This is a genomic window from Methylobacterium sp. J-059 (assembly GCF_022829485.1).
GTDB lineage: Bacteria > Pseudomonadota > Alphaproteobacteria > Rhizobiales > Beijerinckiaceae > Methylobacterium.
This window is the reverse complement of sequence record NZ_JAKSYA010000101.1, coordinates 1-55063: the sequence shown is the minus strand read 5'-3', so window position 1 is coordinate 55063 and position 55063 is coordinate 1. Positions and strand designations below refer to the sequence as shown.

57 protein-coding genes and 1 pseudogene (1 of these 58 cut by a window edge) are annotated in these 55063 nt (G+C 72.0%); 19 read left to right on the top strand and 39 right to left on the bottom strand.

The window, feature by feature from the left end:
* Both MKK55_RS11850 and ntrC read left to right on the top strand, forming a co-directional pair.
* Positions 1 to 762 carry the 3' portion of a two-component system sensor histidine kinase NtrB gene (locus MKK55_RS11850; protein WP_147728393.1) on the top strand. It extends 342 nt beyond the left edge of the window, so 762 of the gene's 1104 nt are visible here — the last part of the coding sequence; its start codon lies off the left edge, out of view; its stop codon occupies positions 760 to 762.
* Positions 763 to 767: 5 nt separating this feature from the next.
* On the top strand, positions 768 to 2231 hold the full coding sequence (ntrC, locus tag MKK55_RS11845) for a nitrogen regulation protein NR(I) (protein WP_147728390.1): 1464 nt from the start codon (positions 768 to 770) through the stop codon (positions 2229 to 2231).
* A 26-nt stretch (positions 2232 to 2257) separates the two neighbouring features.
* Here ntrC and MKK55_RS11840 read toward each other — a convergent pair whose 3' ends face one another.
* Complete coding sequence (locus MKK55_RS11840) at positions 2258 to 3052, bottom strand: flagellar hook basal-body protein (protein ID WP_243934850.1); 795 nt, start codon at positions 3050 to 3052, stop codon at positions 2258 to 2260.
* Between the two features lie 267 nt (positions 3053 to 3319).
* Here MKK55_RS11840 and MKK55_RS11835 point away from each other — a divergent pair.
* The 4 genes and pseudogenes from MKK55_RS11835 to MKK55_RS11820 all read left to right on the top strand — a co-directional run.
* A pseudogene (locus MKK55_RS11835) lies at positions 3320 to 3781 on the top strand (alpha-hydroxy-acid oxidizing protein); the annotation flags it as partial.
* Positions 3782 to 3991: 210 nt separating this feature from the next.
* A complete protein-coding gene (locus tag MKK55_RS11830; RefSeq protein WP_409566055.1) occupies positions 3992 to 5749 on the top strand; it encodes an ArnT family glycosyltransferase in 1758 nt (585 codons plus the stop codon).
* On the top strand, positions 5746 to 6477 hold the full coding sequence (locus tag MKK55_RS11825) for a glycosyltransferase family 2 protein (RefSeq protein ID WP_147858776.1): 732 nt from the start codon (positions 5746 to 5748) through the stop codon (positions 6475 to 6477). The genes MKK55_RS11830 and MKK55_RS11825 overlap by 4 nt, the downstream gene beginning before the upstream one ends.
* Before the next feature lie 5 nt (positions 6478 to 6482).
* Complete coding sequence (locus tag MKK55_RS11820) at positions 6483 to 6818, top strand: lipid-A-disaccharide synthase N-terminal domain-containing protein (RefSeq protein ID WP_147727719.1); 336 nt, start codon at positions 6483 to 6485, stop codon at positions 6816 to 6818.
* An 85-nt stretch (positions 6819 to 6903) separates the two neighbouring features.
* Here the strand turns inward: MKK55_RS11820 and MKK55_RS29035 are convergent, their stop codons facing one another.
* Positions 6904 to 7038: a hypothetical protein gene (locus tag MKK55_RS29035; RefSeq protein ID WP_279593313.1), complete on the bottom strand. Its 135-nt coding sequence runs from the start codon at positions 7036 to 7038 to the stop codon at positions 6904 to 6906.
* A gap of 223 nt (positions 7039 to 7261) precedes the next feature.
* Between MKK55_RS29035 and MKK55_RS11815 the strand changes: the two genes are divergently transcribed.
* Entirely contained in the window at positions 7262 to 7876 is a 615-nt protein-coding gene (locus MKK55_RS11815) for a pyridoxamine 5'-phosphate oxidase family protein (protein ID WP_147727720.1), read from the top strand.
* Positions 7877 to 7883: 7 nt separating this feature from the next.
* Here MKK55_RS11815 and metC read toward each other — a convergent pair whose 3' ends face one another.
* Both metC and MKK55_RS11805 read right to left on the bottom strand, forming a co-directional pair.
* Positions 7884 to 9071, bottom strand: a complete 1188-nt coding sequence (gene metC, locus MKK55_RS11810; RefSeq protein ID WP_147727721.1) for a cystathionine beta-lyase — start codon at positions 9069 to 9071, stop codon at positions 7884 to 7886.
* A gap of 86 nt (positions 9072 to 9157) precedes the next feature.
* Complete coding sequence (locus MKK55_RS11805) at positions 9158 to 9331, bottom strand: Rmf/CrpP family protein (RefSeq protein ID WP_187273697.1); 174 nt, start codon at positions 9329 to 9331, stop codon at positions 9158 to 9160.
* Positions 9332 to 9416: 85 nt separating this feature from the next.
* On the opposite strand from MKK55_RS11805, the gene MKK55_RS11800 reads away from it, so the two are divergent.
* The 5 genes from MKK55_RS11800 to MKK55_RS11780 all read left to right on the top strand — a co-directional run bounded on the left by MKK55_RS11800 (position 9417) and on the right by MKK55_RS11780 (position 13725).
* Positions 9417 to 9689, top strand: a complete 273-nt coding sequence (locus tag MKK55_RS11800; protein WP_147727722.1) for a hypothetical protein — start codon at positions 9417 to 9419, stop codon at positions 9687 to 9689.
* Positions 9690 to 9810: 121 nt separating this feature from the next.
* Positions 9811 to 10716 (top strand): EamA family transporter RarD, encoded by a 906-nt coding sequence (gene rarD / locus MKK55_RS11795; RefSeq protein WP_147727726.1) that lies wholly within the window; start codon positions 9811 to 9813, stop codon positions 10714 to 10716.
* Between the two features lie 50 nt (positions 10717 to 10766).
* Complete coding sequence (locus MKK55_RS11790; RefSeq protein ID WP_243934848.1) at positions 10767 to 13133, top strand: response regulator; 2367 nt, start codon at positions 10767 to 10769, stop codon at positions 13131 to 13133.
* 93 nt (positions 13134 to 13226) lie between these two features.
* Entirely contained in the window at positions 13227 to 13433 is a 207-nt protein-coding gene (locus tag MKK55_RS11785) for a hypothetical protein (RefSeq protein WP_147727724.1), read from the top strand.
* 13 nt (positions 13434 to 13446) lie between these two features.
* Complete coding sequence (locus tag MKK55_RS11780; RefSeq protein ID WP_243934846.1) at positions 13447 to 13725, top strand: hypothetical protein; 279 nt, start codon at positions 13447 to 13449, stop codon at positions 13723 to 13725.
* 10 nt (positions 13726 to 13735) lie between these two features.
* Here the strand turns inward: MKK55_RS11780 and MKK55_RS11775 are convergent, their stop codons facing one another.
* On the bottom strand, positions 13736 to 14737 hold the full coding sequence (locus MKK55_RS11775; RefSeq protein ID WP_243934929.1) for a P1 family peptidase: 1002 nt from the start codon (positions 14735 to 14737) through the stop codon (positions 13736 to 13738).
* 75 nt (positions 14738 to 14812) lie between these two features.
* Between MKK55_RS11775 and MKK55_RS11770 the strand changes: the two genes are divergently transcribed.
* Entirely contained in the window at positions 14813 to 15274 is a 462-nt protein-coding gene (locus MKK55_RS11770) for a GNAT family N-acetyltransferase (RefSeq protein WP_243934844.1), read from the top strand.
* 119 nt (positions 15275 to 15393) lie between these two features.
* Complete coding sequence (locus tag MKK55_RS11765; protein WP_243934842.1) at positions 15394 to 16953, top strand: ATP-binding protein; 1560 nt, start codon at positions 15394 to 15396, stop codon at positions 16951 to 16953.
* Positions 16954 to 16984: 31 nt separating this feature from the next.
* Here MKK55_RS11765 and cysC read toward each other — a convergent pair whose 3' ends face one another.
* From cysC to MKK55_RS11740, 6 genes are all read right to left on the bottom strand, one after another.
* Positions 16985 to 17593: an adenylyl-sulfate kinase gene (cysC, locus tag MKK55_RS11760; protein WP_243934841.1), complete on the bottom strand. Its 609-nt coding sequence runs from the start codon at positions 17591 to 17593 to the stop codon at positions 16985 to 16987.
* 98 nt (positions 17594 to 17691) lie between these two features.
* On the bottom strand, positions 17692 to 18117 hold the full coding sequence (locus tag MKK55_RS11755) for an acyl-CoA thioesterase (RefSeq protein WP_243934840.1): 426 nt from the start codon (positions 18115 to 18117) through the stop codon (positions 17692 to 17694).
* A gap of 85 nt (positions 18118 to 18202) precedes the next feature.
* Entirely contained in the window at positions 18203 to 18331 is a 129-nt protein-coding gene (locus MKK55_RS29030; RefSeq protein WP_279593315.1) for a hypothetical protein, read from the bottom strand.
* A gap of 161 nt (positions 18332 to 18492) precedes the next feature.
* Positions 18493 to 18774: a hypothetical protein gene (locus MKK55_RS11750; protein ID WP_147729335.1), complete on the bottom strand. Its 282-nt coding sequence runs from the start codon at positions 18772 to 18774 to the stop codon at positions 18493 to 18495.
* Positions 18775 to 18890: 116 nt separating this feature from the next.
* Positions 18891 to 19076: a YegP family protein gene (locus MKK55_RS11745; protein WP_243934839.1), complete on the bottom strand. Its 186-nt coding sequence runs from the start codon at positions 19074 to 19076 to the stop codon at positions 18891 to 18893.
* Between the two features lie 155 nt (positions 19077 to 19231).
* Positions 19232 to 20764 carry a DEAD/DEAH box helicase gene (locus MKK55_RS11740; protein WP_243934838.1) on the bottom strand — a complete coding sequence of 511 codons (1533 nt, stop codon included), beginning with the start codon at positions 20762 to 20764 and terminating at the stop codon, positions 19232 to 19234.
* Positions 20765 to 21212: 448 nt separating this feature from the next.
* Here MKK55_RS11740 and MKK55_RS11735 point away from each other — a divergent pair, with 448 nt between their 5' ends.
* The 3 genes from MKK55_RS11735 (at position 21213) to MKK55_RS11725 (ending at position 25135) form a co-directional block, all read left to right on the top strand.
* On the top strand, positions 21213 to 22646 hold the full coding sequence (locus tag MKK55_RS11735; RefSeq protein WP_243934837.1) for a lipopolysaccharide biosynthesis protein: 1434 nt from the start codon (positions 21213 to 21215) through the stop codon (positions 22644 to 22646).
* A gap of 20 nt (positions 22647 to 22666) precedes the next feature.
* Entirely contained in the window at positions 22667 to 23785 is a 1119-nt protein-coding gene (locus MKK55_RS11730) for a GNAT family N-acetyltransferase (protein ID WP_243934836.1), read from the top strand.
* Positions 23786 to 23950: 165 nt separating this feature from the next.
* Complete coding sequence (locus MKK55_RS11725) at positions 23951 to 25135, top strand: acyl-CoA dehydrogenase family protein (protein ID WP_243934833.1); 1185 nt, start codon at positions 23951 to 23953, stop codon at positions 25133 to 25135.
* Positions 25136 to 25513: 378 nt separating this feature from the next.
* On the opposite strand, the gene MKK55_RS11720 is transcribed toward MKK55_RS11725, so the two are convergent.
* The 25 genes from MKK55_RS11720 to MKK55_RS11600 all read right to left on the bottom strand — a co-directional run bounded on the left by MKK55_RS11720 (position 25514) and on the right by MKK55_RS11600 (position 48439).
* Positions 25514 to 26146 (bottom strand): DUF2939 domain-containing protein, encoded by a 633-nt coding sequence (locus tag MKK55_RS11720; RefSeq protein WP_243934832.1) that lies wholly within the window; start codon positions 26144 to 26146, stop codon positions 25514 to 25516.
* Positions 26147 to 26174: 28 nt separating this feature from the next.
* A complete protein-coding gene (locus tag MKK55_RS11715) occupies positions 26175 to 26726 on the bottom strand; it encodes an RNA pyrophosphohydrolase (RefSeq protein ID WP_243934831.1) in 552 nt (183 codons plus the stop codon).
* A gap of 86 nt (positions 26727 to 26812) precedes the next feature.
* Complete coding sequence (locus MKK55_RS11710) at positions 26813 to 28060, bottom strand: divergent polysaccharide deacetylase family protein (RefSeq protein ID WP_243934830.1); 1248 nt, start codon at positions 28058 to 28060, stop codon at positions 26813 to 26815.
* A gap of 299 nt (positions 28061 to 28359) precedes the next feature.
* Positions 28360 to 29682: a S41 family peptidase gene (locus tag MKK55_RS11705; protein ID WP_147729525.1), complete on the bottom strand. Its 1323-nt coding sequence runs from the start codon at positions 29680 to 29682 to the stop codon at positions 28360 to 28362.
* Complete coding sequence (locus tag MKK55_RS11700) at positions 29682 to 31028, bottom strand: murein hydrolase activator EnvC family protein (protein WP_243934829.1); 1347 nt, start codon at positions 31026 to 31028, stop codon at positions 29682 to 29684. Before MKK55_RS11700 ends, MKK55_RS11705 begins: the two co-directional genes overlap by 1 nt.
* 67 nt (positions 31029 to 31095) lie before the next feature.
* Positions 31096 to 31593 carry a 23S rRNA (pseudouridine(1915)-N(3))-methyltransferase RlmH gene (rlmH, locus tag MKK55_RS11695; RefSeq protein WP_243934828.1) on the bottom strand — a complete coding sequence of 166 codons (498 nt, stop codon included), beginning with the start codon at positions 31591 to 31593 and terminating at the stop codon, positions 31096 to 31098.
* Between the two features lie 11 nt (positions 31594 to 31604).
* A complete protein-coding gene (rsfS, locus tag MKK55_RS11690; RefSeq protein ID WP_313898961.1) occupies positions 31605 to 31925 on the bottom strand; it encodes a ribosome silencing factor in 321 nt (106 codons plus the stop codon).
* Positions 31926 to 32083: 158 nt separating this feature from the next.
* Positions 32084 to 32686 carry a nicotinate-nucleotide adenylyltransferase gene (locus tag MKK55_RS11685; protein ID WP_279596138.1) on the bottom strand — a complete coding sequence of 201 codons (603 nt, stop codon included), beginning with the start codon at positions 32684 to 32686 and terminating at the stop codon, positions 32084 to 32086.
* 48 nt (positions 32687 to 32734) lie between these two features.
* Entirely contained in the window at positions 32735 to 34033 is a 1299-nt protein-coding gene (locus tag MKK55_RS11680) for a glutamate-5-semialdehyde dehydrogenase (protein ID WP_243934825.1), read from the bottom strand.
* Positions 34034 to 34183: 150 nt separating this feature from the next.
* A complete protein-coding gene (gene proB / locus MKK55_RS11675) occupies positions 34184 to 35299 on the bottom strand; it encodes a glutamate 5-kinase (protein ID WP_147726611.1) in 1116 nt (371 codons plus the stop codon).
* On the bottom strand, positions 35296 to 35700 hold the full coding sequence (locus MKK55_RS11670; protein ID WP_243934823.1) for a type II toxin-antitoxin system VapC family toxin: 405 nt from the start codon (positions 35698 to 35700) through the stop codon (positions 35296 to 35298). Before MKK55_RS11670 ends, proB begins: the two co-directional genes overlap by 4 nt.
* Complete coding sequence (locus MKK55_RS11665; protein WP_147842123.1) at positions 35697 to 35969, bottom strand: type II toxin-antitoxin system VapB family antitoxin; 273 nt, start codon at positions 35967 to 35969, stop codon at positions 35697 to 35699. Before MKK55_RS11665 ends, MKK55_RS11670 begins: the two co-directional genes overlap by 4 nt.
* Before the next feature lie 60 nt (positions 35970 to 36029).
* Positions 36030 to 37058, bottom strand: coding sequence for a GTPase ObgE (gene obgE, locus MKK55_RS11660; RefSeq protein ID WP_243934928.1), 1029 nt, complete (start codon positions 37056 to 37058; stop codon positions 36030 to 36032).
* A gap of 207 nt (positions 37059 to 37265) precedes the next feature.
* Complete coding sequence (locus MKK55_RS11655) at positions 37266 to 37865, bottom strand: GNAT family N-acetyltransferase (protein ID WP_243934822.1); 600 nt, start codon at positions 37863 to 37865, stop codon at positions 37266 to 37268.
* A gap of 198 nt (positions 37866 to 38063) precedes the next feature.
* Entirely contained in the window at positions 38064 to 38330 is a 267-nt protein-coding gene (gene rpmA, locus MKK55_RS11650; RefSeq protein ID WP_147726605.1) for a 50S ribosomal protein L27, read from the bottom strand.
* A gap of 62 nt (positions 38331 to 38392) precedes the next feature.
* Positions 38393 to 38719, bottom strand: a complete 327-nt coding sequence (gene rplU, locus MKK55_RS11645; protein ID WP_147726603.1) for a 50S ribosomal protein L21 — start codon at positions 38717 to 38719, stop codon at positions 38393 to 38395.
* A 271-nt stretch (positions 38720 to 38990) separates the two neighbouring features.
* Positions 38991 to 39953, bottom strand: a complete 963-nt coding sequence (locus MKK55_RS11640; RefSeq protein ID WP_147842125.1) for a type II secretion system F family protein — start codon at positions 39951 to 39953, stop codon at positions 38991 to 38993.
* Between the two features lie 109 nt (positions 39954 to 40062).
* A complete protein-coding gene (locus MKK55_RS11635) occupies positions 40063 to 41040 on the bottom strand; it encodes a type II secretion system F family protein (protein WP_243934821.1) in 978 nt (325 codons plus the stop codon).
* On the bottom strand, positions 41037 to 42479 hold the full coding sequence (locus MKK55_RS11630) for a CpaF family protein (RefSeq protein ID WP_243934820.1): 1443 nt from the start codon (positions 42477 to 42479) through the stop codon (positions 41037 to 41039). The genes MKK55_RS11635 and MKK55_RS11630 overlap by 4 nt, the downstream gene beginning before the upstream one ends.
* Before the next feature lie 126 nt (positions 42480 to 42605).
* Positions 42606 to 43850 (bottom strand): CpaE family protein, encoded by a 1245-nt coding sequence (locus MKK55_RS11625; protein ID WP_147726599.1) that lies wholly within the window; start codon positions 43848 to 43850, stop codon positions 42606 to 42608.
* 105 nt (positions 43851 to 43955) lie between these two features.
* Positions 43956 to 44702, bottom strand: a complete 747-nt coding sequence (locus tag MKK55_RS11620; RefSeq protein ID WP_405042795.1) for a CpaD family pilus assembly protein — start codon at positions 44700 to 44702, stop codon at positions 43956 to 43958.
* A 76-nt stretch (positions 44703 to 44778) separates the two neighbouring features.
* A complete protein-coding gene (locus MKK55_RS11615; protein ID WP_409566054.1) occupies positions 44779 to 46317 on the bottom strand; it encodes a type II and III secretion system protein family protein in 1539 nt (512 codons plus the stop codon).
* Positions 46318 to 46355: 38 nt separating this feature from the next.
* A complete protein-coding gene (gene cpaB, locus MKK55_RS11610) occupies positions 46356 to 47147 on the bottom strand; it encodes a Flp pilus assembly protein CpaB (protein WP_147727594.1) in 792 nt (263 codons plus the stop codon).
* 230 nt (positions 47148 to 47377) lie between these two features.
* Entirely contained in the window at positions 47378 to 47899 is a 522-nt protein-coding gene (locus MKK55_RS11605) for a prepilin peptidase (RefSeq protein WP_405042796.1), read from the bottom strand.
* Between the two features lie 369 nt (positions 47900 to 48268).
* Positions 48269 to 48439 (bottom strand): Flp family type IVb pilin, encoded by a 171-nt coding sequence (locus MKK55_RS11600; RefSeq protein WP_243934818.1) that lies wholly within the window; start codon positions 48437 to 48439, stop codon positions 48269 to 48271.
* A gap of 322 nt (positions 48440 to 48761) precedes the next feature.
* Here MKK55_RS11600 and MKK55_RS11595 point away from each other — a divergent pair, with 322 nt between their 5' ends.
* Positions 48762 to 49277: a pilus assembly protein N-terminal domain-containing protein gene (locus MKK55_RS11595; protein WP_243934816.1), complete on the top strand. Its 516-nt coding sequence runs from the start codon at positions 48762 to 48764 to the stop codon at positions 49275 to 49277.
* Positions 49278 to 49304: 27 nt separating this feature from the next.
* On the opposite strand, the gene MKK55_RS11590 is transcribed toward MKK55_RS11595, so the two are convergent.
* The 3 genes from MKK55_RS11590 to MKK55_RS11580 all read right to left on the bottom strand — a co-directional run bounded on the left by MKK55_RS11590 (position 49305) and on the right by MKK55_RS11580 (position 52724).
* Entirely contained in the window at positions 49305 to 50429 is a 1125-nt protein-coding gene (locus MKK55_RS11590) for an aminotransferase class V-fold PLP-dependent enzyme (protein ID WP_243934815.1), read from the bottom strand.
* 26 nt (positions 50430 to 50455) lie between these two features.
* Positions 50456 to 51553: an S-methyl-5-thioribose-1-phosphate isomerase gene (gene mtnA / locus MKK55_RS11585; protein WP_147727590.1), complete on the bottom strand. Its 1098-nt coding sequence runs from the start codon at positions 51551 to 51553 to the stop codon at positions 50456 to 50458.
* A gap of 67 nt (positions 51554 to 51620) precedes the next feature.
* Positions 51621 to 52724: a helix-turn-helix transcriptional regulator gene (locus tag MKK55_RS11580; RefSeq protein WP_243934814.1), complete on the bottom strand. Its 1104-nt coding sequence runs from the start codon at positions 52722 to 52724 to the stop codon at positions 51621 to 51623.
* Between the two features lie 176 nt (positions 52725 to 52900).
* Here MKK55_RS11580 and MKK55_RS11575 point away from each other — a divergent pair.
* Positions 52901 to 55063, top strand: a 2163-nt coding sequence (locus tag MKK55_RS11575; protein WP_243934813.1) for a DNA translocase FtsK, incomplete at its 3' end; no start/stop codon positions are given.

Here is a 55063-nt window from a genome sequence, read left to right as displayed (position 1 = left end):
AAGATGAACCGCCAGCTGACGCATCGCGGCGCGGCGCGCTCGATGGTGGCGCTCGGCGCGATGCTCGCCCACGAGATCAAGAACCCGCTCGCTGGCATCCGCGGCGCGGCCCAGCTGCTCGAGCAGTCGGGGCCGGAAGAGGACCGGGTGCTGACCAGCCTGATCTGCGAGGAGACCGACCGGATCGTGCGGATCGTCGAGCGGATGGAGCTGTTCGGCGACGAGCGCCCAGTCGAGCGCGGCCCGGTCAACGTGCACGGCGTGCTCGATCAGGTGAAGCGCTCGGCGCAATCCGGGTTCGGGCGCCACATCCGCTTCGTCGAGACCTACGATCCGTCGCTGCCGCCGGTGCTCGGCAACCGCGATCAGCTCGTGCAGGTGATCCTGAACCTAGTGAAGAACGCGGCGGAAGCGATCGGCGCCGACGCGGTCGACGGCGAGATCACCCTGTCGACCGCGTTCCGCACCGGCCTGCGGCTTCAGGTCCCGGGCTCGCGCGAGCGCGTCAGCCTGCCGATCGAGGTGGCGGTGCGCGACAACGGCCCGGGCATCTCGGCCGAGCTGCTGCCGGATCTGTTCGACCCGTTCGTGACGACGAAGGCGCAAGGCTCCGGCCTCGGTCTTGCATTGGTCGCGAAGATCGTCGGCGATCATGGCGGCATCGTCGAGTGCGATCCCGCGCCCCGCCGCACCGCCTTCCGAATCCTCCTGCCCATGTCGAGCGCCCGCGACGGGCGCGAAGCGGTCGCGGAGCCCGAGTAAGAGTCATGCCCAACGGCCACATCATCGTCGCGGACGACGACGCCGCCATCCGCACCGTCCTGAACCAGGCGCTGTCGCGGGCCGGCTACGAGGTCCGCTCCACCGGCAACTGCGCGACCCTGTGGCGGTGGGTGGCGCAAGGGGAGGGCGACCTCGTCATCACCGACGTGGTGATGCCCGACGAGAACGTGTTCGACCTGCTGCCGCGCATCAAGCGGGTGCGGCCGGAGCTGCCGGTCATCGTCATGAGCGCGCAGAACACCTTCATGACCGCGATCCGCGCCTCCGAGCGCGGCGCCTACGAGTACCTGCCCAAGCCCTTCGACCTGAAGGAGCTGATCGCCATCGTCGGCCGGGCGCTGTCGCGCCCGCGCGGCACGGCCGCAGCCGCCGCGCCGCCCGACAACGAAGATATCCCGCTGGTCGGGCGCTCGCCGGCGATGCAGGAGATCTACCGGGCGCTCGCCCGGCTGATGCCGACCGACCTGACCGTGATGATCACCGGCGAGTCCGGCACCGGCAAGGAGCTGGTGGCCCGCGCGCTCCACGATTACGGCCGCCGGCGCACCGGCCCGTTCGTGCCCGTCAACATGGCCGCGATCCCGCGCGACCTGATCGAATCGGAGCTGTTCGGCCACGAGAAGGGCGCCTTCACCGGGGCGCTGCAGCGCTCGGCCGGCCGCTTCGAGCAGGCGGAGGGCGGCACGCTGTTCCTCGACGAGATCGGCGACATGCCGATGGAGGCGCAGACCCGGCTGCTGCGCGTGCTGCAGCAGGGCGAGTACACCACCGTCGGCGGCCGGGTGCCGATCAAGACCAACGTCCGCATCATCGCGGCGACCAACAAGGACCTGCGGATCTCGATCCAGCAGGGCATCTTCCGCGAGGACCTGTTCTTCCGCCTGAACGTCGTGCCGCTGCGGCTGCCGGCCCTGCGCGAGCGGTCCGAGGACGTGCCCGACCTCGTCCGCCACTTCTTCATCCAGGTCGAGCGCGAGGGCCTCACGCGGAAGATGCTCGACGGCGAGGCGATGGAGCGCCTGAAGCGCTACCGCTGGCCCGGCAACGTCCGCGAGCTGGAAAACCTCGTCCGGCGGCTCGCCGCCCTCTACCCGCAGGAGACCATCACCGGCCCGGTGATCGAGGCGGAGCTCGACACGCTGCCGCTCAGCCCCCCGGCCTCGGCCGGGAACGGCACCGCGCGCAAGGCCGGCGCCGACAACGAGACCCTGTCCGGCGCGGTCGAGCGCCACCTCTCGGACTACTTCTCTGGATACCGCGACACGCTGCCCCCGCCCGGCCTGTATCACCGGATCCTGCGCGAGATCGAAGGCCCGCTGATCGGCGCGGCGCTCGCCGCCACCCGTGGCAACCAGATCCGCGCGGCGGAGCTTCTGGGCGTCAACCGCAACACCCTGCGCAAGAAGGTGCGCGACCTCGACCTGCAGGTGTTCCGAACGGCGCGCTAGGCGGACGGGTAGCGGCGCGCGCCGCGTCAGACGTACATCGCGATGGCCGATTGCAGCATCTCGTTGACGGTGCTGATCACCTTCGTGTTGGAGGAATAGGCCTGCTGCGTCTCGATCATCTTGGAGAACTGGTCCGAGATGCTCGCATTCGATTGCTCGACCGAGCCGCCGGTCACGGTCGCGCCGTTCAGGCCGAAGCTCGGCGCACCGGTGCTCGCGGTCGCGACGAAGGCGCCGCCGTCGAGCGAGGCGAGCGTGTCCCGCGCACCGAACTGGGCCAGGGCCAGGGTGCCGAGCGCCTGGGTGCTGCCGTCCGACAGGGTGCTGGTGAGGGCGCCGGCGGGCGAGACCGACAGGCTGGAGAGCGCGCTCGTGGCGGTGGCCGGCACCTGGACCGGCGCGCCCGTCGAGGCCCCGGCGAACAGGTAGTACCCGGCCCCGTTGACGAGGTACCCGCTGGCATCGGGCGCGAAGTCGCCGCGCCGGGTGTAGGCCAGCGCAGAGCCGAAGCTCGGCGCCGACGCGGTCCCGAGATTCTGCCGAACCACGAAGTAGCCGTCGCCGCCGATCGCGAGGTTCGTCGCGATGCCGGTCGACGCCACCGTGCCCTGGAGCCCCAGGTTCGACCGCGTGCTGATCGCGACGCCGCCGGCGGGCTGCGTCCCGGCCTCGGTCTGCGCCAGCATGTCGGCGAAGCTCGTATCCGTGCTCTTGAAGCCGGCCGTGGTGCTGTTGGCGATGTTCCCCGAGATGTTGTTCAGCGCGAAGGATTGGGCCGAGGTCCCGGTGATGGCGTTCGAGAGCGCATCCATCAGGCTCATCGCGGATCTCCTTCAGGGAACGGCCCGGTGCAACCGGGCCCGACCAGAACGTCGGCCGACCATTCCCCGGCCACCCTGCTTTGAGGATTTCATCGTTAATACGTGGTGTGTAACGATTTATGTCTCGATCTGGCATGAGCTCTTCCTGGATGCGAAGCTCGACATCTTGGAAACATTTGGAAACGACTGAACTAGCGGGGCTCGGACACCCGCACCTGCACCGACTGCCACGCGCCCGGCTTCGAGAACGAGGTCAGCCGCAAGCCGATGTTCGACGGGATCGACGTCGACCGGGTGACCAACCTCTACGGCACCGGCATGACCTGGGACTACGTGCGGCGCCTGCGCGGCCTCGTGAAGGGCAAGCTCGTGCTCCAGGGCATCGTCACGAGGGAGGACGCGAAGACCGCGCTCGACCACGGCGTCGATGCGCTGATCGTGTCGAACCACGGCGGCCGGGCCGAGGCGAGCCTGCAAGCCACGATCGGCGTGCCGCCGGAGATCGTGACGGCGGTGAACGGCCGCGTGCCCGTGCTGATCGACGGCGGCTTCCGCCGCGGCACCGACGTGCTCAAGGCCCTGGCGCTCGGCGCCACCGCCGTGTGCATCGGCCGCCCCTCCGTCTGGGGGCTGGCCGCCTTCGGCGAGCCCGGGGTTGCCGCCGTGCTCGCCATCATGCAGCGCGAGTTCGTGACGATCATGCGCCAGGTCGGCGCCACCACGACCGCCGGGATCGGCGCCGCGGCGTCGACCGGGCCTGACACGCGCCGCGCGGCCGGCCCCGTCCCTCGGGCGGCGGGGCCGGCATTTGACAATCCCGGCCGCATCATCGACACCGCCGGCCGTCTGGGCATCGACCGAACGACGAGGCCGGTTGCCGGTTCCGGAGCCGCGCATGACCGCCTTCTCGGCCCCCTCCTTCCGTTCCGCACCGCGCTCATGATCCCCAGCCAAGCCGCGCGGCGACCCGTCCCGGCCACGCGGCCCGTCCCGGCCACCGGGCCCGGCTTCGCGTTCGGCGACTTCCTCCTGAACACCGTGTCGGCGAGCCACGCGCGGGCCTGCGCCTGGCTGGTGGCGCTCTGCCTCGTCTGCTTCCTGCCCGGCCAGATCTCGCTCCAGCCGATGGACCGGGACGAGCCGCGATTCGCCCAGGCCTCGAAGCAGATGCTCGAGACCGGCGACGGCGTCGACATCCGCTTCCAGGGCGAGGCCCGGCACAAGAAGCCGGTGGGCATCTACTGGGCCCAGGCCGCGGCGGTGGCGGCCGGCGAGGCGCTCGGGGTGCCCCAGGCGCGAACCGAGATCGCGCTCTACCGCATCCCCTCGCTCGTCGGCGCGACCGCCGCCGTGCTGCTGGCCTACTGGGCGGCGCTCGCCTTCCTGCCGCGGCGCGGCGCCTTCCTCGCGGCCGCCCTGTTCGGCGCCTGCCTGATGCTCGCGGCGGAGGCGCATCTCGCCAAGACCGACGCGCTGCTGACCGCGTGCGCGATCGCGTCGCTCGGCGCGCTCGCCCGCGCCTGGCTCGGGCGATCCGGCCCCGGCCCCTCGACCGCGGGCCGGCTCGCGTTCTGGCTCGGCCTGGCGATCGGCATCCTGGTGAAGGGGCCGATGGTGCCGCTCTTCGTCGGCCTGCCGATGCTGGCCCTGTCGTGGAAGGCGCGCTCCGGCCACTGGATCCTGGCGCTGCGGCCGTGGTCCGGCCTCGCGATCGTCGTCGCGGTCGTCGCCCCGTGGTTCCTGGCGATCGCCTGGCGCAGCGGCAGCGCCTTCTTCACCGAGGCGGTCGGCCACGACATGCTGGCCAAGGTCGGCAGCGCCAAGGAGAAGCACTGGGCGCCGCCCGGCACCTACGCGCTGGTGTTCTTCGCGACCTTCTGGCCCGGTGCCGCCTTCGCGGCTCTGGCGATCCCGTTCGCGTGGCGCCGTCGCCGGGACGATGCGGTCGCGTTCCTGGTCGCGTCGATCGTGCCGGCGTGGCTGATGTTCGAGGCCGTGCCGACCAAGCTGCCGCACTACGTCCTGCCGCTGATGCCGATGGTGGCGATCCTCACCGTGCTGGCGCTCCGGGCCGGCGCCCTCGATCCGACGCGGCGCGGCGCGCGGGCGATGGCGCTGCTGGTGCCGGCGATCCCGATCGGGCTGACGATCGGCCTCGCCGTGGTCGCGTGGCGCCTGGACCGGGTGCTGCCCGTGCTGTCGCTGCCGCTGCTCGGGGCCGCCTGCGCGCTCGCGCTGGCCGCCTGGATGGCCTATGCGCGGAACGGCGCCGAGCGGGCGATGGTGTTCGCGATCCTCTCCGCCTGCGTGCTCTCGCCCGCGGTGCTCGGGCTGGCGCAGACCGAGATCCCGGCGCTGAAGGTCTCGAACCGGCTCGCCGCGATCCGCGACGCGCTGCCGTGCCGGCCGCAGGTCGCGAGCCTCGGCTACCGCGAGCCGAGCCTGGTGTTCCTGATCGGCACCGAGCTCGCCACCCCGAACACCGGCGCCGACGCGCTGGCCTTCCTCCATGCGGGCGGCTGCCGCCTCGTCTTCGTCGAGCAGCGCTCGGCCGCCGATTTCGCCGATGCCTGGCCCGTCGGCGGCGTCGGCCCGAAGGCGGTGGGGCAGGTGTCGGGCTTCAACATCAACGCCGGCCGCCGGGTCGACCTCACCGCCTACGCGGTGACGCCCACGGCTCAGACGGTGACCCCATGAACGCGACGTCTCCCCGCCTCAGCATCGTGGTGCCGGTGAAGAACGAGGCCGGCAACATCGCGGGGCTCGTCGCCGAGATCGAAGCCGCCTGCGGGGCGCTGGCGCCCTTCGAGGTGATCTACGTCGACGACGGCTCCACCGATGCGACGCCGGCCGCGCTCGACGCCGCACGTCAGGGCCGGCCCTGGCTGCGGGTGCTGCGCCACGCCCGCAGCGGCGGGCAGTCGGCGGCGGTGCGCAGCGGGGTCGCGGCGGCCGCCGGCCCGATCGTCGCGACGCTCGACGGCGACGGCCAGAACGACCCGGCCTTCATCCCCGTCCTGGTGGCGGCGCTGGAGCAGGCGGGCGAGGGGACGGGCCTCGCCCAGGGGCAGCGCAAGGGCCGCAAGGACGGGCGCTTCAAGATGATCCAGTCCCGCATCGCCAACGGCGTGCGCGGGCGGATCCTCAACGATTCCACCCGCGACACCGGCTGCGGCCTCAAGGTCTTCCGCCGCGCGGTCTACCTGCGCCTGCCGTACTTCGACGCCCTCCATCGCTTCATGCCGGCGCTCGTGGTGCGCGAGGGCTTCGCGATCGTGCACCGCGACGTGGTCGACCGCCCGCGCTTCACCGGCGTCTCGAACTACGGGCTGTTCGACCGCCTCTGGGTCGGCCTGCTCGACTTGGCCGGCGTGTGGTGGCTGATCCGCCGCAAGCGTCCGACGCCCGCCGTCACCGAGGTCTAATTCCGATGCTGATCCAGTTGGCGCGAGACCTGCCGGACTACTTCTACGACGTGTTCGTGACGCGGTTTGACTTCTGGCTGGTCTTCGGCATCGTCGCGCAGCTGGTCTTCGGCTCGCGCTTCATCCTGCAATGGATCGCCAGCGAGCGGGCGGGCCGGAGCGTGATCCCGCTGTCGTTCTGGTTCCTGTCGATCGCCGGCGGAATCATGACCCTGGTCTACGGCTTCGTGCGCCGCGAGCCGGTGATCATCATCGGCCAGGGCCTCTCGACCGGGATCTACCTGCGCAACCTCGCCCTAATCTTCCGCAACCGGCGCGGAACCGAAACCAAGGCGGGCTGAACCGGCATTCCCGCGCCCGAGCCGACCGGCCCGAGGCCGGTGCCGGACCGAGCCCTGCCGCGTCGCAGCCGGGTCCGCTCGGGGATCAGCGCCGCAGCGAAGACGGCCGCGGCAGCTGCCAAAGGTCGTCGTGGGACTCGGAGAACCGGGCGAGATGCCGATCGGCGTAGAGGCAGAGGAAACCGAGGGCGCAGGGCAGCCCGAACAGCAGAACCATCATCCACGGCATAGCGTCGACGTCTCATCTGAGAGCGGAAGCCGCGCGGCTCTCGTCGACGCGGTGCACAATGGGTTAATGCATGTTAGGAACGCGTCAAGGCATCCTAGGACACGACACCTAGTTTTGGCACCACAGCGTTAAGCGCGCGACACCGCGATGCCGCGCTTGATCCCCCGTCGCGCCCGTGCTCGTCTCGCCCCACCCACGCGCCGTTCGGAGCCCGATGCCACAGGACGATGCCCGCCACCCGCTCCCGCCGTTCCACGACGACCTCGACGCGGCCTTCGCCGAAGCGTGGCGGCTGCTGGCGGACGGGGTCGCGCAGGGACGGAGCGCGTTCCACGCTCCGAGCTTCGCGACGCTGGACCAGGCGGGCCGCCCGCGCAGCCGCACGGTGGTGCTGCGGGAGGCCGATGCCGCGACCGGCACCCTGCGCTTCCACTGCGACCGCCGCTCGGACAAGGCGGCCGAGGTCGCGGCCAACCCGGCCTGTGCGCTCCACGCCTACGACCGCGCGGCGAAGATCCAGATCCGGATCGAGGGCAGCGCGGGTCTCCACGTCGACGATGCCGTGGCGGACGCGGCCTGGGACGGCTCGCGGGCGATGAGCCGGGTCTGCTACGGCATCGCGCCCGCGCCCGGCACCGCGCTCGATGCCGGCGGCGGCTACGCGGTGCCCGACGAGGCGGCGGCGCTGACCGTCGGCCGCCCGAACTTCGCCGCCGTCCTCGTCCGCGCCGACGCCCTCGACTTCCTCTACCTCGACCGTCGCGGCCATCGCCGCGCCGGCTGGCGCCGCGACGGGGAAGGGTGGCGGGGCGAATGGCGGGTGCCGTGAGGGCGCCTCAGGCCGCCGCCCGCAACCGCGCGAACCCGGCGTCGAGATCGGCCTTCAGGTCCGCGACGTCCTCGAGCCCGATGTGGAAGCGCAGGGCGGGACCGCCGGGGGCCCACTGCGTCGCCGTGCGGTAGGGCCTGCAGTCGAAGGGAATGACGAGGCTTTCGAAGCCGCCCCAGGAGAAGCCCATCCCGAACAGCTCCAGGCCGTCGAGCATCGCGGCGAGGGCGGTCTCCGAGACGGGCTCGAGGACCACGCCGAACAGGCCCGATGCGCCGGAGAAGTCGCGCTTCCAGATCGCGTGGCCGGGATCCTCGGGCAGGCCGGGATGGAGGACGCGCAGCACCTCCGGCCGCTCCTGCAGCCAGCGCGCCATCTCGAGGCCGGCGCGGCCGTGCTCGCGCAGCCGCAGGTTCATGGTGCGCAGGCCGCGGAGCGCCAGGAACAGGTCCTCGGGGCCGGCGCAGGGGGCGATCTGGTCGAAGGTCCGCCGCACCGCCGGGAAATGCGCGGCATTGGCCGAGGTCAGGCCGAGGAGCAGGTCGGATCCGCCGCTGAGATACTTGGTCCCGGCCTCGACGGCGATGTCGACGCCGCGCGCGTGCGGCGGGAACAGCAGCGGCGTCGCCCAGGTGTTGTCCATGATCACGGTGCCGCCGCGGGCGTGGACCGCGTCGGCGATCGCCGGCACGTCCTGCATCTCGAAGCTCTGCGAGCCCGGCGCCTCGACCAGCACGGCCTTGGTGTTGTCACGCATCAACCCGGCGATGCCGGCGCCGACCAGCGGGTCGTAATAGGTCGTCTCGACGCCGAAGCGGGCGAGCAGCCCGTCGCAGAAGATCCGGGTCGGGCGGTAGGCGGAATCGGTGACGAGCAGGTGGTCGCCGGCCGAGACCGAGGCCATCAGCGCGACGGTGAGCGCGCACAGGCCCGAGGGCGTCGCCACCGTGCCGGCAGCGCCCGCCACCTCGCTCCAGGCATCGGTCAGCGCGTCCATCGTCGGCGTGCCGCTGGTGCCGTAATTGTAGCGGCCGCGCCGGTGCACGATGTCGTCGTAGGTCGGGTACAGCACGGTGGAGCCGCGATAGATCGGCGTGTTGACGAACCCGTGCTGCGCCGACGGATCGCGCCCCGCATGGACGAGGCGCGTCGCGACCCCGAACGACTCGGCGGTCTTGGACGAAGGCTTGGACATGGGCGCTTTGGCTCTCGGGCTGCGATCGGACGACGAAGCCCGGCAACCCGGCGGAGGTCAAGCGTGCGCCCGGGCCGCCCTTTCGGTCAGCCGGCGTCCGTGACGGTGGCCTCCTCGTAGGCCTGCAGCCAGGCGGTGCGCTCCTCCGAGCCCTCCGCGTAGGGGCAATCGTCGATCGGCTTGCCGTAGAGGCGGGCGTTGCGGCCCTGGATGAACGGGCTGTCGCTGGCGGTGGCCTGGGCGTTCGCTTCGGGTTTCATGGGATCTCCCTGTGAGGTGTCCCTTCGTTAACGGCCTTGGGCCATCCTCGGCTCCGTCGTCGTTCGCGTTGCCGGAACCCGTCGCTTGCGTATCCTGCGTCTCCTCGCCGCCGGCGTCTCGGCCGGCGCCTCGATCCTCGTGATCGGGTTCGTCTGCGCCGACCGGCTGGCCCACACGGTGCCGAGCCCGGTCGCCCGCATCGTCCTGCCCGAACCTTCGGCGACCGGATCGATCCCGGCGCCGGAGAAGCCGGTCGCGGCCGTGAAGCCGGCGCCGGCGAAGATCCCGAACGGGTTCGACACCGAGCGCCTAAACGCGCTGATGCGCGGCGACCCGATCCTGCCGACGAAGCGCTGACGGCGCGGGCGGGGCGGATGCCTGACCTGCGCCGCCGGGCCTGACCGAAGCGGCCGGCGCGGGCTAGATCGCCAGGACTTCTCCGCGCCGGATGCCGGCGGACGCGATCGGGACGGACACCGTGGGCCTCGTCTACGCGCTCGGCGCCTATCTGAGCTGGGGCCTCGTCGTCCCGGTGCATTTCCGGCTGCTCTCGGGCTTCTCCCCGAGCCACATCCTGGCGGTGCGCATCCTGTGGTCGTGCCTGTTCGCGGTCGCGCTGGTGCTGCTGTGGCGCAACCGGGTGCGCACCCCGTTCCCGTTGCGGCCCCGGCACGCGCTGCTCTTCGTCTCGGCCGGGCTGATCGGCGTGAACTGGCTGCTGTACCTGCAGGCGGTGAACAGCGGCCACCTGCTCGATGCGAGCCTCGGCTACTACATCAACCCGCTGGTCAGCGTGGCGCTCGGCGCCGTGGTCCTGCGCGAGCGCCTGCGCCCGCTGCAGCGGGTCGCCGTCGGCATCGCCGCGGCCGGGGTCGCCATCGCCGTTGTGCTGGCCGGCACGTTGCCGCTGGTGGCGCTCGAGCTCGCGATGAGCTTCGCCCTCTACGGCCTGGTGCGGAAGGTGGTCGGGGTCGACCCGGCGGTCGGGTTCCTCGCCGAGACGCTGATCCTGACGCCGGCGGCCTTCGTCTGGGTGCTGCTGTCGCCCGAGCCGGCCCTGCCGCCCGATCCGCGGGACTTCGCCCTGCTGGCGCTGACGGGGGTGACGACGGCCCTGCCGCTGATCTGGTTCGCGGCGGCCGCAGACCGCCTGCGCCTCGCGACGCTCGGCCTGATGCAGTACATCGCCCCGACCTGCCTGCTGGCCTTGAGCGTCCTCGCCTATGGCGAGCACGTGGCGCCGCACGCGATCCCGATGTTCGGGCTGATCTGGCTGGCGCTGGCGCTCTACGCCTTCGACCTTCTCCGCGCCGGCCGGGCGGCGCGAGCGCATGGCGTGCCGGGCGAAACCGCCGCGCCGAACCCGGGCGCGATGCGTGTATAAGGCCGCTTCGTGCCCGGCATCCGCCGCGGGAAGCCAGTCCGAGTGTTGCGATGAGTGATCCCAGCGAGCCTGCCACGGTCACGCAGGCCGACTACGAGAACCTCGCCGAGGCGCTGCCGCAGCTCGCCTGGATCGCCACCGCGACCGGCGACATCATCTGGTACAACCGCCGCTGGTACGACTACACCGGCACGACCCTCGCGACGATGCGCGGCTGGGGCTGGCGCGACGTCCACCATCACGACCACGTCGAGGCGGTGACGGAGCGCTTCAAGGCGGCGATCGCCGGCGGCGATGCCTGGGAGGACACCTTCCCGCTGCGGGGCAAGGACGGCACCTTCCGTTGGTTCCTGTCGCAGGCGATGCCGCATCGGGACGCGGCGGGCCGGATCCTGCGCTGGTACGGCACCAACACCGACATCACCCACAAGCAGGAAGCCGAGGACCGGCTGCTGCAATCCGAGGAGCGGTTCCGGGCGCTCGTCGACGCCTCCACGGCCGTGATCTGGAACACCGACGCCGCCGGCGCCCTGCTGCCGCCGCAGCCGCGCTGGAGCGCCTATACCGGCCAGTCCGAGGAGGCCTTCCAGGGCTGGGGCTGGATCGACGCGGTCCATCCCGACGACCGGGCGCATGCCGCCGAGGTCTGGGTCGGCTGCATCGAGGCGCGCACGCCCTACGCCGTCGACTACCGCCTGCGCCGGCACGACGGGCAGTGGCGCGACATGGAGGTGCGCGGCGTGCCGGTGCTCGCCGCCGACGGCTCCTTGCGCGAATGGGTCGGCTCCAACACCGACATCACCGACCGGAAGGAGGCCGAGGCCGAGGTCGAGCGGGCGCGGCAGGCCGCGGAGGCCGCCAACCTCGCCAAGAGCCAGTTCATCGCCAATATGAGCCACGAGCTGCGCACGCCGCTCTCGGCGGTGATCGGCTACTCGGAGATGCTCGGGGAGGAGCTCGAGGATATCGGGCAGGCCGCCCTGCTGCCCGACCTGCGCAAGATCGAGGCGGCGGCCCGCCACCTGCTCTCGCTCATCAACGACGTGCTCGACATTTCCAAGATCGAGGCCGGGCGCATGACCGCCTCGGCCGAGCACTTCACCGTCGCCGACCTGATCTCGGACGTCTCCGACGCCACCGGCTCGCTCGTCGAGAAGAAGGGCAACCGCTTCGTCCTCGACCTCGCCGACGACCTCGGCGCGATGCACCAGGACCAGACCAAGATCCGCCAGTGCCTGCTCAACCTGATCGGCAACGCGGCCAAGTTCACCGAGAACGGCACGATCACCCTGAAGGTCGAGCGCCAGCGCGAGGCCGGCGCCGACTGGTTCGGCTTCTCGGTGGCCGATACCGGGATCGGGCTCACCGAGGAGCAGATCGGCCGGCTGTTCGAGCGCTTCGCCCAGGCCGATGAATCGACCACGCGGCAGTTCGGCGGCACCGGCCTCGGCCTCGCCATCACCCGCGCCTTCTGCCGCACCATGGGCGGCGACATCGGCGTGACCAGCGTGCCCGGGCAGGGCTCGACCTTCACCCTGCGGCTGCCGGCGATCCTGGCGGTCGAGGACGAGGGGCAGGTCGCGGCCGAGCTCGCCGTGCCCGCGCCGGTGCACGCGCACGAAGAGCACGACGCGGTGCTGCTCGTCGACGACGACCCGGCCGCGCGCGAGCTGCTGCAGCGCTTCCTCGAACGCGAGGGCTTCCGCGTCCGCACCGCCAACGACGGCCGCGCCGGGCTGACGCTGGCGCGGGCCTTGAAGCCGCGCGCGATCCTGCTCGACGTCGAGATGCCGCGCATGGACGGCTGGGCGGTGCTGCACGCCGTGCGCAACGACCCGGAGCTCGCCGGCATCCCGGTGATCATGACCTCGGTGGTGGCCGAGCAGGGCCTCGGCCAGGCGCTCGGCGCCACCGACTACTTCGTCAAGCCGATCGACTGGGACCGGCTCAAGGGCCTGATGGACCGCTACCGGCCGGAGGGCGTCGAGGCCCGCGTCCTCGTCGTCGACGACGACGCGGACGCCCGCGAGCGCCTGCGCCGGACGCTCGCGCGCGACGGCTGGAGCGTCGACGAGGCCGAGAACGGCCGGGCGGCGCTGGAGCATTTCGAGGCGCAGCGCCCGAACCTGATCCTGCTCGACCTGATGATGCCGGAGATGGACGGGTTCGGGTTCCTGCGCGCGCTGCGGGCGCGGCCCGACGGCGACGTGCCGGTGGTGGTGCTGACCGCCAAGGAGATCACCGACGCCGAGCGCAGGAGCCTCCAGGCCCAGGCGGACCGGGTGATCGAGAAGGGGTCCTTGAGCCTCGCCGAGATCGGCCGGCAGTTGCGCGTGCTCTACGCGCGCGAGGTCTCCGCGCCGGTGCCGAAGAGCATGCAGGGGCTCCTCGACGCGCTCGCCGCGCGGGAGCGCTAGCGCGCGGATCGGCGCACCGGCGGAACCTTCCGCCGGCTCGCCCCTTTGCAATCCCGGTACGCGCCCGTCGCGGCGGGGCCTTGGAGCGCGCCCATGAATCCCATCGTCGTCGTCGCCCTGATCTGCGCCTCGTCGGTCCAGGTCCAGGATTGCAGCCGGGACAACGCCCTCGACGTGGTGACGGGCCCGGCCCACACCCTGCAGGAATGCCTGATCCAGGGCCCGGTGCTGGCCGCCAATGCCGGCCTCGGCAACGGCAAGGACAGCTACGTGAAGACACGCTGCGAGCCGCGCCGCTGAGGATCCCGCCCCGATGAGCGACGACGTCGATCCCGAGCGTGCGGTGATGATCCGGCTTCGGGCCCGCCTCGCGGTGGTCGAGCGTGCGGCCTGGTTCGGGATGGTCCACGCGATGCGGACCCGCCCGGCCGAGGTCGAAGCCTACATCGCCGCCGAGCGCGACAAGTGCGCGACCGGGTTTGCCGGCCCGAAATGGGCGCGCGACCTCACCGATGCCGAGCGCGCGATGCTCGGAGCGGAGGTGGATGCCGGCCTCGCGCAGTTGCTGCAGGACGCCCGCGACGAGGCCTAAGCCCGCCGCCCTACGCGCCCGATCCGAACCGGTCGCGCCAAGCCGGCGGAAGGCCGTGCGTTCCGGGCAAGGACGCCGCCGCGTACACCCCGATCGCGACGGCACGGGCCAGCACCTGGGCCGCCATGTCGCCGAGGCGCGCCAGGTCGCCGATCGGGTCCGCCGGCGCCACCGCCCCCGTCGCGACGGAGAACACCACGTCGCCGTCGAGGGGCGTGTGCACCGGCTGGATCGCCCGCGCGAGGCCGACCTGCGCCGCCACCGCGAGGCGCCGGCACTGCGCCTTGGTCAGCGCCGCGTCGGTGGCGACCACCGCCAGCGTCGTCGCGGCGCCGGGCAGGCCGCGGACGGGAAAGGCGAGGGCGTCGTCCGGCATCGCGCCGGGCCAGCCGAGGCCGCCGAACTCCGCCGCCCGCTCGAACGGCGCCGCCCAGAAATGCGGGCCGTCGCCGACCGTCACCCGGCCGAAGGCGTTGACCGCCGCGAGCGCGCCGACCCGGAAGCCGGTGCCCGGAACGTCGGCCGAGGCCGAGCCGATCCCGCCCTTGAGGTTGGCCGTGCGCGCGCCGGTGCCGGCCCCGACCGAGCCGAGCGCCACGTCCTCCGAGGCCATTTGGGCCGCCAGGAACCCGAGCTCGCGATAGGGCGGATAGCGCCCCCACGCCTTGTCGCCGCCGTTGAACAGGTCGAACAGGATCGCGCCGGGCACGATCGGCACCCGCATCCCGCCGACGGGAAAGCCGCGCCCGTTCTCGGCGAGCCACGCCACGACCCCCGCGGCGGCGTCCAGCCCGAAGGCCGAGCCGCCCGACAGCACCAGCGCGTCGATGCCCTCGACGGTGCGCTCGGGGTCGAGCAAATCGGTCTCGCGGGTGCCCGGCCCGCCGCCGCGGACGTCCACCGCCGCCGTGACCGGCCGGTCGAACACCAGCGCGGTGACGCCGCTGGCGACCCGTGCGTCCGCGGCGTGGCCGACCCGGATGCCGGCGATGTCGGTGATGGCGTTCCGCATGGATGGCAGCATGCCACGATCGCGCGCGGGCCGCACGGCTTGAGCGGCGATGCGGGCGGGTGCAGGATCGCGACGATGCCCCAGGACGTCGTCATCCGCCCCGTCGCCCGCGCCGACCACGCGCAGTGGCTCCCGCTCTGGGAGGGCTACAACCTGTTCTACGAGCGCGTCGGCCCGGCGGCGATCCCGCCCGCGGTGACGCAGGCGAACTGGGAGCGGTTCTTCGACGCCTACGAGCCGATGCACGCGCTGGTGGCCGAACGCGACGGCCGGCTGATCGGCCTGACGCACTACCTCTACCACCGCATCACCACGGCCACCGCGCCGTTCTGCTACCTGCAGGATCTGTTCACGACGGCCGACGCCCGCGGGCGGGGCGTCGGCCGCGCGCTGATCGAGGCCGTCTACGTTGCGGCGCGCCGCGCCGGATCGCCCCGGGTCTACTGGCAGACGCACGAGACCAACGCGACGGCGATGCGGCTCTACGATCAGGTCGGCGACCGCTCGGGCTTCGTGGTCTACCGCAAGCCGCTCTGAGCCCGTCGTCCACCGCGACCCCGCGCCTGTGGACGCGCGACGCGCCGGACGCATCGCGAAGGGTGCTCGCGTGTTAACGGGAGGCTCGGGATTTCCCGCGGCGTGCAACCGGAGCGACGATGGCGTTCGGCATCGAGATGGGGCTCGGGCTCGACGGGCAGGGCATCGGCCAGCCGGCCCGCCTCGACCTGGAGGAGCTGCTCGCGACGCGCCTGCTCGTCCAGGGCAATTCCGGCTCGGGCAAGTCGCACCTGCTGCGCCGCCTGCTGGAGCAGAGCGCCGGCCACGTGCAGCAGGTGGTGATCGACCCCGAAGGCGACTTCGTCACTCTCGCTGAGGCGCACGGCCACCTCGTGGTGGACGGAAGCCACGGGGAGGGCGACCTGCAGGCGATCGCCGCGCGGGTGCGCGGGCACCGCGTCTCGGTGGTGCTCGACCTCGAGAGCCTCGACATGGAGGCGCAGATGCGCGCCGCCGCCGCCTTCCTCGGCGGGCTGTTCGAGGCCGAGCGGGCGCATTGGTATCCCTGCCTCGTCGTGGTCGACGAGGCACAGATCTTCGCGCCGGCCGCCGCCGGCGACGTCTCCGACGAGGCCCGCAAGATCGCGCTCGGTGCGATGACCAACCTGATGTGCCGCGGGCGCAAGCGGGGCTTGGCCGGCATCATCGCGACGCAGCGGCTGGCCAAGCTCGCCAAGAACGTCGCGGCCGAGGCCACCAACTTCCTGATGGGGCGCACCTTCCTCGACATCGACATGGCGCGGGCCGCCGACCTGCTCGGCCTCGACCGGCGCGGCGCGGAGCGTTTCCGCGACCTGGCGCGGGGCGAGTTCGTGGCGCTCGGGCCGGCGCTGAGCCGCCGTCCGCTGGCCCTCCGCATCGGTCCGGTCACCACCTCGTCGCGCGCGGCCTCGCCGACCCTGATCCCGCTGCCGCAGGCGGCGGACGCGGACCTGCGCGCCCAGATCCTGGCGCCGGCCGAAGCCGGCTTCGCCTACCCGACGCGGGCGTCGCGGGCGCCGGCGACGCCGCGCGTCAGCCCCGCCGACCTGATGCGGGAGCTCGCCGCCCACCGTCCGGAGCCGGCCGCCGCCCCGCCCGTGCTCGACGAGGCCGAGAACCGGGCCGGCTGCGAGGCGATCCTGCGCGGGCTGGTCGCTGAGCCCGAGGCCGGGCGCCAATCCGTCGCCGTGGTCTACCAGGACTTCCTGGTCCGCTGCCGGATGCGCGGCCTCGACGGCGAGCGCGTCGGGCTCCAGGCCTTCCGCCGCTCCCTGAGCGTGGCACGGGCCGGGATCGATGCGGCGCCCGCCGCGACCGACGGGGACGAACGCTGGACCCAGGCGCAGGGGGCCGCCGCCGGGATGCCGGAGGAGGTCCAGGGCCTGTTCCTGCTGCTGGCGCGGGCGGCGCTCGCGGGCGAGCCCTGTCCCGGCGATGCGGCGCTGGCCCGGGCCATCGGCAGCCGCTCGCCCGGCCGCGCCCGGCGCCTGCTCGGCTACATGGAAAGCCGCAACGCCATCGTCTGCCGCGTGGACTTCTCGAAGAACCGTATCATCGCCCTGCCGGCGCTCGGCTGCGAGACCGCACCGGGCGACCCGAAGGCGGACGTCGCCGAGCCTGCGGCGGCGGACGCCCCCGATCCCGGGGCTAGCTGGGGGCTGTTCGCGGCGGAATGAGGGTTTTGCCGCGAACGCGAGACGCTTGGGGTCAGCCTGCGCTGAGCCGCATCAGCTCCGCGATCAGGGTCCTCGACGACTCCGCAACGCTCAGCCCGTCGGTGACCAAGGTCATGTCGGGGTCGAGCGGCGCCTCGTAGGGCGCCGAGATCCCCGTGAAGTTCGGGATCGTGCCGGCCCGCGCCCTGTCGTACAGGCCCTTCGGGTCGCGCGCCTCGCACACCGCCAGCGAGGTGTCGATGAAGATCTCCAGGAACGGGATGTCGCCCGCGATCTGCCGCGCCGTCGCGCGCTCGGCGCGGAACGGCGAGATCAGCGACACGATCACCACCAGTCCCGCCTCCGCCATCAGGCGCGCGGTCTCGGCCGCCCGCCGGATGTTCTCGGCGCGATCGGCCGCGGTGAACCCGAGGTCGCGGTTGAGGCCGTGGCGCAGGTTGTCGCCGTCGAGCACCATGGCGTGCCGCCCCGCCTCGGTGAGCGAGCGGTCGACGGCGTTGGCGATGCTCGACTTGCCCGCCCCCGACAGCCCGGTGAACCAGGCGATGGCCGGGCGCTGGCTCAGGCTGCGCCAGCGCGTCTCGCGGGGCTGAAGGGTCTGCCAGGTCAGGTTGTCGGCGCGGTGCGACGGGTCGGGCAACGGCACAATCCTCGGGCCAGCTCTCGCATCCCCCCGCCCCCTCGGGGATCCGCTCGCGCGATGCCTAGCCGGAACCGCGTCGGAACGGAACCCGTCGATCACGCTCGCGTGAACGACGGCTCCGCCACCGGGGCGGCCTTGGGGATCGCCCTCGGCCGACCCTCGTCGTCGATCGCGACGAAGGTGAAGGTCGCCGACGTCACCTTCTCGCGCACCTGCGTCCGGAAGCGCCGCGCCCAGGCCTCGACCTCGATCTTCATCGAGGTGCGCCCGACATGCCCGATCCGGGTGTAGACGCAGAGCACGTCGCCGATCCGCACCGGGCGGATGAAGGTCATGGCGTCCAGGGCCACGGTGACCACGCGGCCCTCGGCCCGGTCGACCCCGGCGATGCCGCCGGCCTGGTCCATCTGCGACAGCACCCAGCCGCCGAAGATGTCGCCGTTGGCGTTGGTGTCGGCCGGCATCGCGATGGTGCGCACCGTCAGATCGCCCTGCGGTTCCTCGGCGCTGTCCCGGTCCATGCGGTCCTGTTCCTTGGCGCGAAGCGCACCGACGCGCTCGGGGCGCGGCGCCGATTATGCGCGAACGCCGCGATGTCGAAAGGGGTCAGGGCATCAGGCCGGCGAGTTTCAGGCCGGCCGCCAGGAAGACGGCGGCGGCGCAGACCAGGCATTCGAGCGGGATCGATTGCCAGAGGTCGCGCGCGACCACCTCGCGCGTCGCGATATCGTCCATGGGGCGTTCCTCCCGGGCGGACCGATCTGATGCCGGCCGTCCCGAACGTGAGACCCTACACCGGATCGCGCGCGAACGCAGCCCGTTTGCCCAAGTCATGAAAAAACCCGACGGCCCCAAGGGCCGCCGGGTTCAGACTTCGACGCAGGCTCGCCGTGCGATCAGTAGAAGAACCGACGACGCGGGCCGTAGAAGCGGCGGCCGTAATACGGACGACGGTAGAACGGACGCGGGCCGTAGAAGCGGCGGCCGTAATACGGGCGGCGGTAGAAAGGACGCGGCCCGAACCGGCGACGGTAGAAGTACTGGGCCTTCTCGGCGACCGCGGGGGCGGCTTCCGTCTGAAGGGCGAGGCCGGGGCCGACCGGAGCGGCGGACGCGCCCTGCGGGGCGGCGGCCGCGAAGCCCAGGACGAGCAGGGCGGCCAGCAGGAATTTCCTCATCGCGGATCTCAACTCTTTCGTGGATGGGAGACGTACGAGCGGGGCTTGAGCCCGAGCCGTCGAAACGCACGAACCGCGAAAAGCGTTTCGTCGCGAAAGCCGACTTTCGGTTGTGATCAGGCGATCTGCGTCGTCATGTCGACGACCTTCGCGGTCTCGCTCTGACGGACCAGCGCGATGCCGTGCTCGCAATCCTCGCGGCGCACGTAGCCCTCGCCCGAATCGGCGACGACGTTGCCGTTCTGCGCCCGCAGGCGCCAGCGCCAATGACCCGGCGCATCGCGGTAGATCTCGAATCGCATCGGGGCTGCTCCTGTCTCGATGCCGTCGAGATGGGGCGCGGGACCACCGCCGGCAATGCTCCCGCGCCGGCGGCAGGACACCGGATACGGAAAAGCAGAAGGCCGCCCCGGGCATCCGGGGCGGCCTTCTCGATCAGGTCAGGAAGTGAGCTGGCTCAGGAGCGCGGGCTGCGGTCGAGCCAGCCGATGGCACGGCCCTCGCCGCCGCCGTTGCCGCCGCCGCCGCTGCGCGGACGGTTGTTGGCGGGCTGGCGCGGACGATCGCCGGCGGCGCGCTCGGGGCGCGGGCCGTTGCTCGGGCGCTCGCCCTGCGGGCGGGCGTTGCGGGTGTCGGGCTGGCGGGCGCCGTCGGGACGACCCGGGCCGCGGCCGGCCTCGGCGGTGCGGTTGCCGCCGCCGAACGGGCGGCCCTGGCCGGGACGACCGCCGGGCGCCTGGCCCGGCCGGCCACCGGGACGCTGGCCCGGACGGCCGCCGCCGGGGCGCTGGCCGCGGGTGTCGGGACGGCGCTCCTCGGCCTGGGCGATCTCGGCCGCCTCCTGGCGCGAAGGCGGGGTGAAGCCCTCGGGGAAGGGGGCGACGGGGATGCGCTGGCGGGTGATGCGCTCGATGTCGCGCAGGTACGCCTTCTCCTCGTCGTTGCAGAACGAGATCGCGAGCCCGTCCGCGCCGGCGCGCGCGGTGCGGCCGATGCGGTGGACGTAGCTCTCGGGCACGTTCGGCAGGTCGAAGTTGACGACGTGGCTCACCGCCTCGACGTCGATGCCGCGCGCGGCGATGTCGGTCGCCACCAGCACGCGGCACTGCCCGTCCTTGAAGGCGGCCAGCGCGCGCTCGCGCTGCGGCTGGGACTTGTTGCCGTGGATGGCGGAGGCCGCGGTGCCGACCTTCTCGAGGCCGCGCACGACGCGGTCGGCGCCGTGCTTGGTCCGGGTGAAGACCAGCACGCGCTCGATCTTCGGATCGCGCAGGATGTGGGCGAGCAGCGCCTGCTTGGCGCCGGTATGGGCGAAGATCACCTGCTGCTCGACGCGCTCGGCGGTGGTGGCCACCGGCGTGACGGCGACCTGGACCGGATCGCGCAGGTACTGGTCGGCGAGGCCGGCGATGTTCTTCGGCATGGTCGCCGAGAAGAACAGGCTCTGGCGCTTGGCCGGCAGCATCTTCACGATGCGCTTGAGCGCATGGATGAAGCCGAGGTCGAGCATCTGGTCGGCCTCGTCGAGGACGAGGATCTCGACGCCTTCCAGCGTCAGCGAGCGGCGGTCGACGAGGTCGATCAGCCGGCCCGGGGTGGCGACGAGGATGTCGACGCCCGGCGCCAGCGCCCGCTCCTGGCGGCCGATGGTGACGCCGCCGAACACGACGGTGTTGGTCAGCGGCAGGTGCCGGCCGTAATCGGAGAAGCTCTCGGCGATCTGGTTGGCGAGCTCGCGGGTCGGCGAGAGCACCAGCACCCGGCAGCCGCGACGCGGCGCATGGCGCTTCTCGAGGCTCAGGCGGTGCAGGATCGGCAGAGCGAAGGCGGCGGTCTTGCCGGTGCCGGTCTGGGCGATGCCGCAGAGGTCGCGGCCTTCCATCGCTGGGCGGATCGCCTGCGACTGGATCGGGGTGGGGGTGTGGTAGCCGGCCTCTTCGAGCGCCTTCAGCACGGGCTGGGCGAGGCCGAAATCGGTGAACTGGGTCAAGGTGTTACTTCTCAGGCAGCCGGATCGCGAGCGCGGGCCCGGCTCGTGTCGAGCGGCGCCGCCAAGTACGGAGAGAGGTGCGATCCGTAGAGCAGGAGGCTGCCCGCGTGATGGGGCGGCCCGGGTGCATGCACGTTATGAAGAGAGGGGCCGGACATTCGGAGAGGCGCGATCCGCGCCGTCCCTCGTATCCGTCACGCAGCCCTCTCAAGCGGACCCGTCTGTCGGCCGCTGACGCTGCCCTCGGGCTATGCGCCTTCGCGGTTGCGAAGTCAACGGCCGGTCAACCGTCGCCGCATTGCGGGATGGACGCGGCGCCACGGCCGGTGCAGCGTCCGCCGATGCCGTCCCGTTCCCCCGCCCACCCGCTCGCCCGAGCCATCCCGCACCGGAGCGGATCGGTCCCGTTCCGCGGGCACCGGGCCGTCCGGCCGCCCGGCGGTCGCGGATGATCGCCCACCACACCGCGATCTACGTCGGCTCCCGCGGCTTCGCCGCAGCGATCAACCTCGGTTCGGTCGCGGTGTTCACGCGTCTCGCGCCGCCGGAGAGCTACGGCACCTACCTCTACATCCTGTCCTGGTCGCTGGTGCTCTACGGAGCCACCTGCCAATGGCCGAAATTCGCGTTCTTCGCCCTGTACGACGAGGCGAGCGAGGGCGCGCAGGTCGGCACGGTCCTGCGCATCCTGCTGTGCACGCTGGCGCTGGCGGCGATCGGAAGCGCGCTCGCGGTGGCGCTTCACGTCGTGTCGCCGCGGATCGCGGCGGCGATCGTCGCGCTCGCCTTCGGCACGACCCTGTTCGAGGGCGCCACCGAGATCGCGCGCACACGGCTGCAGGCCGTCGCGGTGGCGATGTCGGTCGTCCTGCGCGGAATCCTGATCCTCGGCCTCGGCAGCGCGGTGCTGATGGTGTCGGGCGACGCCGTCCATCTCGCGCTGGCCGTGGCGACCGCCTACGCGCTGTCGTCGATCCCGGCCGCCGCGACGGTGGTCCCGCTGATGCCCGGCCGCGGCAGCCGGGCGGAGGCGCTGCGCCTCATCGCCTACGGCTGGCCGCTGGTGCTGTCCTTCGGCATCGCGGCTCTGGCCCAGGTGGTCGACCGGCTGATCATCGTGAAGACCGTCGGGCCGGAGCATCTCGGCGCCTACGGCGCGATCGCCGACTTCCTGAAGCAGAGCTTCGTCGTGTTCGGCGAGGCGCTGGCCCTCTCGCTGATCTCGATCGCCAAGCGCGAGGCGCGCGCCGGGGGGATGCCGGCGGCGACCGCGGTGCTGTGCGACGCCGCCCGCGCGATGGCGCTGGTCGCGGCCTTCGGCGCCGCGTTCTACCTCAACTTCGACGGGGTCGTCGTCTCGGTCCTGCTCGGGCCGGACTATCGCGACCAGGCGCGGGCGCTGGCCCCGGTGCTGATCCTGGCCAGCGTGCTGATGATGTTCCGCGCCTACTATTTCGGGCAGATCATCTACTTCACGCAGTCGAGCTGCCTCGAGGCCGTGGCCTCGACGGCGACCCTGGTGACGGTGAGCGTGCTCTCGCTGGCGCTGATCCCGCATCTCGGCGTCGCCGGCGCGGCGATCGCCTTCGCGGCGGGTCAGGCCGCGGCCTGCCTCGTGTTCATCCTCGGGGCGAACCGGCACGGGTCCGGCCTGCCGGCGATGCCGCTTCCGCTGGCCGACATCGCCGGCATCGCGGCGATCGCCGTGGCGACCGGCCTCGTCCCGGCGGCCCTCGCCTGGCTCCCGGGCGGGGAGGGCGCCCCGGCGCAGATCCTGCGCTTCGCCGTGCTGGCCCTCGGCTTCCTCGCGGCCGCGTGGCGCTACGACGTGGTCGGCATCGCCGGCGTGGTGCGGCGACGCCTGCATCGGGTCGCCGGATGAGGGCGGGTGCGACGGCCAGGATGCCGGGCGGGCTGTACGCTGCCCTGCGCCCGCTCGATCCGGCTGCGCCCGGCGTCGCGGCCTGGCGCGCGCTCGGCGCAAAGGCCTGCGTCGCCAACCCGTTCTACGAGGCCGACTACGCGCTGCCGGCGGCCGGGGCCTTCGGCGACGGCGTTCGGCTCCTGATCGTCGCCGACCGCCCGCCGGACGAGCCCGGCGCGCGATGGCTCGCCCTGTGGCCGTTCCGGATCTCGCGCATCCGCTGGGGCCTGCCGCTGCCGGTCCTGATCGGCTGGACGCACGGCTTCTGCCCCTTGGGCATGCCGCTGCTCGACGCCGCCGAGCCCGACCGCGCCCTCGCCGGGCTGCTCGAAGCGCCCAGGGCGCTCGGGCTGCCGCCGCGGCTGCTGCTGCTCAACGCGCCGGCGGATGGCCGCTTCGCGGATCTGCTGGCGGCGCGGACGGGGCGGCGCGATGCCGCCTACTGGGCGCATGCCCGCGGCGCGCTCGACCTCGCCGGCCTGACGCCGGAGGCGCGCACGGGCTATCTCGGCCACGTCAGCGGCAGGAGCCGGCGCAAGCTGCGGCTCGCGCGCGAGCGCCTGGAGGCCGGCGGTGCGGTGGTGCTCGAGACGATCGCCGATCCGGCCGCGCTGATCGACGCGCTCGACGACTACGTCGCCCTCGAGACCGCCGGCTGGAAGGGCCGGGCCGGGACCGCCCTCGGCCAGCGCCCGGCCGAGGCCGCGTTCCTGCGCGGGATGGTCGCCGGGTTCGGCGCCCAGGGCCGGATCCGGATCCTGCGCCTGCGCCGCGATCGCCGCACGCTCGCCGCCGCGATCCTTCCGCGAAGCGGTCACGAGGATTTCGTCCTGAAGATCTCCTACGACGAGGCGGAGGCCGCCGCCGCGCCGGGCGTCCAGCTCGTCCATCGCCTCACCGAGGCCGCGCTGCGGGACGGCGCGATCGCGCGGATCGATTCCTGCGCCGCCCCGGACTACCGCCTCGCCGAGATGTTCTGGACCGGGCGCCGGGCGATCGCGCACCGGTTGGTCGAGGCCTCGCCCGACCCGCTCTTCCCGCTCGCGGCCGCGCTGGAGCGTGCCCGCGAGCGCTATGCCAAGTGGCGGGCCCGTTAGAGCGTTGCGGCGGCGGCGCATTGCCTCCAGGGTCGTGCGGTCCAGTTTGCCACGGCAAGAGATTCGAAGCTCGACCGGGAGGATCCGATTTCCAACGCCCCTGCCGCCCGCTCCGCCGATCCGTCCGAGAAGCCGGATCGCCACGCCCCGAAGCCGCCCGAGCTGATGTCGCCCTGGCGCACGGATGCGCGCGTCGCGCTCCAGGCCGAGGCCCGCGCCTTCGCCCGCGACGTGGTGATGCCGCTCGCCGACGCGCTCGACCCGCAGAAGGCCGAGATGCCGCGCTCGCTCATCGCCGCGATGGCCGAGAAGGGCTGGTTCGGCCTGACGATCCCGGCCGAGCACGGCGGCATGGGGCTCGGGGTGTTCGAGTACTGCCTCGTCTCGGAGGAACTCGCGCGGGCGTGGCTCTCGGTCGGCAGCATCCTGGCGCGGGGGCAGGGGCTCGGCACGCAGGTGCTCGACGACGCCCGCCGCGCCGACCTGCTGGCGCGGTCGGCGCGGGGCGAATGGATCGGCGGCATCGCCCTCTCCGAGCCGGGAGCCGGCTCGGACCTGGCCGGCGTGCAGACGCGGGCGGTGCGCGAGGGCGACCATTGGGTGCTGACCGGGACCAAGCGCTGGGCGGGCTTCGCGCGCGCGGCCGACTTCATCGAGGTTCTGGCCCGGACCCGCGATCCGGAGCCCGGCGAATCGCGCTCGGCCGGGCTCGAGCCGTTCCTCGTGGTCAAGCCGCCGGGCGAGTTCCCCGAGGGCATGACCGGGCACGTCATCGACAAGATCGGCTATCACGGCTTTCTGACGTTCCAGCTCGAGCTCGACGGGGTGCGCGTCCCCGAGAGCGACCGCCTCACCGGCCTCTACGGCGACGGCGGCGCGGACGCGGATTCCGGCGGCTTCGCCTCGGTGCAGCGCGGCCTCAACATCGCCCGCGTCCACACCGCGGCCCGCGCCGTCGGCGTCGCGCGCGCGGCGGTCGAGGACACCCAGGCTTACCTTCAGGAGCGCGTGCAGTTCGGCCACCCGATCGGCGACTTCCAGGCGCTGCGCTTCGCGCTCGCCGACATGGCGGCCGAGGTGGCGCAGGCGCGCGCCTTCTGGTGCCAGGTCGCCCATCTCCTCGACCAGGGCGAGGCGGCCGAGAGCGAGTCTGCCATGGTGAAGCTGCTGGCCACCGAGATGGCGGTGCGCGTCACCAACCAGGCGATGCAGCTCCACGGCGGCAACGGCTACACCACCGAGCGGCGGGTCGAGCGCTACTGGCGCGACGCGCGGCTGACGACGATCTTCGAGGGCACCAGCGAGATCCAGCGCCGCATCATCAGCGACCGGATGCTGCCGAAAGCCTGACGCCCGCACGGCGACCGCCCGCCCCCGCACGCGTGTGCGAGGCGCGACCGTCGGCGAGGCGGCCTGCCGGACGCGCTTGCGGCGGGCGGACGCCCTTTTGTGCGCGGGGACGACAACATCGAACTCGCCGACGCCGACGGCTCCGTCGGCGTCCGGGCGTCCAGGGGTGCGTTCCGGGGCCTCGTCGAGGATCGGCCGCGAGACGTTTCGCAACGATGCGGTGGTGCAGGGCCCCCAGCGCGGTGCCGGCCATCGCGGACCGCGATCGATCGGGCGCGCCTGTCATGAATGCCGGCTCGGGACATTCTCGCCCCTGCAATCGTTTGCGGGACGACGCTCGCGCGTGACCTGAAACCCGCCGCGCGCTGCCGCTCACCCTCAGGGTTGGGCTGCCGGTGCCCGCTCGCCGGCGCGGGCCCGGGCCAGGGTCCGGCCGAGGCGCTGGGCCATCTGGTCGCGCAGGGCCTCGGCGACCTCGATGTCGACGAGCCGCCAGGTCCAGCCGCGCAGGCGCAGGCGCACCCGCAGCTGCTGCGCCCGCGGCGCGTCCGGCGGGATCGCGATCACGGCGGTGCGGAAGCCGCGCATCTCCGAGGCGATCCAGAACGGAAACACCCGCCCGATGCGATCGAGCCTGAGCCCGGACGGCTTCACCCCCTCGGGACGCGGGATGTCGAGGCTCTGCGGCCAGCCGTCGTCGAGCAGGTCGAGCACGGTCTCGGGCGTCACCATCGATTCCGCGAGCGCCAGCGCCACGCCGACCGCCGCCTCGTTGAGGCGCTGGCGATCCTTGGCATCGAGGGTCGGATCGTTGTCCGACGCCGAGCGCAGGGCGGCGGTGGTCTGCCGGACCAGCGACAGCCGCAGCGTGCGAAAGTTGGCATGCTGCTGGACGAACGCGACGTCGTGCGCCCTCACCGCCCGCGCGAAGTCGTAGAGCGTCCAGAGCGGCGTCAGGGTGAAGGCGAACCAGCCGAGCACCGCGACGAGGGGAAACACCCACCAGCGCATCGCCCAGCCTATCGCCCGGCCGCCGCGCTCACGCGCCGACCGACCACGCGTGCAGCGGCGCGAAGGCCGCGACGACGCCCTCGTAGACCGGCCGCTTGAACGGCACGATCAGCCCCGGCAGCTCCGCGAACGGCACCCAGCGCCACGCGTCGAACTCGGCCTTGTGGGCACCGCCGCCGGGATGTTCGACGTCGATCGCGTCGTCGTCCCCGAGGAACCCGAAGGCGAACCAGCGCTGCGTCTGACCGCGGTAGCGGCCGCGCCAGGCCTGCTTTCGCACATCGGGCGGCAAATCGTAGGACAGCCAATCCGGCGCCTCGGCGAGCAGCCGGACCGAGGCCGCGCCGACGTTGGTCTCCTCGTGAAGCTCGCGCAGGGCTGCGGCCTGCGGCGCCTCACCGTCGTCGATCCCGCCCTGCGGCATCTGCCAGGCGAGGTCGCCCGCGACGTGCTCGGGGCCGGCCTCCGGCTTGCGGCGACCGACGAAGACGAGCCCGGCGCGGTTGATCAGGGTGACCCCGACGCAGGGGCGATAGGGCAGGCTCTCGCCCGGATCGCGGGATTCGGTGTCGCTCTTCATCGGCCGCGACCATAGGGAGGGCCAACCGGCGCGGCAACGTCGGGAAACACGATATCGGCAGCGCCCGATCGCGGCAGCCGCCGGGCTCAGTCCGCCTTCGTCACCCGCACCGCCTTCGCGCCGCGGAGCGCCACGCTCGCCGGCACGAGGCGGATGCCGCGGCCCTCGAGCTCGCGACTCCAGCGCGCGATGCGCTCGATCGTCATCGGCTGGGCGCTGCCCGAGGCGAGGGCGAAGCCGTTGGCGCGGGCCTGCGCTTCGAGCCGGGCGAGCTCGCGATCGATCGCCTCCGGGCGCGGCACCGCGTCGAGGACGATCTCGGCGCGGGCCGCCGGCACCTTGGTCTTGCCGAGCAGGTCCGCGGGCACGCCGCGCGCGTTGGTGCCGTCGTCGAGGAAGCCGAGCCCGCGGGCGGCGATGTCGCGCAGGACCGGCTCGAACGCGACCGCGTCGGCCATGAACTTGGCTCCCATGAAGTTCGTGACGCCGACATAGCCCGAGAACCGGCTCATCACCCAGGCGAGGCGGTCGGCGTTCTCGGATCCCTTGGCGGCGGTGAGCAGGCCCTGCGGGCCGGGATCGCTGTCGGGGTAGTCGAACGGCTCCATCGGCGCTTGGAGCAGGATCTCGTGGCCGAAGGCGCGGGCCCGCGCCGCGCTGCGCTCGGCATCGGCGCCGTAGGGGGAGAAGGCGAGGCTGACGGCGGGCGGCAGCTTGACGATCGCGCTCGCGGTGGCGGCCTGGCCGACGCCGAGGCCGGTGAGCAGGATCGCGATGCGCGGCCCGCTGCCGGGCTCCTCGGAGCGTGCGTAGACGTCGAGCGGGCGGATGCGGCCGTCGCCGAGCTTGGGCAGGACGCCGTGGCGGCCACGCTCGGTCAGGCGCGGGTCGGGGGCGGGCGCGAGCTTGGGCGCGTCGGCCTGGGGCACGCGGATCACCACCGCCTCGGCCGGCGCGGCCGACCCGCCGGCCCGCACCACGGTGACGCCGGAGGCCGACTCGACCTCGACGGCGCTGCTCTGGAGCTTCGATGCCGGCGCCGGCTCGTTCGCGGCGGCGGCCTCCGGCGACGGGGGACGCCCGGCGGCGGGCATCGTCTCGCGGACGACGATGGCGACCTGGACCCGCGGCTCGCCCGCCTTCGGGTCGCCGAGCAGGAGCACGAGGCCGAGCACCGCCAGGCCGAGGCCGCCGAGACCGGCCGCGACGGCGCGCGGAGACCGGCCGAGGGTCGCGAGGCGCGCGCGCAGGCGTGCCAGCGCGGCCTTCGGGCCGGGGGCGGGGACGTCGACCCCGAGGGGACGCGTCAGGATATCGTCGGACGAGTCGGTCACTGGCCCTCGGAACTGGCGGGGCCGCCGGAGAATCGCCGGTCGCGGCAAGGCAGCCCCGCCGTCATTGCCGGCCGCCATGGTTAATTTTTCGTAAGAGCGGCCTTCGGTCCTAGAGCCTGTTCCGTGATCACCGGATCACGGAACAAGCTCGCTCTCGTTGTGTGGTCGCGCTCTCGTCACGCGAGCCGGCATCCGCCGCGCTCGAAACGGCTCGCAACGCGCGCACGGGCGCCATGCGAAGAACCCCGCCCGGCACGCGCCGGACGGGGTTCTCGCCGTGTCGTCGATCCCGGACAGGATCAGTTCGGCATCGTCGGCTTCTGGGCGTTCGCGGCGCCCTTCTGGATGCCGTGCAGGAAGTCGACGGCGGCGGTGAGCTGCTTGTCCTTGGCGGGATCCGGCGGGACGTAGGCCGACGAGCCGCCGCGCTCCTCGACGTCCTTCTGCTTGAGGTGACCCTTCAGGCCGGCCTCGCCCTTGGTCTCGTCCTTGCCCTTGAGCTCGTCCGGGACCTCCTGCAGCACCTCGACGTCGGGCTCGATGCCCTTGGCCTGGATCGAGCGGCCGGACGGCGTGTAGTAGCGCGCCGTGGTGAGGCGCAGCGCGCCCGAGCCGCCGAGCGGGATGATCGACTGCACCGAGCCCTTGCCGAACGAGCGCGTGCCGAGGATGGTCGCGCGCTTGTGATCCTGCAGGGCGCCGGCGACGATCTCGGAGGCCGAGGCCGCGCCGCCGTTGACGAGCACCACCACCGGCTTGCCCTTGGTGATGTCGCCGGCCTTGGCCGAGAAGCGCTGGGTCTCGTCCGGGTTGCGGCCGCGGGTCGAGACGATCTCGCCGCGGTCGAGGAACGCGTCGGAGACCATCACCGCCTGGTCGAGCAGGCCGCCCGGGTTGTTGCGCAGGTCGATCACGTAGCCCTTGATCTTGTCCTGCCCGATGTCGGTCGAGAGCTTGTCCACGGCAGCCTTGAGGCCGTCGTAGGTCTGCTCGTTGAACTGCGTCAGGCGGATGTAGCCGATGTCGGCCCCCTCGACGCGCGAGCGCACGGGCTTGATCTTGATCACGTCGCGGTTGAGCGTGACCTCGATCGGGTCCTTGGCCTCCTTGCGGGTGATCTTGAGCTTCACCGGCGAGTTCACCGGGCCGCGCATCTTGTCGACCGCCTGGTTCAGGGTCAGGCCCTGGACCTGGTCGTCGTCGATCTGGGTGATGATGTCGTTCGAGAGCAGCCCCGCCTTCGAGGCCGGGGTGTCGTCGATCGGGGTCACGACCTTGATCAGGCCGTCCTCCATCGTGACCTCGATGCCGAGCCCGCCGAACTCGCCGCGGGTCGTGGTCTGCATGTCGCGGAACGCCTTGGCGTCCATGTAGCTCGAATGCGGGTCGAGCGAGGTCAGCATGCCGTTGACGGCCGCCTCGATCATCTTCGCCTCGTCGGGCTTCTCGACGTAATCGGTGCGAACCTTCTCGAACACGTCGCCGAACAGGCTGAGCTGGCGGTAGGTCTCGGCGGAGGCCGCCACGGCGCGCGGACCCGACAGGAAGTCAGTCTGCGTCGCGACCATCGACGTGCCTGCTCCCAGGAACGCGCCGAGCATGATGAGGGACGTCTTGCGCATTATCCGCGAACCTTCTCGCTGGGGCTTTTCGCCCACCAAGGCTCCGGATCGATGGAGCCGCCGTCCTTCTTGAATTCCACGTACAGGATCGGATCGCTGCCGTCGCCGCTCATCACCGGCTGGACCGCACTTCCCTCGCCCATGTTACCGACCGGCTCGCCCGCGAGCACGAATTGGCCGACCTCGACCGAGATCTGGTCCATCCCGGCCAGCAGAAGATAGTAGCCATCGCCGGCGTTGATGATCAAGAGTCGTCCGTAGGACCGGAACGGCCCGGCGAACTGCACCCAGCCGTCGGCGGGAGAGGACACCACGGCCTTCGCGCGGGTGGCGAGCGAAATGCCGCGCGTCATCCCGCCGTTGCCGTCGGGCTGGTTGAAGCCGCGCAGCAAGCGGCCGCTGACCGGGCGCGGCACGTCCCCCCGGGCGTCGACGAACTTCACCTTCGGGGCGAGCTTAGCGGGGTCGCGGATGCCGGCTGCGGCGAAACGCTCCTGCGTCGCCTTCGCCTCGCGCTGCTCGGCCGCCTTGGCCTCGTCGGCGGAGCGCTTGGCGGTGGCGACCTCGCCCTCGATGCGGTCGAGGAGGTCCTTCAGGCTCCGGGCCTCCTTGGCGAGGTCGGCCGCACGGCTCCGCTCGGCGGCGAGCCCGGTCTCGACCTCCGCCTGCCGGGTCCTCCGCGCGGCGACGAGGGCCGCGAGGCGCTGCTGCTCGCGCGCCCAGCCGGCGAGGTCGTTCTGCAGGCCCTGCCGGTCGGCGGCGATCAGGCCGCGCAGGCGCACGAGCTCGGCGAGGTCGGCGGCCAGCGTGTCCACCTCGCCGCGCATCTCGGGCACGATCGCCCCGAGCAGCATCGAGGTGCGGATCACCGCCAGAACGTCTTCCGGGTTGACCAGCACCGCCGGCGGCGGGCGCCGGCCCATGCGCTGGAGCGCCGCCAGGATCTCGGCGATCACCCCGCGGCGGGCCTCGAGCGAGCGGCGGATGGCGGCCTCGCTGCCCGACAGCGTCTTGAGGCGCTCCTCCAAACGGCTCATCCGGTCCTCGGTGGCCTGGGACTGCCGGCCGGCATCGAGGAGCGCCGCGTCGAGCTTGGCCCGGTCGCCGCCGATGCTGGCGATCTCGGACTCGAACTGCGCCTTGGCGCCCACGCTCGCGGCGAGCGCATCCTGCACCCGCTTGAGGTTGTCCGCGCGGCGGTCGCGCTCGTCGATGGCGCGCTGGATGCGCTCGGCCTCGGTGACGGGCGCCGCCGCGTCCTGGGCCCGCGGACGGGCCGCGGGCAGGGCGGCGAGGGCTGCGGCGAGGACGCCCGTGGCGACCAGCCTCGTGAGGACCAGCGTCATGGCGTGCGTTTGCCGGCTCCGTTCATCAGCGCAGGTCTCATCCAGCATTGCGGCGCACGCGAGGCATTCACCCGTCGGGATCGTCGCGATGATACGGGTGGCCCGCCAGGATCGTGAGGGCGCGGTAGAGCTGCTCGAGCGCCAGCACGCGCACGATGCCGTGAGGCAGCGTCGCGGCACCGAAGGACAGGGTGAGGTCGGCCCGGGCCCGGACGGCGGCATCGAGCCCGTCGGCCCCGCCGATGGCGACCACCAGGGCCGGGCGCCCGGCATCGCGCCAGTCGCGGATGCGCTCGGCGACGCGCTCGCTCGGCAGGTCGGCGCGGCCGCGCTCGTCGTAGGCGACGAGGACGCCGCCGGCCGGCACCTGGGCGAGCAGCCCGGACGCCTCCTCGGCGCAGCGGTCGGGGGCGCGCCGCGCACGGCTCTCGACCATCTCGGCGATGTCGCAGGCGGGGAAGCCGAGGCCGCGACCGAGCTGGGCCGCACGCTCGCGGTAGCGCGCGGTCAGGTCCCGCTCGGGCCCGTTCTTGAGGCGCCCGATCGCGGCGACGAGGAGGCGCAACGGGTCGGCGTTCAGTCGGCGGAGACGCCCGAGGGGCGGTCGGAGCCCCACATCTTCTCGAGGTTGTAGAAGCCGCGCACCTCGGGCCTGAAGATGTGGACGAGGATGTCGCCGGCATCGATCAGCACCCAGTCGCAGGCCGGCATGCCCTCGACGCGGGCGGTGCCGAAGGACTTGGCCTTCATCTCCTGCGTGATGTGGTCGGCGATCGAGCCGACGTGACGCTGCGACCGTCCGGAGGCGATGATCATCGTGTCGGCGATCGAGGTCTTGCCGGCGAGATCGATGGCGATCGTCTCCTCGGCCTTCATCTCGTCGAGGCACCCGAGCACGAGCGTCCTCAGGTCTTCGACCCTGGCCAGGGCGGCGGTCTCGGAACCCTGGGTTCCCGTGTGGAGCGACTCGGACAGCGTCCTGATTCCTCGGATATCGGCAGTGGCGACGCGCGCCTGCGTTGAACCGACGACTTTGGCCGGTTCCGGGCGGTAATTCAAGGTTCCCCGGTGCCGCTCCGCGCATCGCGGATCTGCGTCGAGGAGAGATGCGAGCGCGGGCCGTGCAGGAACACCCAGGCCGGGGGCGCCATGCCCGGCAGGGCGGAGGCGTCCGATTCCGGGATGCGGGCGGCGGAGAACCGTCGGGCGGCCCACGCGCTCGGCGCGCTGAGGGTGTGGCCGGGGCGGTCGATCACCGCGACCGGCATCAGGCCCATGATCTCGGCCGAGCCCTTCCAGCGATGGAAGCTCGCCAGCGAATCGGCCCCCATGATCCAGACGAAGCGGATGCCCGGCCGCCGCCGCACCAGCCAGCGCAGGGTGTCGCGGGTGAAGCGGGCGCCGATCGCCGCCTCGAACCCAGTGACCGCGATCCGCGGATCGCCCTTCGCCACCGCGGCGGCCTGCGCGCAGCGCTCGGAGAGCGGCGCGATCGGCCGCCCGCGCTTCAGCGGGTTTCCGGGCGTGACCAGCCACCACACCCGGTCGAGGCGCAGGCGGCGCAGCGCCATGGTGCCAACATGCAGGTGGCCGGCATGCGCCGGGTTGAACGAGCCACCGTACAAGCCGATCCGCATCCCCGGCGACGCGGGCGGCAGCGCGCCCTCACGCAACGGCGCGGATCACGGCAGGCGAGACCGCGCCGCTCACGGGCGCGTCTGGCCGCTGCCGTGGACCCGGTACTTGAAGGTGGTGAGCTGCTCCACGCCGACCGGGCCGCGGGCATGCATGCGGCCGGTGGCGATGCCGATCTCGGCGCCGAAGCCGAACTCGCCGCCATCGGCGAACTGGGTCGAGGCGTTGTGCACCACGATCGCGGAATCGACCTCCGCGAGGAAGCGGACGGCCTCGTCGCCGTCCTCGGTGACGATCGCGTCGGTGTGGTGCGAGCCGTAGGTCTCGATGTGCTCGATCGCCGCCTCGAGCCCGTCGACGACGCGGACCGAGATGATCGCGTCGAGGTACTCGGTGCGCCAGTCGGCCTCGGTCGCCGCCGTGACGCGACCGTCCACCGCCTGCACGTCGGCGTCGCCGCGCACCGCGCAGCTGGCGTCGAGCAGGGCGGCGACGAGGGGGGCGAGATGGGTGCCGGCGCAGGCGCGGTCGACCAGCAGCGTCTCGGTGGCGCCGCAGATGCCGGTGCGCCGCATCTTGCTGTTGAGCAGGATGGTCCGGGCCATGCCGAGGTCGGCGGCGGCTGCGACGTAGACGTGGCAGATGCCGTCGAGGTGGGCGAAGACCGGGACCCGCGCCTCGGCGTGGACGCGCTCGACCAGGCCGCGCCCGCCGCGGGGCACGATCACGTCGATGCAGCCGTCGAGACCGGCGAGCATCGCGCCGACCGCGGCGCGGTCCTTCGTCGGCACGATCTGGATCGCGTCCGCGGGCAGGCCGGTGGCCTCGAGCCCGGCGCGCATCGCCTCGGCGATGGCCATGGCGCTGCGGTGGCTGTCCGAGCCGGCGCGCAGGATCGCGGCGTTGCCGGCCTTGAGGCAGAGCGCGCCGGCATCGGCGGTGACGTTCGGGCGGCTCTCGAAGATCACGCCAACGACGCCGAGCGGCACGGCGATTCGCTCGATCAGCAGGCCGTTCGGGCGCTCGAAGGCCGCGACCTGGCGCCCGACGGGGTCGGCTAGCGCGCCGATCTTCTCGACCGCGTCGGCGATCGCCGCGAGGCGGCCCTCGTCGAGGGTCAGCCGGTCGATCAGCGCCTGGCTCTGCCCGGCGGCCTTCGCGGCGGCGACGTCGCGGGCGTTCTCGCGCAGGATGACGGCGCGGTCGGCGCGCAGGCGCTCGGCGATGGCCCGCAACGCCACGTCCTTGGTCTCGGCCGAGGCCAGCGCCAGCTTGCGGCCGGCGGCGCGGGCGCGCCGGCCGATGCCGTTCATCTGCTCGGCGAGGTCGTCGGCCGACGCGAAGCCGGATCGCATGTTCAGGACTGGCACGGGCATCATCCCAGGTCGGCGGCCTTCCCCGAGCCGCCTACGAAGCTGCGACTTATCTGCATCCTCGGGCAGCACGAAACAAGCGCCGCGGCAAAGATCGGAACGTTTCGAAAGCGCTCGTATCCAGTCATGGACGCTGCGCGACCGGTTCTAGAACATCGCTAAGTCGTCGCGATGCACCATCCAGGCCCGTCCCGGATAGGTGAGCAGGTCGGCGATCTGCGTGCTGGGGCGCCCCTGGATCAGCGCCGCCTCCGTGCTGTCGTAGCCGACGAGGCCGCGGCCCAGCACCCGCCCGGCGCGGTCGCGGATCAGCACGGCGTCGCCCCGGCCGAAGCTGCCCTCGACGCCGCAGACGCCGACCGGCAGCAGGCTCGCCCCACCGTCGAGCGCGCGCGCCGCGCCGTCGTCGATCACCAGGGTGCCGCGCGGCTCGAGCGACCCGGCGATCCAGGTTTTCCGCGCTGCGGTGGGCGTGGAACCGGACAGGAACCAGGTGCAGCGGCCGCCCGCGACGACGCTGCGGAGCGGGTTCTTCTCGCGGCCGTCGGCGATGATCATGTGGGTCCCGCCCGACACCGCGATCTTGGCGGCCTCGACCTTGGTCCGCATGCCGCCCCGCGACAGCTCCGAGGCGGGACCGCCGGCCATCGCCTCGATCTCGGGCGTGATCCGCTCGACCACGGCCAGGTGGCGCGCGTCCGGATCGGCATTCGGGGGGGCGGTGTAGAGGCCGTCGATGTCGGAGAACAGCACCAGCACGTCGGCGCCGATCATCGTGGCGACGCGGGCCGCGAGCCGGTCGTTGTCGCCGTAGCGGATCTCGGAGGTCGCCACCGTGTCGTTCTCGTTGACCACCGGGACCGCGCGCATCTCCAGGAGCTTGAGCACGGTCGCTCGCGCGTTGAGGTAGCGGCGGCGCTCCTCGGTGTCCTGCGGCGTCACCAGGATCTGCCCGGCGACGATGCCGTGGTGGCCCAGCGCCTCGGCCCAGTGCCGCGCCAGCGCGATCTGCCCGACCGAGGCCGCGCCCTGGCTCTCCTCCAGCCGCAGGGCCCCCGGCGCGAAGCCGAGCACGGTGCGCCCGAGCGCGATGCTGCCCGAGGACACCACCAGCACGTCGACCCCGCGGGCATGCAGGTCGGCGATGTCCTCGGCGAGCGCCGCGAGCCAGGCGTGCCGCAGCCGGCCGCGGGCGCGGTCCACCAGCAGGGCCGAGCCGACCTTGATGACGACGCGGCGGAATTGATCGAGGGAGGGGGTCATGACGCCGGGACGTAAGCTGGGACGAGGTCGGTGTGGACGAAGTCGTCGCCCTTGAACAGGAGGGGCGCATCGTGGGCTTTGGAGACGGCGTAGGATTGGCAGTCGGCGAAGTTCAACCGCGCCGGATGCCCTTGTCCCTTCCCGAAGCGCTGGAAGGCATCGGATGCCATGCGGTACATCTGGAGCGTGAAGGCGACCGGCTGCACCGTGGTCCGCAGGATCAGGACCTCCAAAAAATCCTCGGCAAAACCCGGCATCAGCGAGCCCAGCACGATCCTGGCCTCGAGCAACGTCGGGGTTCCGATGATCGCCCGATTCTTGGCGACCAGCGTGTCGAAACGCTCGCCTTCAGGGTCTTCCATCGCAATCGCGACGATCGCCGAGGTGTCGAGCGCGATCATACCGGCAGGCCGTACTCGTCGTAGAGGTAATCATGATCGGTGGGGACGTTCGCGATGCGATGTGCCCGCGCCTCGCGGACCAGCGCTCGGATCACGTCCCGTTCGGCACGTTGCGTCGGTGTCAGGTCATCGTTGACCGTCGCGACGCGGCGGTCGAGCTCTCGCAACGCCGTGACCACCGCCTCGTCGACCGTGGTGCCGGCGCGCTCCGCGAGTTCATGCGCAAGAGCGAAGGCTTCGTCGTTCATGACGATCAGCGCTTCCGTCATCGAAACCTCCACAGGTTCAACAACCTCGGGCGATGCTAACCGACCCGATCACCCCCGTCATCACGGCTGCCAGGCCGCCTCGGGCACCCGATCGGCCTCGGCGGCGGCATCCATCTCGCCCTGGAGCGCACGCAGCGCCTCCGGCACGCCCTGGCCCGAGGCCGAGGACAGGACGAGCGGCTTGCGCTTGGCGGCGCGCTTCAGGCGGGCGACCTGCTCCTTCAGGGTGTCGGCATCGATCGCGTCGGCCTTGGAGAGCGCCACGATCTCGGGCTTGCCGGCGAGGTCCTCGCCGTAGGCCTCCAGCTCGTGCCGGACCATCTTGTAGGCCTTGCCGGCATGCTCGCAGGTGGCGTCGACGAGGTGCAGCAGCACCCGGCAGCGCTCGACATGGGCCAGGAACCGGTCGCCGAGGCCTACGCCCTCGTGTGCGCCCTCGATCAGCCCGGGGATGTCGGCGAGCACGAACTCGCGGGCATCCGAGCGCACGACGCCGAGCCCCGGATGCAGGGTGGTGAAGGGATAGTCGGCGATCTTCGGCTTGGCCGAGGTCACGGTCGCCAGGAAGGTCGACTTGCCGGCGTTCGGCAGCCCGACGAGGCCGGCATCCGCGATGAGCTTGAGGCGCAGCCAGATCCACTGCTCGGTGCCTTCCAGACCCGGATTGGCGTGCTTCGGGGCGCGGTTGGTCGAGGTGGTGAAGTAGGCGTTGCCGAAGCCGCCGTTGCCGCCCTTGGCGAGCCGGACCCGCTGGCCGACCTGGGTCATGTCGGCGATCAGGTGCTCGCCGTCGACCGCCAGGATCTGGGTTCCGGCCGGCACCTTCAGCACCACGTCGGCGCCGTTGGCGCCGTGGCGGTTCGAGCCCATGCCGTGCTCGCCCTTCCGCGCCTTGAAGTGCTGCTGGTAGCGATAGTCGATCAGCGTGTTCAGGCCCTCGACGCACTCGACCCAGACGTCGCCGCCGCGCCCGCCGTCGCCGCCGTTGGGGCCGCCGAACTCGATGAACTTCTCGCGCCGGAACGCGACGCATCCCGCGCCCCCGTCGCCGGAACGGACATAGACCTTGGCTTCGTCGAGGAATTTCACGGTGTCGCTCGTCTTCATGTCGGGGCGCGGGCCACCGGCCCGCCCCGTCTCGTTCACGCCGCGGCGATGCGGCCCCGTCCATCGGCGTCGCGCACGCTGCGCAGCTCCGCCGCGAACCCCGTCGCTTCGGCCTTGGGCCGAGACGGCGAGGGATCGATTCCGATCGATCCGTCCGGCGACGTCAAGGGCGCCGGGCCGATCGCTTCGTCAGGCTGCCCGGTCGCAGCCGGAGACCCCGAACCGGGCCGACCACGCGGCGCGGTCGAGCCGGAAGCGATCGGATGTCAGGTCGCAGCCGCGGACGGGGACATAATCCGTCGCCGTTCCCGTGCGGACGAAGCCGACCTTCTCCAGCACCCTGCGCGACGCCGGGTTCTCCACCCGCGCATCCGCCGACAGCACCGAGCCGCCGGCATAGGCGAAGTAGGCGTGAACCATCGCCTCGGCGGCCTCGGTGGCGAGGCCGCGGCCCCAGAAGGGCCGGCCGAGCCAGTAGCCGAGGCGGGCCCCCTCCGTCGCCGCGTCGGCGCGGATGCCGACGAACCCGACGAGGCCGTCCGGGTCGGACCGGAGCGAGACCGCCATCGCCAGGCCCTCGCCGGCGGCGTTGCAGCGCCGCGCCTCCAGCACGAAGGTCTCGGTCTCCATCCGGTCGATCGGGTGGCGGATCCGCGCCGTCATCTCGGCCACCGCCCGGTCGCCCGCGAGCCGCACGATCGCGTCCACGTCCTTGGCGCGCGGCCAGCGCAGCCACAGGCTGCGGGTCTCGATCCGGAAGACGTCGTCGCGGGTCAGATCGGGGAACATCGTTCGGGCTCCTCCGCCGCGATCCTCCGTAGCGGAGGACCGTTGCGCTGAGACGACGAAAGGGAGGATGGCGCCCCATCCTCCCCCGCGTCTTCCGTTCGACCCCCCGGCCTCGTGGCCAGGATGCGAGAAACAGATCCGCCGGTTCGGTGTGGGACACCGGCGGGGCCTGCTTCGCCTGTTCGAGGCGCCCGCCGTCTACTCTGCCGCTTGCGCGAGCGGCACCACCGCCACGAAGGCGCGGCCGCGCTTGGTCTGGAACTCCACGCGACCCTCGGTCAGCGCGAACAGGGTGTGATCCTTGCCCATGCCGACATTGGTGCCGGGGTGCCACTTGGTGCCGCGCTGGCGCACGATGATGTTGCCCGGAATCACGGCTTCCGAGCCGAACTTCTTCACGCCGAGGCGCTGGCCGGCCGAGTCGCGGCCGTTGCGGGACGAGCCGCCTGCTTTTTTGTGTGCCATGGTTCAGTCTTTCGAATGACGTGGGATCGGAACGTGCGGATCGCGTGGGGGCGGGGTCGCCCTTACGCGCTCTTCGAACCGGCCGAGAGGCCGGTGATGCGCACGACCGTGTGGTGCTGGCGGTGGCCGCGCTTGCGCCGCGAGTTCTGCCGGCGGCGCTTCTTGAAGGCGATGACCTTCTTGTCGCGACCGTGGGAGACGATCTCGCCGGTGACGCTGAAGCCCGACAGGAGCGGCGCGCCGACCTGGGTCGCGTCGCCGTCGGTGAACAGCAGGACCTCGCCGAAGGTCACGGCGGAGCCTTCGTCGCCTTCGAGGCTGGCGATGGTGATGGTGTCGTTCTCGGCAACGCGATACTGCTTGCCGCCCGTCTTGATGACTGCGAACATCGTCTCTCTCGTGGTTCGAACGGCCTCCGGGACGCGCCCTGGACCGACTTCTTATGCATTCGTCGCGATCCGCCCGAAGGGCCGCCGCAACGCGAAACGCACGGCCTTCTGCGAGGAAGCCGCGCGTTGTGCCCGGTGGATAGGGGATCGGCACGCGATCTGTCAAGGATTTGCGGGGGCGAATGCTTGCCCGCATCGCCCTCGAAGAGCGCGCCGCGAGCCCTTCCGAGCCGAGGTGGCGACGCCGGGCGGGAGCGGCGCCCCTCGGGCGTCAGCGCATCGCCTGGATGATCGCCGGGCTGATGATCACCACGAACAGCACCGGCAGGAAGAACAGGATCATCGGCACGGTCAGCTTCGGCGGCAGCGAGGCCGCCTTCTTCTCGGCCTCGTTCATGCGCTGGTCGCGGCTCTCCTGCGCGAGCACGCGCAGCGCTTGGCCGATCGGGGTGCCGTAGCGCTCGGCCTGGATCAGCGCCGTGACGACGGCCTTCACCGGCTCGAGGCCGACGCGCATCGCGAGGTTCTCGTAGGCCTGCCGGCGATCGGGCAGGAACGACATCTCGGCGGTCATCAGGGCGAGCTCCTCCGCCAGCACCACCGAGGTGGCGGCGATCTCGGTGCTGACCTTCCGGAAGGCGTGCTCGATCGCCATGCCCGATTCGACGCAGATCAGCGTCAGGTCGAGGGCATCGGGCCAGGCGAGCTTGATCTCGGCCTTGCGCTTGTTCGACTTGTTGACGAGGTAGAGTTCCGGCGCCTTGATGCCTCCGTAGGCGCAGGCGATGACGATGCCGAGGCGCATCAGGTAGGGCTGGTCCAGCGCCTCCAGCACGAACAGGTAGAACAGCGAGCCCAGCGTCGCCGAGATCGGCATGACCAGGCGGAAGAACAGGAACGTCGTCTCGGATTGCTGGCCGCGATAGCCGGCCATCAGGAGCTTGCGCTTGGCCGTGTCGGTGCCGAGCCAGCGGCGCAGGTCGAACCGCTCGACGACCTGCTTCATGTAGGCCTTGGGCTCGATCCGCAGCGTCGCCTTGGTGTTGAGGCGCTCGCGTTCCCGCCGCCGGATGATCTCGCGCTCGTCGCTGACGAGCTTCATCCGCTTGCCGAGGTTGTCGCTCTCGAGGAACGGCTGCGCCACGGCGAAGGCCGTCGCCGCCACGGCGACCGCGGTCAGCGCGATGCCCATGGTGCGCGGGTCGAAGACCTTATCGGCGATGAGGTCGATCATGGCGATGGGCTTCCGCGAAAGGGCCGTCGGGCTTCGGGTGACGACCGGATGTGATCGAGCCCGGCGCGGCGCGATCCGGGCTGCCGGACGGCGCGGGCCGCAGGCGGGCTCAGATGTCGAACGCGATCATCTTCTTGATGGTGAGGATGCCGATGCTCATCCAGATCGCCGAGCCCAGCAGCGCGAGCTTGCCGAAATTGGTGGTCCAGAGGATCGAGATGTAATCCGGGCTGGTGAAGTAGGTGATGCCCGCGACGAAGAACGGAAGCGCGGCGATGATGCCGGCGGAGGACTTGGCCTCCATGCTCATCGCCTGGACCTTGCCGGCCATCTTGCGACGCTCGCGCAGCACCCGCGACAGGTTGGAGAGCGCCTCGGAGAGGTTGCCGCCCGATTGCTGCTGGATGTTGATCACGATCGCGAAGAAGTTCACCTCCTGCACCGGGACCCGCTCGTAGAGCCGCGAGACCGCCTCGCCGAGCGACAGGCCCAACGCCTGGGTCTCGATGACGACCCGGAACTCCGAGCGCACCGGCTCCTCGGCCTCGCGGGAGACCATGCGGAAGCAGTCGCTGACGGGGATGCCGGTTCGGATGCCGCGCACCACCACGTCGACGGCGTTGGGCAGCTCCTTCGTGAAGTTCGCGATGCGGCGCTTGCGCAGGTGGCGGAGCAGCAGCATCGGCACGCCGAGGCCGCCGACGAAGGTCCCCCCCAGCCCGGCGATCGGGCTCGCGGTGATCATGAGCACGAGCAGGCCGACCACCACCGCGAGGCCCGCGGAGATCATCCAGTAGGTCCGCTCCGACCACGCCAGGCCGGCCCGCGCGATCTTGAGCTCGAGGGTCACCTTGGCGGCGCCCTTGGCCTTGGCCTCGATCTCGCCGAGCGTCTTCGCGACCTGCTCGCGCCGGTTCACGGTGACGCCGCGGATCGCGTTGCCGGCGGCCGAGGCGCTGATCGTCCTGAGGCGCTGCGTCGCCCGCCGCTCGCCCATCAGCAGCGGCATCAGGAAGACGTAGCCGAGGGCGAGCGTGGTCACGAAGACCAGCCCGACGGCGAGCGGGACGTTCGCGGCGGCGTTCACAGCGCACCCGACGCCTCGGCGGCGGCGTCGAGCGCCTCGCCGAGTTGCCGCTCCAGCCCGTAGTAGCGCGCCCGCTCCCAGAATTTCGGCCGGCCGACGCCGGTGGAGCGATGGCGCCCGATCAGCTTGCCGTTGGCATCCTCGCCGACGATGTCGAACAGGAAGACGTCCTGGGTGGTGATGACGTGGCCCTCCATCCCGAGCACCTCGGCGATGTGGGTGATGCGGCGCGAGCCGTCGCGCAGGCGGGTGGCCTGCACCACGACGTCGATCGAGCCGCAGATCATCTCGCGCAGCGTCTTGGAGGGCAGGGTGAAGCCGCCCATCGAGATCATCGACTCGATGCGCGACAGGCACTCGCGCGGGGAGTTGGCGTGCAGCGTTCCCATCGAGCCGTCGTGGCCGGTGTTCATCGCCTGCAGCAGGTCGAACGCCTCCGGCCCGCGCACCTCGCCGACGATGATCCGCTCCGGCCGCATGCGCAGGCAATTCTTGACGAGGTCGCGCATGGTGACCTGGCCTTGGCCCTCCATGTTGGGCGGGCGCGTCTCCAGGCGCACCACGTGCGGCTGCTGAAGCTGCAGCTCCGCCGCGTCCTCGCAGGTGATGACGCGCTCGTCGTGCTCGATGAAGGCGGTGAGGCAGTTCAGCAGGGTGGTCTTGCCCGAGCCGGTGCCGCCGGAGATGACGATGTTGCAGCGCGACCGGCCGATGATCTTCAGGATCTCCGCCCCCTCCGGCGAGATCGCGCCGAAGCGTACGAGCTGGTCGAGGGTGAGCTTGTCCTTCTTGAACTTTCGGATGGTCAGGGCCGGGCCGTCGATGGCCAGCGGCGGCGCGATGACGTTGACGCGGGAGCCGTCCGGAAGGCGCGCGTCGCAGATCGGCGAGGCGTCGTCGACCCGGCGCCCGACCTGGCTGACGATGCGCTGGCAGATGTTCATCAGCTGCTGGTTGTCGCGGAAGCGCACGTTGGTGAGCTGGATCTTGCCGTTCACCTCGATGAAGGCGCGGTTGGCGCCGTTGATCATGATGTCGGCGATGTCGTCGCGGGCGAGCAGCGGCTCCAGCGGGCCGTAGCCGAGCACGTCGTTGCAGATGTCGTCGAGCAGCTCCTCCTGCTCGGCGATCGACAGCACGATGTTCTTGAGGCCGATGATCTCCGAGACGATGTCGCGGATTTCCTCGCGCGCCGCATCGGGCTCGAGGCGCGAGAGCTGCGCGAGGTCGATCGCCTCGATCAGCGCGCCGAAGATCATGCTCTTGGTGCGGTAGTAATCCTCCGAGCGCGGGTTGTCCTGCGCCACCACGGCGGGCGACGCATCCATGCGCTTGCCGGCCACGTTCTCCTGCACCAGCACCGGCGCGGTCGCGCGCAGGGCGGCCGGCGGCGGTGCTGCAGCCGGCGCCGCGGCGGTACCCTGCCTCCTACCGAACATGGGACGAATCCTCGGATCGCGTCGGAAAGGACGGGCGCGCAGGCGTCCGCGCGCATCTGGCTGCGAGGCGCGCGTGGGCCGCATCGCCCGCCGGGGAGGGCACGGCGGCCCGCGAGAGCATCGGCATCAGGACGCCTTCCGGCGCGCGAGCTTCGCGAGGAGCGGCTCGAGCAGGTTGGGGCGGGCGCGCTTCGCCTCCGGCCGTCCCAGCATCGCCGCGGCGAGGTCGGCGAAGATCTCGGCGGCCTTCGAGCCGGCCTGCACCTCCGCGATCATCTGGCCGTTGTTGGCGGCGGTGCCGAACAGCGCCGGGTCGAACGGGATGCTGGCGACGAGCGGCGATTCCAGCGCCTTGGTGAAATCCGCCGCGCCGATCTCGGGACGCTTGGGCACCCCGACGCCGTTCAGGATCACCCGGGGCCGCGCATCGTTGGGCCGGCCCTGCTGCAGCGCGCCGAGCAGGTTCTTGGCGTTGCGCAGGCTGGCGAGATCGGGGCCGGCGACGATCAGGATCTCGTCGGCCCCGGTCAGCACCCGCTTCGACCAGGCGCACCACTGGTGCGGCACGTCGAGGACGATGCAGGGCACGGCCGCACGCAGGTGGTCGATCAGCGCGTCGAAGGCCGGCTCGGACAGGTCGATGGTGCGGTCGAGGCTCGCCGGCGCCGAGAGCAGGCTGAGCTGGTCGCTGCATTTCGAGAGCAGGCGCTCGACCAGCGCCGAATCGAGGCGCTCGGGCGCGAACACCGCCTCGGCGACGCCCTGCGGCGGATCCTGGTTGAAGTTGAGCGAAGCGGTGCCGAAGGCGATGTCGAGGTCGGCGATCACCGTCTGCGCGCCCTGGCCGCGGGCGATCGACCAGGCGAGGTTGTGGGCGACCGTCGAGGCGCCGATGCCGCCCTTGACGCCGTAGACCGCGATGGTCCGCCCGACCGGCTTGACCCCGGGGGCGGCGAACAGGTCCGAGAGCGAGGCGATCAGCGTCAGCGGCTCGACCGGCGCCATCAGGTAGTCGCTGACGCCGCGCTGGATGAACTGGCGATACAGCGTCACGTCGTTGACGTGCCCGATGACGAGCACCCGGGTGCCGGCGTCGCAGACTTCGGCGAGGGCGTCGAGGCATTCCATCGGCCGGGATTTCGGACCCTGCGTCTCGATGATGATGACGTTGGGGGTCGGCGCGTGGCGGTAGGCTTCGACCGCGGCCGCGCCGCCCCCCATCTGGACCTTGAGGTGGGCCTTCTGCATGCGCCGGTCCGTCCCGGCGCTCTCGATCATCGCAGCGGTCTCCGCGACCTCGCAGAACGCCTGGATCGTGATCCGGGGCACCGGGGCGATCATCCGCTCAGATGTCTCGGGGTGGTCCGCCATGACGAGGCCTTCGGGTTCGGGTTCTTGAGTCTGGGGTCTAGGTCTTAAGTCTTAACGTTTGGGTCTCTGGGTCGGCGGAGCCGGGGCGTGGCGCCGCGCGGCGGCTCACTCGCTGACCGAGGACTTCACGCTCGTCTTGCCATCCTGGCGCCAGGCGGTTGACGGATCCTTGCCCTCGCGAAGCTGGCCGATGTCCTTGACCCGGCGGATCGTGTCGATGCGGCCCTCGGGACGCCCGCGCACCAGGTCGACCGGGTCGGCGACCTGGGCGGCGATCGTCGCCTGGGTGGAGCAGCCGAGGTTCCACGACGGCTGATTGCGGAAGTTCGCGATCGGGCTGCTCTCGCCGAGGTCCTGGGGCCACAGCCCGCACTTGTCGGCGACGCGCGCCTCCATGCGGTGGAAGCTGAGGCGGATCGGGCTGGCGAGGCCGGGATCGGCGACCGGGTAGCCGGAGACCACGATCTCGCGGGCCGGCACGCCGCCCTCGGCGCCGAGCCGGCGGATGGCGGCGGCGGTGCGCTCGACGCCGGCGCCGACGGAAGGGGCCACCCCGCGCGGCAGGTCGATCACGAGGCTGCCGCGGCCGTAGCGGCGATATTCCAGCAGGAACGCGTCGATGTCGGCGGCCTGCCGCGGGTCGAGGTGCCCGACCCCGGTGACGAACACGTCGAGGACGCGGCTGCCGTCGGCGAGCACGATCGGATGGCGGGCGCGATAGTCGGCGGGCGCGATCGAGCCGGTGACGGCACGGTCGGAATGGCAGGCGCCGAGCGAGCCGCCGACGGAGGCGGCGAGCATGGCGAGGGCCAGGGTGCGTCGGGCGGGGGAGGGCAGGCCGGGCAACGTCATCGGTTCGGTCCTGGGGCGGGGCGACGCCGGGGCGGAGGAGGGAAGTCGCGCGGGGCGGGGCACCGCGGGGCGAGGATCAGTCGGTGATGAAGCCGACGCGGCCGCGATAGCCGCGCCCGAGCGGAGCGGTGCCGGCGGTGCCGTAGACCCGGTTGATCTGCCCGAGCAGGATCGCCTGGCCGTCGGTGGCGTCGACGAAGGCGTCGTCGGGGCGCGTCACCTGCCGGGGCTCCATCGCCTTGGCGATGTAGGGGGTGACCATGATCATCAGCTCGGTCTCCTGCCGCTGGTAGTCGCGCGAGCGGAACAGGGCACCGAGGATCGGCAGGTTGACGAGGCCGGGCAGGCCGTTGATCGCCGCCTTGCTCTTCTGCTGGATCAGGCCCGCGGTCATCATCGTGGCGCCCGAGGCGAGCTCGACCGTCGTCTCGGACTTGCGCACCGTCAGGCCCGGAACGGCCGAGGTCGTGTTGCCGCTGACGAACGAGTAGGAGTTCTGCGGGTCGATCTCGCTCACCGACGTGCCGACGCGCACGGAGATGCGGTTCTCGGCCATCACCACCGGCGTGAAGTTGAGGGTGACGCCGTAGGGCTTGAAGGAGATGCCGACGACGCAGGTCGGCTGGGTCCCCGCGACGAGGCTCGGCGTGCAGCTCTGGCTCGACGGGACCGGCAGCTCGCCGCCGGCGGTGAAGTTCGCCGACTCGCCCGAGATCGCGGTGAGCGTCGGCTCGGCGAGAACGCGCGAGACGCCGGCCTGCTCGAACGCACGCAGCGTCGCCGTGATGCTCGCGCCGCCGGTGCCGTTGATCGTGCCCGAGAGCAGGTTCCCGGCCGGGAACTGGCCGCCCGAGAGCGAGAGCGGCGTCACGTTGGCGAGGTTGAGCCCCGACCAGCTGCCGCTGAGGTTGATCCCGAACTGCTTGAGGACGGTGCGCGCGACCTCGACCACGGTGACGCGCAGCATCACCTGGTCCTTGTTGCGGATCGTCAGGTTGTTGATCACCGCGCCGCGGGCTCCGGCGCCGCCACCGCCGGCGGCGCCGCCGGACACGCCGACGAAGGCGTTGGCGATGTCGATCGCCTGCTGCGCCTCGGACGAGGAGCCGACCGAGCCGGACAGCAGGATCGAATCGCCGGTGACGCGCACGTCGAAGCGGCCGCCGGGAATGCTCTGGCCCAGGAGCTGGCGCAGCGCCCCGAGCTTGAGGTCGCGCGCCACCGTCACGTCGAGCGCCGCGATCTGGCGGCCTTCCGCGTCGAGGATGAAGATCGAGGTCGCGCCGTCGGCCATGCCGATGACGAAGACCTTGCGGGTCGAGCGCACCACCGCGTTGGCCACCGCCGGGTTGGCCACGAACACCTCCTTGGCGTCGCGCGGCAGGTCGACGATCACGGAGCGGCCCGCGGTCAGCTCGATCTTGCGGGTCGTGCTCGCCTCCGCCTGCCCGACGGACAGGACCGGGGCGGGCCCGAGCACCGCGCGCTCCTGCGCCGCCGCAGGAGCGGTGCCGAAGGCCGTCAGGAGGGCGAGCAGGCCGGCGAGCGGGCTCGCCAGAGGATGCGTGAGGTGGCTCGCGGGATGGCCGGCGAGCGTCGGTCCGGAATCCGTCATCGGCTGCACCTCGTCGTGCGGTTCGGGCATCGGGGGGCTCACCGGGTCTGCTGCCGGCTGACGCCGAAGCGCATCACCGTCAGGGCCGCTTCCTGAGGTGCGGCCTCGGCTTCCGGCGGGCGGCCGGAATCGGCCAGGCTGCGCAGGGCGAGGGAGAGGGAGCCGACCTTCTGGGCCAGCGTGATCTTCTCGGCCTGGCCGGGGGTCAGGGCGAGGGTCGCGGTCTCGCCGGTGACGACGTTGGTGCCGTTCTTCTCCTGGATCAGCTGGCCGACCGCGAGCACGCGCACGTCGGTGAGGATGGTCTGGGAGACCTGCACATCGCTGCCGGTCGCCTTGGAATTGTCCTCGTCGCGGAAGGTGCGAATCACGTCCACCCGGTCGTTGGGCAGGATGAAGCCGCCGGCCGAGTTGGTGCCGCGGCTGTCGGTGACGATCGCGACGGCGCGCATCCCGGAGGGCAGGATCGCGGCCATGAAGCCGCTGTCGGGCCGCACGAGCTTCTGCGGGCGGATCGGCTCGCCGGCCAGGAAGGCCGAGCGGATCGTCGCGCCGGCCGTCTCCTCCAGCGCCTTCGGCACGTCCTTGCGGGTGATGTAGCCGGGGGTCAGCGCGTCGTCGGGCCATTTCTGCCAGCGCAGGTCGGCGACCTGGAGCACCTGACCCATGGGCAGCTCGGCGGCCGCGACCAGCACCTCGGTCGTCGGCGGCGCGGGCGCCTCGACCCTGACGACGGGCGGGGGCGGCGGATCGCCGCCGCTCATCAGGAAAGCCGCTCCACCGCCCGCGACGAGGGCGATGGCGAGGACGGCAAGACGCGCTGGTTTCATCGTCGGGCCAAAGCATGGAACGGCAGGGTCGCCGCCCGTTGACCGACGTTAGGGCCGAATTCCTCAAATTAGGGTTAAGAAGGCATGACCATCGCGTTTCGTCCGATGTCCGAGGACGGTCTGACCGGACGGCACGGTGAATGACGCGGTTCCGGCCGCCTAACGCGGTCGTCCGCCCGTGGCGCCGATCTTCATCGTCAGTCGGTGCCGCTGGCAGCTCGGTTCGGGGCTCAGCCGCCGAGGGCGCGGGTCCAGACCAGGGTCTCGGGCAGGATCACCAGCGCGGAGGCCGCGAGCGCGATCCCGTAGGGAATGCCGGTCTTCGCGTCGTGTAGGTGCAGCGCGAAGGGCAGGCGGGCGACGACGGAGGGCAGGGGATGGCTGCGCGCCAGGAGGATCGCCAGCGTCAGCGCCCCACCGAGGATCGAGGCGACGAGCAGGTAGTCGAGAAGCTGGTCGAACCCGATCCAGAGCGCGGTCGAAGCCGCGAGCTTGGCGTCGCCGCCGCCGATCTTGCCCAGCGAGAACAGGGTGAAGGTGACGGCGAGCACCAGCGCGCCGGCCGCGAGATGCATCCCGATCTCGGGAAGGCTGAACAGGCCGGTGGCGGCGACCACGCAGAAGCCGGCGATGAGGGCCAGCGAGATCCGGTTCGGGATCAGCATGGTGAGAAGGTCGCTCGCCGCAGCGTAGGCCATGAAGAACGGGAAGACGATCAGGAGGCCGAAGCTCGCCAGACCGGTGCTAGCCATCACGCTTGCCATGACCGTTGCCATCATCCTTGCGATCGCGGTCGATTCGACCGTCGATGGGGTGTCCAAGTCGCGAGTGTCGGGCGCGGGCGTGAAGAAACCGCAAATTCCGACCGAGGTCGCGCCCGGACGCACGGGCCCGAGATCGCGGACGACGCGAAGCCGATCCCGCAGGGGCGGGATCGGCTTTGGCCCGCGGCGGGGCAGGGCATGCGCGCGCGCGAGGGACGCACCGCACCCCGACTTCACGGCCCGTGTCCACAGTGACGGTCCGTCGGCCCGAGCCCCGATCCCCTGGCCGCCTCCCGTGGGAGGGCCGGGAGACCGGGACGTTGCCGCCGACTGCGCCGTTTCCGATGGACGCGAAGCCTAACCGTTAGCGAGCTGGTTCGAGACGCCGTTGAAGGTATTCTTGAGCTTGGAGCCCATGGTGGTCAGCGCGCCGATGATGACCACGGCGACGAGGGCGGCGATCATGCCGTATTCGATCGCGGTGGCGCCGGACTCGTCCGATGCGAAGTTCTTGAACATGGTCTTCATGGCTGCAATCCTTGGTCGAAACACTTGCGAGGTAACCGTCGAAGATCTGTTGTTTCGATCGGCGGCAGATGGAGGATGCCGAACCCGCCTTGCCATTCGGTTAAGTCGGTCCGCGAAAGCGCTAAATCGAGGCACGACCGCCCGCATGGTGAAGAAAGCGTCAAGTCTTCGGCGCTCCGCCCCGGCACCGGCTTAGCGGTTCCTTCACCAATAAGGTGTTGCCTGGAGGCGAACGGGATGCGCGCCTCGGCGCGTCGCACCGCTCTGCAGGCACCACGCCCGCGCGACGCGCCTCCAGCGTATTGATGAGTCCCAGCAGCCGATGCGCCTCACCCAGCCCCACCGCCCGTCCCGTGCCCGCTCGGTCAAGCGCCTGCCGGGCGTCGCCCTCGCCGCCGCGCTCGCCTTCGCGACGGCCCCCGCGCTGCGGGCGGAAACCCTGCCCGTCGTCACCGTGATGGTCGACAACGCCAAGGTCATGCGCCTGCCCGAGCGCACGCAGACGGTGATCGTTGGCAACCCGATCATCGCCGACGTCACGCTGCAGAAGAACGGCGTGCTGGTGCTGACCGGCAAGAGCTTCGGCGCGACCAACCTGATCGCCCTCGACGCCGCCGGCGCGATGCTGGCCGAGACGACGATCCGGGTGGAAGCCTCGCAGGCTTCGGTGATCACCATCCAGCGCGGCGCCGAGGAGCGGAACTCGTATTCCTGCACGCCGTACTGCCAGCCTTCGGTGCAGCTCGGCGATTCGACCAAGTATTTCGGCGACGTCAGCGGCCAGGCCGAGACCCGCCGCAACCTCGCCACCGCCGGGTCGACGGGCCCCGGGCGCTGACATTCCCGCCCGACCGCAGGCCGATTTCTAGCCGCGACCGGGCAGCACCGCCTCCAGCGCCGCCAGGACGCGGCACAGGTCGGCCTCGTCGACAAAGACGTGCGGGCTGATCCGCAGGCGGCCGAGCCGGGCGCTGACGAATACGTTCCGGCTTCGCAGCTGCGCGACGAGATCCTCGGCGTCGGCACCCGGCACCGTGAGGCCCAGGATGTGCGGGCTGCGCAGCGCGCGCGGCGGCACCGCGAGGCCGAGGGCCTGCACGCCTTCGGCGAGGCGGTCGGTCAAGTCCCGGAGCCGGCCTTCGATCGCCGCCACGCCCCAGCCCGCTACGAGTTCCAGGCCCGTGGCCGCCATCGGCAGGCCGACCGGATCGTGGCATTCGCCGCGGTCGTAGCGGCGTGCGCCCGTGACCGGCGGGCGGTTCCCGGCATGCTCGGAGAGGGGCCGTCCCTCCCGCCGATGCGGTGCGGCGTAGAGGAAGGCGAGGCTGTAGGGGCCGAGCACCCACTTGTAGGTCGGGAAGGCCAGGAAATCGGGCTTCAACCGAGCCACGTCGATCGGCATCGCGCCGACCGCCTGGGTCGCGTCCACCACCAGGGCGGCGCCGGCCGCGCGGACGGCCGGGGCGAGACGGTCGAGGTCGATGATTGTCCCGTCCGCCCAGTGCAGCGGCGTCAGGGTCGCGACCGCGAGCGGCGGCGCACCGCGGCGGGCGATCGCTTCGAGGAGCGCCGCCGTCCAGTCGCCGGCGTCCGGGCGCGGCACCGCCTCGACCACCATGCCGGCCTCCGCGGCGAGGCGGTCGAAGGCCAGGCAGAGCGACGGAAACTCCTCGGCGACGCGCAGGATGCGCCCGCCCGGCACCGGTGTGATCGCCCGCGCCGCGATCGCGATGGCGTCGGCGACCGAGCCGACGACGGCGACGGCGTCCGCCGGAGCGCCGATCAGGGCCGCCGCCGCGCACCGCGCCCGCTCGGTCCAGGGCGGCACCTCGGAGCGTGGATGGGCCCAGGGCAGGCTCTTCACCCGCATGCCGGCCTCGCCCGCCTCGCGCACGCTGCGCGGAAGCGGCGTCCAGGCGGCGGCATCGAGGTAGGCGACCTCCGCCGGCATCTCGAACAGGTGCCGCTGGCAGGCGAGGGGCGAAGCCATGGGCGCGCTCATCGACGGGTCGCCGCTCAGGCGGCGCGGCGGCGCTCGGGATAGAGGCCGAGCAGGCCCTCGGCATCGGCCCGCGCGATGCCGCGCTCGGTGATCAGGCCGGTGACGAGGCGTCCGGGGGTGACGTCGAAGGCCGGGTTGGCGACCGGGCTGCCCGGCGAGACCACCTGGATCGTGGCGAAGCCGCCATCCTCGAGCCGCCCGGTGAGATGGGTGACCTCGCGCGCGTCGCGCTCCTCGATCGGGATCTCGGCGACGCCGTCCTGCAGGGTCCAGTCGATCGTCGAGAACGGGAGCGCCACGTAGAACGGGATGCCGTTGTCGTGGGCGGCGAGGGCCTTCAGGTAGGTGCCGATCTTGTTGCAGACGTCGCCCGACGCGGTGGTGCGGTCCGAGCCGACGATGCAGAGATCGACCTGCCCGTGCTGCATCAGGTGGCCGCCGGCGTTGTCGGCGACGACGGTGTGCGGCACCCCGTGGCCGTTGAGCTCGAACGCGGTCAGCGCCGCGCCCTGGTTGCGGGGCCGGGTCTCGTCGACGATCACGTGGACCGGCACGCCGGCCTCGTGCGCGACGTAGATCGGCGCCAGCGCCGTGCCCCAGTCGACGGTGGCGAGCCAGCCGGCGTTGCAATGGGTCAGGACGTTGACCGTCCGGCCAGTCCGCCGCGCGATCTCGGCGATCAGGCCGACGCCGTGGTTGCCGATGGCGCGGCAGCTCGCCACGTCCTCCTCGGCGATGCGGCCGGCCTCGGCGAAGGCGCGGGCGAATCGCTCGGGCGCCTGGACCTGGCGCAGGTTCCCCGCGACCCGGTCGAGCGCCCAGCGCAGGTTGATCGCCGTCGGGCGGGTCGCGGCCAGCGCCGCCACCGCGTGGTCGAGGCCGGCATTCGAAGCATCCTCGCGCATCGCGAAGGCCAGGCCGTAGGCGGCGGTCACGCCGATCAGCGGCGCGCCGCGCACCACCATGGTGCGGATCGCGCGCGCGGCGTCGTCGAGGCTCGCCAGCCGCTGCAGCTCGAAGGCGAAGGGCAGGCGGGTCTGGTCGATCACCTGGACGCTGACGCCGTCCGCGTCGGGGAAGATAGTCCTGTAGGGTCGGCCGTCGATCTTCATGATGACGGTCTGCCATATCGAAACGCGTTTTGCACCACCGCGCGCGCGTTCCGCGGGATCCCGAAGGTCAGGTCGGGTCGCGCCCGATCGCCGCGCCGGTGAGCATCGCGACGAGGTCGGCCTGGCGGGCGGTGCCGGTCTTGGCGAAGATCGCCTTCAGCTGCGTGCGGATGGTCGCCGACGAGACGCCGTGCACGTCGGCCAGCGTGCCGACCGTGTGCCCGTTCGTCAGCCCGCGGGCGACGCGCGCTTCTGCGGGGGTGAGGTCGAACAATCCCTGCATCAGCTCCGCCGGAAGGGCCCGGCCCTGCCGGAGATCCGCCACGACGAGGATCGTCGCCGCGGCGGCGAACACGTCGCGGGCGGCCCCGCGCACCGGCACGAGGTGGGCGATCATCGCACCGCGATCGGCCCGCGCCGCGATCGGGATGGAGGCGACGGTGTTCGGGTCGCCGGCCTGCACCGGCGCCGCGAGCGCGCGGACGAGGAGGCCGTCCGCGCGCGGGTCCGTCAGGTGGACGCGATCGGACCGATCCTGGGCGACGGAGGGCACGAGGCCGGCGAACAGGCCGTTGGCGGCGATCACCCGGTTCCCCGGTGACAGGACCGTGGCCGGCAGGCCGAGCAGGTCGAGGGCCGAGACGACGCTGCGGGCCTGCGCCAGTCCGAGGCGGGCGGCGATCAGCCCGGCGCGGGCGAGGTGCGCGCGCAGGGGATCGAGGGCGCGCACGGTCTCCGGCGTGAACGGCCCCGCCGCGAAGGCCCGTTCCCAGGAGAAGATCACGGCATCCTCCCCCACCGTCGGGATGGCGACGCCGGTGCACCAGCCGAGGCCGCGGGCCCGCAGGAACCCGTACATCGGGTCCGCGTCCATCTCCGCATGGGTGAACAGGTCGAGGTCGTGGACGAAGCCCGAATGGCCGAGCGCCAGCGCGCGGCCCGGGCGCGGGTTCACCGCCATCAGGCCGGTGGCGATCGCCTCCGGCAGGTGCGTCAGGAGGGCGCCGGTGGCGCGCCATCGGGGGCCGTGCCGCCCCTCGGCGAGGATGATGGCCCCGACGGACCCCGTCGCGGCGGCGATCCGGTCGAGCACCTCCGGCCAGATCTCGGGCACGACGGCGGCTTCATAGATCAGGTCGACCAGGGCGTCGAACTCGGCGGGGGCAAGCATCGTCGGTCTTCCCAGGCGGCCCGGAAGCCCGGCCGGGGGGAAAGGGAAGCGTTTCCGATCCGGGCCGTCCTCGCAAGGGCAAAGCCCGGGACGTGAAGGATTTTTCAACCTTAAATGCGCGTTAACGTAAGGCGCCTAGCCTCCGGGGCAGAGTCTCCTTTCGCGTCCGGTCCCGCATGCGCTCGCTTCGCCGCTCCGCGTCGCCCTACGATACCTTCGTCGACACGCTGCGCCCGTTCCTGGCGCGGCGGCTGACGGAACTCGGTGGGCTCGTCCTGTTCACGGGCGCGATCGCGCTGACGGTCGCCCTCGCGACGTGGTCGATCGACGACCCGAGCCTCAACCACGCCACCGACCACGTCGCGCACAACGTGCTCGGCCAGCCCGGGGCGGTGGTCTCGGATCTCGCCATGCAGATCCTCGGGCTCGGTGCGCTCGCCTTCGTGCTGCCGCCGGCGCTGTGGGGCGTCCGGCTGATGCGCGAGCGCGACCTGCCGAACGGCGGCATGCGCATCGCCCTGTGGATCATCGGCTTCTGCGCCGCGAGCGCGGTGGCCAGCGCCCTGCCGCCGACCGCCCGCTGGCCGCTGCCGACCGGGCTCGGCGGGGTCGCCGGCGACGCGCTAATGTCGGCCGCGCGCACCATCGTCGGCGCGATCTCGCAGGCCGGCGCGGCCCTCGTCGGCTTCGTCTACGCCGGCGTCGCGATCCTCAGCCTGACGGCCGCGTGCCGGGTCGCCCCCGGCCTCGACGAGGCGGAGGACGACGTGGCCCCCGCGATGGCGCGGGCCGACCGCCCGCGCCGCACCCATCCGGACGCGGCGCAGGATCGTCGATACGACGACCGCGACGAATCCGACGAGCCGGGTCTCGGGATCGTCGGGTTCGGCACCGTGCTCCAGGCGGCGATGCGCGGTCGCGCGGCCCTGGCCGAACGCTGGGAGATGTGGCGGGCGCAACGCGCCGGCCTCGGCGCGCTCAGCTATGCCGGCGCCTCGCCGGCCCTGGCCGCCCGCCGCGCCTTCTCCGACGAGGACCTGCCCTGGGCGAGCCAGCTCCCCAACGGCGGCCGCGCGGCCGAGCCGCGCCGCGAGCCGGTGTTCGAGCCGCGCGCCGACCAGGCCACGGCTCCGGCCGCGCCCCACGCCGCGCCTGCGCCGCAGGGCCGGCGCCCGCTGCCCGTCGTCCACGACGACGAGGATTTTGAGGGCGAGGATTTCAGGGGCGAAGATTTCAGGGGCGAGGACGAGCCGACCCCCGTGCCGGCGGAGGCCGCGGCCTCCCGCGTCTCCGCACCGGTGGCGCCGGTGGCGCCCGCGCGCCGCCCGGCGCCGGCCAGCGGCCGGGACGATTACCGCCATCCCGCGCTCGACCTCCTGGCCGAGCAGCGCGGCCCGTCGCAGGCGAGCCTGGTCTCGGCCGACGCGCTGGAGCAGAACGCGACGCTGCTGGAAGCCACGCTCGGCGATTTCGGCGTGCGCGGCGACATCCTCGCGGTGCGCCCCGGCCCGGTCGTGACCCTCTACGAGCTCGAGCCGGCGCCCGGCACCAAGTCCTCCCGCGTCATCTCGCTCGCCGACGACATCGCCCGCTCGATGTCGGCGGTCTCGGCCCGCGTCGCGGTCGTGCCCGGCCGCAACGCCATCGGCATCGAGCTGCCGAACGCGCGGCGCGAGACCGTGTACCTGCGCGAGCTCCTGGCCTCGGCCGACTTCGTCGAGACCAAGCACAAGCTCGCGCTGTGCTTGGGCAAGAACATCGGCGGCGAGCCGATCATCGCCGATCTCGCCCGCATGCCGCACCTGCTGGTGGCCGGCACCACCGGCTCGGGCAAGTCGGTGGCGATCAACACCATGATCCTCTCGCTCCTCTACCGGATGAAGCCGGAGGAGTGCCGCCTGATCATGGTCGACCCGAAGATGCTGGAGCTGTCGGTCTACGACGGCATCCCGCACCTGCTCTCCCCCGTCGTCACCGACCCGAAGAAGGCGGTCATCGCACTCAAGTGGGCGGTGCGCGAGATGGAGGAGCGCTACAAGAAGATGTCCAAGGTCGGCGTGCGCAACATCGACGGGTTCAATGCCCGGCTCGAGGAGGCGCGCCTGCGCGGCGAGGTGCTGACCCGCACCGTCCAGACCGGCTTCGACCGGCAGACCGGCGAGGCCGTCTACGAGAACGAGGAGATGGACCTCTCCCCGCTGCCCTACATCGTGATCGTGGTCGACGAGATGGCCGACCTGATGATGGTGGCCGGCAAGGACATCGAGGGGGCGATCCAGCGCTTGGCGCAGATGGCGCGCGCGGCGGGCATCCACCTGATCATGGCGACGCAGCGTCCG

Excerpts from the sequence above, each read along its gene's own strand:
- ntrC (WP_147728390.1), top strand. The coding sequence starts at position 768 with ATGCCCAACGGCCACATCATCGTCGCGGACGACGACGCCGCCATCCGC.
- MKK55_RS11840 (WP_243934850.1), bottom strand. The coding sequence starts at position 3,052 with ATGAGCCTGATGGATGCGCTCTCGAACGCCATCACCGGGACCTCGGCC.
- MKK55_RS11830 (WP_409566055.1), top strand. The coding sequence starts at position 3,992 with ATGATCCCCAGCCAAGCCGCGCGGCGACCCGTCCCGGCCACGCGGCCC.
- MKK55_RS11825 (WP_147858776.1), top strand. The coding sequence starts at position 5,746 with ATGAACGCGACGTCTCCCCGCCTCAGCATCGTGGTGCCGGTGAAGAAC.
- MKK55_RS11820 (WP_147727719.1), top strand. The coding sequence starts at position 6,483 with ATGCTGATCCAGTTGGCGCGAGACCTGCCGGACTACTTCTACGACGTG.
- MKK55_RS29035 (WP_279593313.1), bottom strand. The coding sequence starts at position 7,038 with ATGATGGTTCTGCTGTTCGGGCTGCCCTGCGCCCTCGGTTTCCTCTGC.
- MKK55_RS11815 (WP_147727720.1), top strand. The coding sequence starts at position 7,262 with ATGCCACAGGACGATGCCCGCCACCCGCTCCCGCCGTTCCACGACGAC.
- metC (WP_147727721.1), bottom strand. The coding sequence starts at position 9,071 with ATGTCCAAGCCTTCGTCCAAGACCGCCGAGTCGTTCGGGGTCGCGACG.
- MKK55_RS11805 (WP_187273697.1), bottom strand. The coding sequence starts at position 9,331 with ATGAAACCCGAAGCGAACGCCCAGGCCACCGCCAGCGACAGCCCGTTC.
- MKK55_RS11790 (WP_243934848.1), top strand. The coding sequence starts at position 10,767 with ATGAGTGATCCCAGCGAGCCTGCCACGGTCACGCAGGCCGACTACGAG.
- MKK55_RS11785 (WP_147727724.1), top strand. The coding sequence starts at position 13,227 with ATGAATCCCATCGTCGTCGTCGCCCTGATCTGCGCCTCGTCGGTCCAG.
- MKK55_RS11780 (WP_243934846.1), top strand. The coding sequence starts at position 13,447 with ATGAGCGACGACGTCGATCCCGAGCGTGCGGTGATGATCCGGCTTCGG.
- MKK55_RS11775 (WP_243934929.1), bottom strand. The coding sequence starts at position 14,737 with ATGCGGAACGCCATCACCGACATCGCCGGCATCCGGGTCGGCCACGCC.
- MKK55_RS11770 (WP_243934844.1), top strand. The coding sequence starts at position 14,813 with ATGCCCCAGGACGTCGTCATCCGCCCCGTCGCCCGCGCCGACCACGCG.
- MKK55_RS11765 (WP_243934842.1), top strand. The coding sequence starts at position 15,394 with ATGGCGTTCGGCATCGAGATGGGGCTCGGGCTCGACGGGCAGGGCATC.
- MKK55_RS11755 (WP_243934840.1), bottom strand. The coding sequence starts at position 18,117 with ATGGACCGGGACAGCGCCGAGGAACCGCAGGGCGATCTGACGGTGCGC.
- MKK55_RS29030 (WP_279593315.1), bottom strand. The coding sequence starts at position 18,331 with ATGGACGATATCGCGACGCGCGAGGTGGTCGCGCGCGACCTCTGGCAA.
- MKK55_RS11750 (WP_147729335.1), bottom strand. The coding sequence starts at position 18,774 with ATGAGGAAATTCCTGCTGGCCGCCCTGCTCGTCCTGGGCTTCGCGGCC.
- MKK55_RS11745 (WP_243934839.1), bottom strand. The coding sequence starts at position 19,076 with ATGCGATTCGAGATCTACCGCGATGCGCCGGGTCATTGGCGCTGGCGC.
- MKK55_RS11735 (WP_243934837.1), top strand. The coding sequence starts at position 21,213 with ATGATCGCCCACCACACCGCGATCTACGTCGGCTCCCGCGGCTTCGCC.
- MKK55_RS11730 (WP_243934836.1), top strand. The coding sequence starts at position 22,667 with ATGCCGGGCGGGCTGTACGCTGCCCTGCGCCCGCTCGATCCGGCTGCG.
- MKK55_RS11725 (WP_243934833.1), top strand. The coding sequence starts at position 23,951 with ATGTCGCCCTGGCGCACGGATGCGCGCGTCGCGCTCCAGGCCGAGGCC.
- MKK55_RS11720 (WP_243934832.1), bottom strand. The coding sequence starts at position 26,146 with ATGCGCTGGTGGGTGTTTCCCCTCGTCGCGGTGCTCGGCTGGTTCGCC.
- MKK55_RS11715 (WP_243934831.1), bottom strand. The coding sequence starts at position 26,726 with ATGAAGAGCGACACCGAATCCCGCGATCCGGGCGAGAGCCTGCCCTAT.
- MKK55_RS11705 (WP_147729525.1), bottom strand. The coding sequence starts at position 29,682 with ATGCGCAAGACGTCCCTCATCATGCTCGGCGCGTTCCTGGGAGCAGGC.
- MKK55_RS11700 (WP_243934829.1), bottom strand. The coding sequence starts at position 31,028 with ATGACGCTGGTCCTCACGAGGCTGGTCGCCACGGGCGTCCTCGCCGCA.
- proB (WP_147726611.1), bottom strand. The coding sequence starts at position 35,299 with ATGACCCCCTCCCTCGATCAATTCCGCCGCGTCGTCATCAAGGTCGGC.
- MKK55_RS11670 (WP_243934823.1), bottom strand. The coding sequence starts at position 35,700 with ATGATCGCGCTCGACACCTCGGCGATCGTCGCGATTGCGATGGAAGAC.
- MKK55_RS11665 (WP_147842123.1), bottom strand. The coding sequence starts at position 35,969 with ATGACGGAAGCGCTGATCGTCATGAACGACGAAGCCTTCGCTCTTGCG.
- MKK55_RS11655 (WP_243934822.1), bottom strand. The coding sequence starts at position 37,865 with ATGTTCCCCGATCTGACCCGCGACGACGTCTTCCGGATCGAGACCCGC.
- rpmA (WP_147726605.1), bottom strand. The coding sequence starts at position 38,330 with ATGGCACACAAAAAAGCAGGCGGCTCGTCCCGCAACGGCCGCGACTCG.
- rplU (WP_147726603.1), bottom strand. The coding sequence starts at position 38,719 with ATGTTCGCAGTCATCAAGACGGGCGGCAAGCAGTATCGCGTTGCCGAG.
- MKK55_RS11640 (WP_147842125.1), bottom strand. The coding sequence starts at position 39,953 with ATGATCGACCTCATCGCCGATAAGGTCTTCGACCCGCGCACCATGGGC.
- MKK55_RS11630 (WP_243934820.1), bottom strand. The coding sequence starts at position 42,479 with ATGTTCGGTAGGAGGCAGGGTACCGCCGCGGCGCCGGCTGCAGCACCG.
- MKK55_RS11625 (WP_147726599.1), bottom strand. The coding sequence starts at position 43,850 with ATGGCGGACCACCCCGAGACATCTGAGCGGATGATCGCCCCGGTGCCC.
- MKK55_RS11620 (WP_405042795.1), bottom strand. The coding sequence starts at position 44,702 with ATGACGTTGCCCGGCCTGCCCTCCCCCGCCCGACGCACCCTGGCCCTC.
- MKK55_RS11615 (WP_409566054.1), bottom strand. The coding sequence starts at position 46,317 with ATGACGGATTCCGGACCGACGCTCGCCGGCCATCCCGCGAGCCACCTC.
- cpaB (WP_147727594.1), bottom strand. The coding sequence starts at position 47,147 with ATGAAACCAGCGCGTCTTGCCGTCCTCGCCATCGCCCTCGTCGCGGGC.
- MKK55_RS11605 (WP_405042796.1), bottom strand. The coding sequence starts at position 47,899 with ATGGCTAGCACCGGTCTGGCGAGCTTCGGCCTCCTGATCGTCTTCCCG.
- MKK55_RS11600 (WP_243934818.1), bottom strand. The coding sequence starts at position 48,439 with ATGAAGACCATGTTCAAGAACTTCGCATCGGACGAGTCCGGCGCCACC.
- MKK55_RS11595 (WP_243934816.1), top strand. The coding sequence starts at position 48,762 with ATGCGCCTCACCCAGCCCCACCGCCCGTCCCGTGCCCGCTCGGTCAAG.
- MKK55_RS11590 (WP_243934815.1), bottom strand. The coding sequence starts at position 50,429 with ATGGCTTCGCCCCTCGCCTGCCAGCGGCACCTGTTCGAGATGCCGGCG.
- mtnA (WP_147727590.1), bottom strand. The coding sequence starts at position 51,553 with ATGAAGATCGACGGCCGACCCTACAGGACTATCTTCCCCGACGCGGAC.
- MKK55_RS11580 (WP_243934814.1), bottom strand. The coding sequence starts at position 52,724 with ATGCTTGCCCCCGCCGAGTTCGACGCCCTGGTCGACCTGATCTATGAA.